Genomic DNA, 56067 nt, shown 5'->3' with positions numbered 1-56067 from the left:
CGGGCCAGCGAGACCAAGTCGATCTGGGCGGCGGCCTTGACCTTGTCCAGGTAGAGCTTGAACAGGGCCTCCCGTTCGGTGGTCGTGGGCAGCTCGGTGCGCACGATCATGTCGAAGCGGCCAGGACGGCGCATGGCCTTGTCGATGTTGTCGACGTGGTTGGTGGCGCCGACGACGACGACGTTCTCGAGCGGCGAGAAGCCATCGAGTTCAACGAGGATGCGGTTGATGATCCGGTTCTGTTCCTGCTCGCCGGCACCGCTGGAGTCATTGCCCTTGGAGCGCTTGCCGATGCCATCGAACTCGTCGATGAACACGATGCAGGGCGCGTTCTTGCGGGCACGCTCGAACAGCTCCTTGACCTTGCCGATGCCGGCGCCAAAGAACATGGAGCTGAAATGCGAGCCGTCCACGCTGATGAAGTTGGCACCACATTCCTTGGCCAGCGCCCGGGCCAGCAGGGTCTTGCCGGTGCCCGGGGGACCATCGATCAGCACACCGCGGGGGGCATGGGCGCCCACGCGCACATACTCGACCGGGTCATTCATGAAGGCGACCACGCGGCGCAGGGCCCTCTTGGCCTCGTCGGCGCCGATCACGTCCTTGAATTCGGTGTCGGGGCGGTCGGCCAGCTTGGTGCCACCAAAGGGCAAGGCGCCGCCGCGCATCTGGTAGAACATCAGGCCACCGATCAGGAAGACCGGCAGCAGGGCCAAGACCACGCGGCCCACGCCTTCGATGTTCTCGTTGAACTTCTGGCTGGGCGTGCGGGGATCGATGTCGGTGCGGGTCAGCAGGAAGCCCTTGGCCAGGCTCAGCTCGCCCAGGCGGCCCAGCAGGTTGGTGCTGCAGCCGGGGCCGCAGTCGACCAGCCGGGTGCTGTGGTGCTGGCCGGCCTTGTCGGTGTAGAGCACCAGCGAGCCGCTGATGGCCACGGCCTTGACCTGCCCGGCGGACACGGCCTTTTCGAAAGCCGAGGCTTCCGTCGGGTGGTTCAGCCAGGCGTCGGGGTTGTTTTCGAAGGCCAGGGCGGTGCTGTCCTTGCGGGCCTGCGCTTCTTTGATCGCCGTGTCCTGCAAGTTGGAAATGCCGGCACAGGCGAGCACCAGCAACATCAACAATCCGGCACCGGCAAGCTTGCGGCGTTGGGAGGAGGACAGGACGATCTTGAACTTGGACATGGCGGGCCAGGGAAGAGAACAGACAGGGATACAACGCCCAGTTTGGCGCCACCGCCCTCCGAGCAAAGCCCCGAGTTGCACCAGCAAATGCCCTTTGATGCACGCTAGACGGCTTGCGCACACCATTTGCCAAGAAGGATCGTGCACTTTTGCCGCCCACCCACCTGAACATGCCGATGGCAGACCTGCAAGATGACCTCGTCGTGGCCCGCCCGCAGGGCCTTTACTGCCCTGCCGGTGACTTCTACATCGACCCCTGGCGCCCCGTGTCGCATGCGCTGATCACGCACGCGCATGGCGACCATGCCCGCGTGGGCCACACGCACTACCTGGCGGCGGAACCCGGGCGGCGCGTGCTGCTGGCCCGGCTGGGCGACATCCCGCTGGACACCCTGCCGTATGGCCAGGCCATCACGCACCGGGGCGTGAAGGTGTCCTTCCACCCGGCCGGCCATGTGCTGGGATCGGCCCAGGTGCGGCTGGAACATGGGGGCCGCGTCTGGGTGGCGTCGGGCGACTACAAGACCGGCCCGGACGCCACCTGCGCGCCCTTCGAGCCCGTGCGCTGCGACGTGTTCATCACCGAATCGACCTTTGGCTTGCCGGTGTTCAGATGGCAGCCGCAACAGCAGGTGTTCGACGACATCAACGCCTGGTGGCGTGGCAACGCGGCGCAAGGCAAAGCCTCGGTGCTGTACGCCTACTCCTTCGGCAAGGCGCAGCGCGTGCTGTCGGGCATCGACCCGTCCATCGGGCCCATCGTGGCCCATGGTGCGATGACATCGCTCAACGAGGCCTATCGTGCCTCGGGCGTGGCGCTGCCCGCCACCCGGCACGTGAGCGAGGTCACGCCCAGCGAACTGAAGACCGCGCTGGTGATGGCGCCGCCCTCGGCGCAAGGCAGCGCGTGGGTGAAGCGTTTCGGCGAACACAGCGATGCCTTTGCCTCGGGCTGGATGCAGTTGCGCGGCACACGGCGAAGGCGGGGGCTGGACCGGGGCTTCGTGCTGTCGGACCACGCCGACTGGCCCGGCTTGTTGGAAGCGGTTCGGGCCACGCAGGCGCCGCGCGTCATCGTCACCCATGGCTATGTGGACCCGCTCGTGCGCTACTTCAAGGAGCAAGGCCTGCAAGCCGGTGCCTTCAAGACCGAGTACGGCGACGAGACCGAGAGCCTCGATGCCGAACCGGCCAGCGCGGAGCCCGCCGCATGAAGCGCTTCGCCCGTCTTTACGAAGCCCTGGACAGCACCACGTCGACCTCGGCCAAGACCGCCGCCCTCACCGACTACTTCCGCCACGCACCACCCGAGGATGCCGCCTGGGCCTTGTACTTCCTGGCCGGCGGCAAGCCCCGCCAGACCGTGCCCACGGCCCTGGTCCGCACCGCCGCCCGCGAGCAAGCCGCCATCCCCGAATGGCTGTTCGACGAAAGCTATGACGTGGTGGGCGACCTGGCCGAGACGATCGCCCACGTGCTGCCGCCCGCCGAAGAAGAGGCCGACGTGCCCCTGCACCGCTGGATGGAGGAACGCCTGCTGTCGCTGCGCGGCCGAGAGCCGGCCTCGACCATCGCGGCGCTGCAAGGCTATTGGGCCGAGCTGGATCAACCCGGCCGCTTCCTGCTGACCAAGCTCATCGGCGGCAGCTTTCGGGTCGGCGTGGCGCGCAACCTGGTGCTGCGCGCCTTGGCCCAGGTGACCGGGCTGGATGCCAAGCACCTCGCCCAGCGCCTGATGGGCTACACCGACAAGCAGCACGTGCCCAATGCCGCGCGCTACCTCGCCTTGTCCGATCCGGAGTCGCCCGCGCAAGCCTCGGGCCAGCCTTACCCCTTCTTCCTGGCGCACCCGCTGCAGGCGCCGGTCGAGAGCCTCGGCCCCATCGCCGATTGGCTGGTCGAGTGGAAGTGGGACGGCATCCGCGCGCAATTCATCAAGCGCGGCCCGGAGACCTGGCTCTGGTCGCGCGGCGAGGACCTGCTCAACGGTCGCTTCCCGGAACTGGAATCACTGGCCGACGCCTTGCCCGACAACACCGTCATCGACGGCGAGATCGTCGTCTGGAAGGAAGGGCACGTGCAAGCCTTCGCCCTGCTGCAGAAACGCATTGGCCGCAAAACGCTGGGCAAGGCCATCCTGGCCGAAGCGCCCGTGGTCTTCCTGGCCTACGACCTGCTGGAACACCAGGGCGAGGACACGCGCGCCTGGCCACAATGGCGACGGCGTGAACAGCTCGACGCGCTGATCACCGCGCCCACCTTGCCCCAGACCGACCTGCCACTGGCAGGGCCGGTCGAGCCGCACATCCTGCCGGCCGCATCGGCGCCCTTGCAGCTCTCGCCTTTGGTCAACGCGCCCGATTGGGCCACCTTGTCGGTGATGCGCGAGGAGTCGCGCAGCCGTGGCGTGGAGGGCTTCATGCTCAAGCGCCGCGACAGCCTCTACGGCACCGGCCGCACCAAGGACGTCGGCCTGTGGTGGAAGTGGAAGGTGGACCCGTTCACCATCGACGCCGTGCTGATCTACGCGCAAAGCGGCCACGGCCGGCGCGCCAACCTGTACACCGACTACACCTTCGCGGTGTGGGATGAAGGCCGCCTGGTGCCCTTTGCCAAGGCCTACTCCGGCCTGACCGACGAAGAGATGCGGCAGGTAGACCAACGCATCCGCCAGACCACCATCGAGAAATTCGGCCCGGTGCGCAGCGTCACGCCCACGCTGGTGGTCGAACTGGGCTTCGAAGGCATCCAGGCTTCCAGCCGACACAAGAGCGGCCTGGCCGTGCGTTTTCCGCGCATGCTGCGGCTGCGCTGGGACAAGCCCGTGAGCGAGGCCGACACCCTGGCCAATCTGCGCGGGCTGATCCCCACGCCGGGCCGGTCAGCCGCATGAAGGCGGCCCAGGCCTGGCTGGCGGACAAAGGCTGGTCGCCCTTCCCTTTTCAGACGGCGGTGTGGCAAGCCATGGCCGCCGGCGAAAGCGGCCTGCTGCACGCCACCACTGGCGCGGGCAAGACCTACGCGGTGTGGCTGGGCGCCCTGCAAGCCCTGGCCGATGTGGGCCCCGCACCGGGCACGCGCGGCGCACCGCCCTTGAGCGTCTTGTGGATCACGCCCATGCGGGCCCTGGCCTCGGACACGTTCGCGGCCCTGCAAGCGCCCCTGCCCGCGTTGCTGCCAGCCTGGAGCATCGACCAGCGCACCGGCGACACCACCAGCGCCGCACGCGCACGCCAGGCCAAACGCTTGCCCACCGCCTTGGTCACCACCCCGGAAAGCCTCAGCCTGCTGCTGACCCAGCCCGACGCCGCAAGGCAACTGGGCAGTGTCCGGCTGGTCGTCGTCGATGAGTGGCACGAACTGATCGCCAACAAACGTGGCGTGCAAGTGCAGCTGGCTTTGGCGCGCTTGAAGCAATGGAACCCGCGCCTGATGGCATGGGGCCTGTCCGCGACCCTGGGCAACCTGGCCAATGCCCGCGACACGCTGACCGGGCCGACAGGCCGCATCGTGCAGGGCCAATTGCCCAAACCCCTGACCATCGACACACTGCTGCCCGACGAGGTGCAGCGCTTCCCCTGGGCTGGCCACCTGGGCCTGCGCATGGTGTCCCTGGTGGCCCGCGAGATCGACCTCAGCCGCAACAGCCTGGTCTTCACCAACACCCGATCGCAGGCCGAGCTCTGGTACCAGGCCCTGCTGGAAGCGCGTCCTGACTGGTCGGGCCTCATCGCTTTGCACCACGGATCGCTGGACCGTGGCGTGCGGGAGTGGGTCGAGGCGGGACTCAAGTCGGGCAGCCTGAAAGCCGTGGTGGCCACCTCCAGCCTGGACCTGGGCGTGGACTTCTCGCCGGTGGAACGCGTGCTGCAGATCGGTTCGGCCAAAGGCGTGGCGCGCCTGCTGCAACGCGCCGGCCGCTCGGGCCACTCGCCCGGCCAGCCATCGCGCATCACCCTGGTGCCCACGCACAGCATCGAATTGCTCGAAGCGGCCGCCGCGCGCCGGGCCGTGGCACAGGGTCACATCGAGGCCCGCGTGAGCCCTGACAAGCCCTTCGATGTGCTGGTCCAGCACGTGGTCACCGTGGCCCTGGGGGGTGGCTTCGACAGCCGCGCCCTGTTCGAGGAAGTGCGCACCGCTTACGCCTACCGCCATTTGAACTGGGACGAGTGGAACTGGGTGCTGGACTTCGCCGGCCGGGGCGGCGACGCCTTGAAGGCCTACCCCGACTACCGCCGCATCGAAGCCGGGGAAGACGGCCTGTACCGCGTGGTCAACGCCCAACTGGCGCGCCGCCACCGCCTGTCGGTCGGCACCATCGTCAGCGATGCGAACCTCAAGGTGTCCTACCTGCGCGGCCCCGTGCTGGGCACCGTGGAGGAAAGCTTCATCGCCCGCCTGCGCCCGCGCGACTGCTTCCTCTTCGCGGGCCGCCTGCTCGAACTCGTCAAGGTGCACGACATGACCGCCTATGTGCGCCTGGCCAAGGGCGTGCGCCCCGCCGTGCCGCGTTGGAACGGCGGCAAGATGCCCCTCTCATCGGAGCTGGCCAGCGCCATGCTGGAGGAACTGGCCCAGGTGGACGCGCAGCCCGATGGCCCGCACCCGCCTGAAATCACCGCCTTGATGCCCTTGCTGGACGTGCAACGGCGCTGGTCGGCCTTGCCCAAACCCGACACGGTACTGGTCGAAACCTTGAAGTCGCGCGAAGGCCACCACCTCTACATCTACCCCTTCGCCGGCCGCCAGGTCAACCTCGCATTGGCGGCGCTGTGGGCCTACCGCTTCGGCCAGATCGCCCCCCGCACGTTCTCGATGTCGTTCAATGACCACGGCATCGAGCTGCTGAGCCAGGAACCGGTCGATGCGCAGCTGCTGCCGACCTTGCTGGACACCGACCAGCTGTTGCACGACGTGCTCGGCAGCATGAACGCTTCGGAACTGGCACAGCGCCGCTTCCGTGAGATCGCCCGCGTGTCGGGCCTGGTGTTCCCAGGATTTCCTGGCGCGCCCAAGAGCAACCAGCAGATCCAGGCCTCCAGCAGCCTGTTCTTCGAGGTCTTCCGCAAGCACGACCCACGCAACTTGCTGCTCAGCCAGGCCGAACACGAGGTACTGCGGCAAGAGTACGAACTGGACCGCCTGGTCGCCGTGCTGACCCGCTTGCAAGCCCAGCATTGGGACATCCGAGCCCTGAAGCGCTGGACACCATTTTCGTTCCCGCTCATGGTCGAACGCCTGCGTGAGCGCCTGAGCACGCACAAGCTGCAAGACCGCCTGCAGCACCTGTTGGCGGAATTGAATGCCGCCAGCGAGACCTGAGTCCCCGCATCCATGACCACAACTGATTCGACCGACCACTGGCTGTCGTGGCCACCCGGCGCCCGGGAGGCCACCGTTCGCCTGGCCTTGATGCCCGAACGCGCGGCTTTCGAGCCCGAGACACGCACGCTCTTCGTCGCCGACGTGCACCTGGGCAAGGCCGCCGTGTTCCGCGCGCGGGGGCTGCCCGTGCCCCAAGGCACGACCACGCTCACGCTCGCCCGTTTGACCCAGGCCCTGGCGCGCAGCCAGGCACGGCACCTGGTCGTGCTGGGCGACTTCCTCCATGCGCGCGAAAGCCATGCACCCGCCACCCTGGCGGCCCTGGCGGCTTGGCGCCAACGCCACCCCGGGCTTTCATGCCTGGTGATCGAAGGCAACCACGATGCGCACGCCGGCCAGGTGCAGGCGTCCTACGGCATCCGGACCAGCACCGCCGCCCATGTGCAGGCTGGGCTGCGCGGTGTGCACCATCCTCCGGAAGACCACCATGCCGGGACGCCATCCGGCGCCTTGATCCTGGCCGGTCACGTCCACCCGGTGGTGTGCCTGCGAGGCCGCACCGACCACCTGCGCCTTCCGGCGTTCTGGCTGCGGCACGGGGTGCTGACCTTGCCCGCCTTTGGTGAGTTCACGGGCGGCTTCGAGGTCCGGCCATCGCAGCATCCAGACAGCCAATGCTTCGTCGTCGGCGAGCATTCGGTGACGGCACTGCCGGTGAGTCGCCGAATGTCCCTCTAGGGATTGTCCGGGTCGCGTTATATGCCATTAAGAAGATTCCCTCACCTCGAATGAGGGGGCCGATGCTCTGGATGCCGGACAAACGCGCGCCATCCCTCATGTCGACAGTTGCACGCGGTCCGTAAAGTTTGGACATCACCCTTTTGATATGCAAGCCAAAGGACACCCCCATGTCAGCCCCCCTCCGCCGTGGCCTGAGCGCGCTCGTGCTCTCAACGCTTTCATTGCTTACCACCACCCCGTTCAGCGCGCAGGCAGCAGCGCCGTCCTTCGTCGCTTTCGAAAGCGGCCAGGTGCGCCCCCTGGCCCAGTCGCCCGATGGCACCAAGCTGTTCGCGGTCAACACGCCCAACAACACGCTGGATGTCTTCACCATCACCAGCAGTGGCCTGCAGTTGTTCGCCCGCATCCCCGTGGGCCTGGAGCCCGTGGCCGTGGCCGCGCGCAGCGACAACGAAGTCTGGGTGGTCAACCACCTGTCGGACAGCGTCAGCATCGTCCGGCTCGACGGCGCGCCGCGCGTCGTGCAGACCCTGCTGGTGGGCGACGAGCCCCGCGACATCGTCTTCGCCGGCTCGCCCGCCCGGGCCTTCATCACCACGGCGCACCGGGGCCAGCAGCGCACCGACCCCTCGCTGAAGAACGTGCCCGGCTCCGGCGATCCGCAGCTGACCACCGAAGGCATCGGCCGCGCCGACGTGTGGGTGTTCAACCCCGCCAGTTCGGGCAGCTATGCCGTGGGCGGCGTGCCGCTGCGCATCATGAGCTTCTTCGCCGACACGCCACGCGCGCTGGCCGTCAGCCCCGACCGCAACACGGTCTACGTGGCCGCCTTCAAGTCCGGCAACGAGACCTCGTCCATCAACGAAGAACTGGTCTGTGACGGCTTCAAGGTCAACACGCCTTGCATCATCAAGTCCAAGCTGCTGCCCGGCGGCCGCCTGGGCCCCGAGACCAACGCCGAAGGCAAGCCGGCGCCCAAGACCGGCCTGCTGGTGAAATACAACCGCGCCAACAAGCGTTGGGAAGACGTGCTGGGCCGCAACTGGAACAACGCCGTCGAGTTCACCCTGCCCGACAAGGACGTGTTCGCCGTCGATGCCAACACGCTCACCGAGAAAGTCGCTTACCCGCACGTGGGCACCGTGCTGTTCAACATGGCCGTCAATCCGGTGTCGGGCACCTTGTACGTGTCGAACACCGAGTCGAACAACATGACCCGCTTCGAAGGCGCCGGCAAGCACGGCGGCTCGACCGTGCAAGGCAAGATCGCGCTGTCACGCGTGACGGTGGTCAACAATAACACCGTGGCCCCCAGGCACCTGAACAAGCACCTCGACTACAGCAAGCTCGTGACCGACCCCGGCTTCGACCGCACGGCCAAGAACCACAGCCTGGCCACGCCGCTGGACATGCAGGTCAGCAAGGACGGCCGCACCTTGTACGTGGCCGCCTTCGGCTCCAGCCGCATCGGCGTGTTCAACACCGCCGAACTCGAAGCCGACACCTTCAACCCACGCACCGCCAGCGCCAACTACATCACCGTCAGCGGTGGTGGCCCCAGCGGTGTGCTGCTGGATGAAAACCGCGGCCGCATGTACGTCATGACCCGCTTCGACAACGCCGTGAAGGTGGTGAACCTGGCCACGCGCACCGAAGTGGCGAAGGCCGTGCTGCCCAACCCCGAGTCGCCGCAGATCGTCGCGGGCCGCCCCTTCCTGTACGACGCCCAGCGCTCGTCGGCCAACGGCGAAGCCTCTTGCGCGGCCTGCCACACCTTCGGGGATGCGGATGACCTGGCCTGGGACCTGGGCGACCCGGATGGCGTGGTCACCAAGAGCCCCATCCCCGGCAAGTTCACCAGCGACTTGGCCTTCCCGATCGCGAAGATCGTCTTCGGCGTGCAGAACAAGATCAACGGCAGCGACGACCCGACCGACTTCCACCCGATGAAGGGACCCATGGTCACGCAGACGCTGCGCGGCATGATCAACTCGGGCGCCATGCACTGGCGCGGTGACCGCGCCGTGGGCGTCTTCGGCACTTCGGCCAAGGACGCGACCCTGTCGTTCAAGAATTTCGCGGTGGCCTTCTCGGGCCTGCTGGGCAACGACCGCGACATGACCGAAGCGGAAATGCAGGCTTTCGCCGACTTCCAGCTCGCCGTGCAGATGCCCCCCAACCCGATCCGCAACCTGGACAACTCGCTGACGGCGGCCCAGAAGCGCGGCTTCGACTTCTACTTCGGCGACCGCCCTTCGGACGGCTTCAAGATCACCCGCGCCGACGGCACCTCCATCACGCCCAACAACAACTGCAATGGCTGCCACACGGTGGACCCGGCCCGCGGCATGTACGGCACCGGTGGCGACCAGAGCTTCGAGGGCATCTCGCAAATCGTGAAGGTGCCGCAGCTGCGCAACATGTACGCCAAGGTCGGCCGCTTCGGTTCACCGTCCATTCCCTTCGCGACCGCGCCGGGCACAGGTTACCTGGGTGAGCAGGTTCGCGGCTATGGCTTCGTCCACGATGGCACATCCGACACGCTGGCGCACTTCTTCACGGTGCGCGTGTTCCAGCCCACCTTGAATTCGGGCTTCCCCATGCTCAACCCGGACGCCACCCGCCGCGATGTCTCGGACTTCATGCACGCCATGGACAGCGACCTGGCGCCCATCGTGGGCCAGCAGGTGACGCTGGCGTCCTACAACACCACGCAGGCCAACCCGCGCATCAACCTCTTGATCCAGCGCGCCAAGACGCCGTTCGTGTCCAAGGAGTTGGGCGGCAGCGTGACCGAGTGCGACCTGGTGGCCCAGGTGGTCGAAGCCGGCACGCGCCGTGGCTACCTGTACGACGTGGCAGGCTCGGCGTTCGTGGCCGCCGATGGCGCGCGCCGCAGCGATGCGGCCCTGCGCTCACTGGCCACGGCGGCCGGCCAGGAAGTGACCTACACCTGCACGCCGCCTGGCTCGGGCAAGCGCATCGCCTTCAACGGCTGATCGGCAGAGTGCAGGCCTGCTTGTTGAACCACTGTCTGCCAAAAGACAAACCCGCCAACCCGGCCAGCAACAGACAGTACGCCGATGGCTCGGGGAGCAAACCCATCGGCACATAGACACCATTCAGGAAAGTCATGGCAACGGTCCTTTGATCGAAGGTTGCGTGGATGTCCGTGTAAAGCTCGAGCCAAAGTCTCGACTCTCCGAATTCATCAAAGAAGTGAAAGAAGATATTGGGGACTGCTCCTTTGCTTCGCAGATGAAGTGACCCTTCAAGTCCCTGTGTGGAGGCCCACACAATCATGGAAGGCCCATTGACCGCCACGCCTTGAACCTCCTGCAAGATGTCGTCCTTGGTGTAGTCCTGGCCCGCGAACGTCAGCACAAAATCATGCATGGCCACATACCCCCGCGGGTCTTGGGCACGCACATCACCCTTGTCACTGTTGAAGTTCCAGCTGGCGAGGATGGGCCCACCAAGGGCCACCCCTGGGATCGCCGCCCCGCGCAACTCATCGATCGAGGCGGTGATCACCATCTTCTGCCATTGCTCGTTGACCGGCGGAGGCCGGTTCATCGCGCTTGCCCGAGCGCCGAGCATCAGAAGCGCGGAAGAGATCAGGACGTGGGGAATCGTGTTCATGAGATCTCCAGGCAATGGCAATGGCAATGGCAATGGCAATGGCAATGGCAATGGCGTCACTCTAGTCCTGTGCACCAGATCCGACAAGCTTGTTCTCGCCAAGCGGGCTCAGCCCACCCGCCACCAGGCGGGCAGCAGGCCACGCACCTCGGGACGGCCAAAGCGGTCGTCCATGAGGTGCACCACGCCCCTGTCGGTGGGCGTGCGGATCACGCGGCCGGCCGCCTGCACCACCTTCTGCAAGCCAGGGTACAGGTAGGTGTAGGCGTAGCCATCGCCAAAAATGTCGTGCATGCGCTGGCGGATCTGTTCGTTGACTTCGTTGACCTGGGGCAAGCCCAGGGTCGCGATGAAGGCCCCGATCAGGCGTTCGCCGACCAGGTCGATGCCTTCGGCGAACGAGCCACCCAGCACCGCGAAGCCCACGCCCTGCCCACCTTCGGTGAAGCGCGCCAGGAACTGCGCCTGCTCGCCTTCGCTCATGCGGCGCGACTGCTTCCAGGTGGCGACCTGGGGCATGCGTTCGGCCCACAGGCGCGCCACCTCGTCCAGGTAATCGAAACTGCTGAAAAAGGCCAGGTAGTTGCCGGCTTGCTGGGCGTACTGCCGCGCCATCACGTCCACCACCTTGGGCAAGGAGGCCTGGCGATGCTGGTAGCGCGTCGAGATCCTGGAGGCCACCTGCACCGACAACTGCGCCGGGTCGAACGGCGACGCCACCTCGACCCAGGCGGTGTCGACGGGCAAGCCCAACAGGTCGCCATAGAACTGCCGGGGCTGCAGGGTGGCCGAGAACAGGGTGACCGAATGCGCCGTGGCGAAACGTGGACGCAGGAAATTGGCGGGCACGACGTTGCGCAGGCACAAGGTGGACTGCTTGCCGAACTGGCTGATGTCGAACAGCGAATGCTCGCCGAAGGATTCGCTCAGGCGGGTGAAGTGCAAGGCTTCAAAATAGAAGTCCTGCAGGGCGCCATCGACCACGGTCGGGTGCTCGACGAGGTGCTCGGTGATGGCGTGCGTGGCCTGTTGCAGCGCGAAGGTGAAGCCCTCGGGCACCTCGGGGCGCACTTGGTAGTCGCCGGGCTGCTGCTTGTTCAGTGCGTTCCAGCTTTTGTGCAGGCGGTCGAGCGACTTCTTCAAGGCCACCGGGGCCGACCTTCGGGCCGCGCCCAGGCTGGCCTGGCTCAGTTCGGCCGTGTACATCTTGCGGGCGCGCTCGACCAGGTTGTGCGCCTCGTCGACCAGCACGCTGACCTTCCAGGGCTGGCCCACGGTCATGCCGTGCAACATGGCGCTCAGGTCGAAGTAGTAGTTGTAGTCACCCACCACCGCATCCGCCCAGCGCACCATTTCCTGTCCCAGGTAATAAGGGCAGACCTGGTGTGCCAGGGCCACGGCGCGCAGCGTGGCCTTGTCGAGGGTGCCGGCCCGCACCGCCGCCTTGCGGGCAGGCGGCAGGCGGTCGTAAAAGCCTTCGGCCAAAGGGCACGATGAACCGTGACAGGCCTTGTCCGGGTGTTCACAGGCCTTGTCCTTGGCCACCAGTTCAATCACACGCAAGGGCAAGGCTGGTGCGCTTTGCTGGATCAGATCGAGCGCCTTCAAGGCCACGCCGCGCCCGGAAGTCTTGGCCGCCAGGAAAAAGACCTTGTCCAACTTTTGCGCGGGGCAGGCCTTGAGCAGCGGAAAGATCGTGCCGATGGTCTTGCCGATGCCCGTGGGGGCTTGCACCATCAGGCACCGGCCAGCGCTGTTGGCCTTGTAGACCGACTCGGCCAGGTCCCGTTGGCCAGGACGAAAATCGGCATGGGGGAACGGCAGGGCCGTGAGCGCCCAGTCGCGCGCGGCGCGGTGCGCCAGTTCTTGGTCGGCCCAGGCCAGGAAGCGTTCGCACTGGACCTCGAAATGGGCTTGGAGTTGCACGGCGGTGCAGCGCTGGCGCAGCACGGTCTCATCGTTGGACCCGATGTCCAGGTAGACCAGGGCGAGTTCAAGTTCGTCCAGGCCCCGCGCCTGGCACAAGAGCCAGCCGTACACCATCACCTGCGCCCAGTGCAAATGGCGGTGGTTGTCGGGCTGGCGGTCCAGGCTGCCACGGAAGGTCTTGATCTCTTCCAGGCGGTTGAGCCGCGGGTCGTAGCCATCGGCCCGCCCGCGCACCTGCAGGTGCTGGTGCTCACCGCTCAGCGTGATCTCGGTCTCGTAGCCTGCGCCTCGGCGCGAGGCCACCAACAGGTGACCCGCCATGCCCTCTTGCGCGGTGGGCGACGGCGTGAAGCGCAGGTCCAGGTCCCCCTGCTTGGCGGTGAACTCGCACAGCGCCCGGACCGCCACCGTGTAGGTCTTTTTCAGCAAGGGCCAACCACTTCGCCCAGGCTGGCCTGCAGGGGTTCGTCGCCCAGATCGTCCTGGTGCATCGGCGTGGCCTTGGCCAGCGACAGCCACACCGCGAAAGGCAGCTCGCAGGCCACGTGGCGCGCTGGCCGGGCGATTTCAAACTCGCCGCCATCGATGTCGCCATGCAGCAGCCACACGCCGAACTCGGGCGGGATCTCTTCGGGTTGGGCCACGCCAGCCGGGAACACGTAGTAGCACTCGCAACACAGCCATTGGTAGGACTGACGCTTGGCCTCGTGGCGCAGGTCGGACAGCAGATCGGCCCGGCTGGCCTTGACCTCGTGGACGATGGGTTGCAGGTAGGCCTGCACAGAGGTGTTGCGCACCGAGAAGACATCGGGCCGGGCCATGCGCCAGGCAGCCTTGCTTTCCAGCGCGGCTTCATCCAGGGGCCAGAAAGCCGTGTTGGTGACGGCGCATTCGCGCGCGGTGTTGTTGGTGTGGTCGTCGCTGTCCACCCGGGCACGCAAGGACAGTTCACGCCACACGACGCGACCCGCCGCCATCAACTGCGTGGCCACGCGTTCGGCCAGGCGGTCGTGGGCGCTCAGGGCCCGCCGGTTTTGCTGGCGCGACAGGGCGAGCAATTGCACGCCCGCATCGGTCAGGCAGAGGGTTTCATGGCCCTGGTTGGACACGCGCAAGGACACCAGGCCGGCGGCCAGGAGGTCGATTTCAAGGGCGTCACGGCATGGCCAGCCGGCGGAGCGCCAGATGTGCATGAGGCGGGTGCGGTGCGCGCGCAGGATCGCCACGGAAGGAGGATTCGCAGACATCCCATGACTGTATACTCATACAGTCATTTGGACAACATCGGCCAGCGATCAGACGCTAGCGCCGCCCCCGTCCCGACAAGTCTCCCTGCACGGGCATGCCTTCCTCATCGATGGAATGCATCTCCTTGTGCGGCCCCGCCTGCTTGGCCCGCTCGGCCAGCCGCGCGTAAAACAGCGCCACCTCGCGAAGGTCCTGCTCGTCCAGGTCCTCGATCCCGATCATCCGGTTGCTGGCCTGGCGGTTGGCCGCCAGCAACTCGTTCAGCTTCAGGTGAACGGCCACGCTGTCCTTGTTCTGGCTTTGCTGGATCAGGAACACCATCAGGAAGGTGACGATGGTCGTGCCGGTGTTGATGACCAGCTGCCAGTTCTCCGAGAAATGGAAGAGCACACCGGAAAGCGCCCACACCAGCACGGTCACCAAGGCCAGCGAGAACACGATGGGCGAGCCCGCCCACCTCGTCACCTTGGCGGCAAACTGGTCGAAGGCCGTCAGAAAAACCGACCGGTGCGCGTACAAGGCACTGGTGGTGCTGGGCATGGCGCCCAGTGCGTCGCTTCGGCTGCCTGCCTGAATCTGCTGCGCTTGTTTCATGCTCATGCATCACCTTTCCATCAGACCAAAGGGGGATCGCTGTCGCGCGGCGTGTAGCGGTGCTTCTCGATGGCATCGATGAAATCCTGGATCACCGGTCCCACCTGGCTGGGCTGAACCTTGATCAGGGCGTCGTCCTTGGCGCCCGAAGGCAAGGTGGCCGGGATGCCCGCCTTGTCCAGCAATTGCTCGGACAAGCCCAAGGCCAGGATCGGTTTGCAATGGCGGTACTGGTCCTTGATGAATTCCATCGTGTGGCCGTCCTTGGCCAAGGCGTCCACCGCTTCCTGGCCACACGGCAGGATCAAGGCATCGAACAGCACGGCCGGCGTGTTCTCCATCGAGGCATCCACTTCCAGCACATCACCGCCATGGGTGGTGACCTTGCCCAGGCGCACCCCCACGAGCTGGGGCACCGCGCCCAGCTTCACCAAGGCCTCCTGGACCTTGGCCACGGATTCGCCCTCCATGCCGTTGGCCGCCAGCACCGCCACCTTGCGGGTGCGGATGCCGATCTCGCCTGGCAGGTGGGTCAACGACAAGGCGGGAGAAGCGCTCACCTCGGGCTTGGGCGCCTTGTCCAGGGCCTTGGGCAAAGGCGCCGGCAAATCAATGCCCAGGCCTTCCGCCACGGCGCTGGCCAGCTCATCGGAGACATGGCGCAGCGAAGCCACCATGCGCTCGCGGATGGCAGGCACCGTGAGCTTGCTCAGCTCGAAGCGGAAGGCGCCGATGATGTGGGCCTTCTCGACCTCGGTCTGGCTGTTGAAGAACAGCGTGGCCTGGTTGTAATGCTCGGCGAACTTCTCCGGCTTGCCCCGCACCTTGTCGTCCTGGATGGGCTGAGGAAAGGACACGAAGCCCTTGGCGCCCGCCTGGAAGGGGCACCCGCCACCCAGCGAGTTCGGCTCGTAGGCCACGCGGCCACGTGGGATGGCCTGGCGGTGCAGTCCATCCCGCTGGTTGTTGTGCACGGGGGCGATGGGCGAATTGATGGGGATCTCGTGGAAGTTGGGCCCACCCAGGCGGCTGATCTGCGTGTCCACGTAGGAGTGGATGCGGCCGGCCAGCAAAGGGTCGTTGCTGAAGTCGATGCCCGGTACCACGTGCGCCACGCAAAAGGCCACCTGCTCGGTCTCGGCGAAAAAGTTGTCGGGGTTGCGGTTCAGCACCATGCGCCCCACTGGCGTCACGGGCACCAGTTCTTCGGGGATCAGCTTGGTGGCGTCCAGCACGTCGAAGCTGAAGCCTTCCGCCTGCTCCTCGGTGAAGAGCTGCAAGCCCAGTTCCCACTCGGGGTAGTCGCCCGCTTCGATGGCTTCCCACAGGTCACGCCGGTGAAAGTCGGCATCGGCGCCGGCGATCTTCACGGCTTCGTCCCACACCAGCGAATGGGTGCCTTGCAAAGGCTTCCAGTGGAACTTCACGAAGGTGGATTCGCCCTTGGCGTTGATGAGCCGGTAGGTGTGCACGCCGAAGCCCTGCATCATGCGGTAGCTCCGGGGAATGGCACGGTCGGACATCGCCCACATGAGCATGTGGGTGGACTCGGGCATCAGCGAGACGAAGTCCCAGAAGGTGTCATGGGCCGAGGCTGCCTGGGGCATGCCGTGGTGCGGTTCGGGCTTGACCGCGTGGACCAAGTCGGGGAACTTCATCGCATCCTGGATGAAGAAGACCGGGATGTTGTTACCCACCAGGTCCCAGTTGCCCTCGTCGGTGTAGAACTTGACGGCAAAGCCGCGCACATCGCGGGCCGTGTCCACCGAACCCCGCTCGCCCGCCACGGTGGAGAAGCGCACGAACACAGGCGTGACCTTGCCCGCTTCCTGGAAAGGCGCCGCGCGGGTGACCTTGTCCAAAGGCTTGTAGGCCTCGAAGAAGCCATGGGCGGCCGAACCACGCGCATGCACGATGCGCTCGGGGATGCGCTCGTGGTCGAAGTGCGTGATCTTCTCGCGCAGGATGAAGTCTTCCAGCAAGGTAGGACCACGCAGGCCGGCCTTGAGCGAGTTCTGGTTGTCGCCGATGGGCACGCCCTGGTTGGTGGTCAGCACCTGGCCGCCGGAATCAACGCGGACCCGGTCCAGCGAGCCGATGGTGGCGTTGGTGCCCACTGGGGCACCCGCCCCCGTTTTGGCCGACGCATTGGATTCGCTGAGCGTGCTGCCGGTGGTCTGGTCCGAGGCGGGCTGCGCGGTTGCGCCTTGAGGCGGATTCACCGCATTCGCGTGGCCATGCTCGGCGGCCTTGTTGGCGTTGTGAGGCATGGCCGCGGCCAGGTCGTTGACTTCGGCGGCGTGCTGGATGGCCGCCGGCTTTCCCGCCGCGTTTTTTGAAGGAGGCAACCGGGATGGTGCACTGGCTGTCTTGGGAGCGGCGGGTTTTTTCATGGGGCTCGTTGTTCCTGGTCGGAAAGTGCCTGATGTGGCACATGTGCCCTCTCAAGGCAATTGGCGATCCCGGTGCCATGGGAATGCCAAATGCTCCATGGGCGTGTCTTTCATTTGCCCTCTTTCCATGTGCGCTCTTCCCAACGACAGCTTGTTCACGATGCTCTCGCCCGATGACCTCCAATGGCCTGCGATGGCCGTGACCCTTGCCGCCGGTTGGCTGGTGGCTTCCAGCTCTCAAGCGAAGCGAGGCTGGGGCTTCTGGCTTTTCTTGCTGAGCAATGTGATGTGGATCATCTGGGGCATCCAGGCAGGCGCCTATGCCGTCATTGCCCTGCAAATTGGCCTGTGCTTCATGAACATCCGGGGCGCCAGCCGCAACCGGTTGGAGTGATGCCGCCTCTGGCATCCTTTTCGGAAAAAGTTACCCGATTCACCACGTGGCGCAGAATTGCCGATCGAAGGACCGGCGCGTATCCTGTTCTCTGCGCCTGGACCGCGGGAATGGCAGTTGCCCTTCTCCAGGACACCTTTCTCATCACCAAGGAATCAACATGATCACCCACCGTGAGAAATCAGTCGACGCCGACGTGCTCGGCCCCGCTTACTCCTTCAACCAACCTTCCCCGCCCCAGGCCGGCGCACCTGAACTGGTCCAGACCTTGAGGCAAAGCTGGGATGCCGCCGCGACCGTGTGGGCCCAGTCCATGCAAACGGCCTTGCGCGCGCCCTTCAGCTTTGGCCCGCTGATGTGGGGCGGCCTGGACCGCACCGCGCTCAACCCCACCGGCCAATGGCGGCCTGATTTCGGCGTGACGCGCCAGGGCAACTCAGTCAAGGTTTCAGCGATGCTGCCAGGGGCCACCCAGGACGATGTCGAAGTCGAGATCCTCAATGGGAAACTGGTGATTTCAGGCGAGTGCAATTTCTCGGAACACGACGGCTCGTCGGACCACTTTTCGGAATCCATCGACTTGATGAATGCCGTGGATTCGCACAGCGTCGAGGCCCGCATCGATGAGGAAGGCTTCCTGGAAATCTCCTTGAAGCTTCACGACCCTTCCGGCCAACTCGAACGCTCAAGCGGCCAAAGCACCGAGCATTGAACGCAGGAATGGGGGCAACGCCCCCATTCCTTCATCCATCAGATCGCGCCCACACTGCCCGTGATCGGCAACACGATGCCCGTGATGTAACCCGAGCACACTGGCGAGGCCAGGAACACATACGCCGGTGAAATTTCTTCCGGCTGAGCGGCCCGCTTCATCTGGGTCTTCTGGCCAAAGTCCTCCACCTGGTCGGCGGGGATGTCGGCCGGGTTCAGCGGCGTCCACACCGGGCCGGGCGCCACGGCATTCACGCGGATGCCCTTGTCCAGCAGATTCTGCGCCAGCGATTTGGTGAAGGCGTGGATGGCGCCCTTGGTGGTCGAGTAGTCCAGCAGGTCCGCGCTGCCATTCAGGCCCGTCACCGAACCCGTGTTGATGATGGACGAACCTTCCTGCAAGTAAGGCACCGCCGCCTTGGCCATGTGGAAATAACCATAGACATTGGTCCGCAAGGTTTCGTCGAAACGCTCCTCGCTCAACAACTCGATCGAATGCGTGTGCTGCTGGAAGGCCGCGTTGTTGACCAGCACATCCAGCTTGCCGAAGGTGTCTACCGTGTCCTCGACCGCGTGCACGCAAAAGTCGGGGTCCTTCACGTCGCCGGCGATGAGGAGGCTAGGACGCCCCTCGCGCTCGATCAAGCGGGCCGTTTCCTTGGCATCCTCGTGCTCGTTCAGGTAGATGATGGCCACATTGGCGCCTTCGCGGGCGAAGAGCACCGCCACTGCACGGCCAATCCCGGAATCACCCCCGGTGATCAAGGCGGTTTTACCGGCCAGTTTGTTGCTGCCTTCGTAACCGGGTGCCAAAAATTGCGGCTTCAATTGCAACTGCGCTTCCAGTCCAGGTTTTTCATCCAAGTGCTGGGCGGGCATGTGGGTGGGTTGCGGGCGGTCGCCGGCCTGCACGGCGTCGTCGTCTTCCAGGGCCTGGACTTGATCGGTGGACATGGTGTTGCTCCTTCTGATGCTTCAACCAACGTGGCAATCGCCGTACCCAACCATCAGGCACGCGGATTGCCAGTGATGGGGCAATCTGAACGATCCATGCCTCGGGAGGCCAGCATGCAAAACCATCTGATACCCGTCCTCAGGGAGGACCATGCTGTTTTACAGGAACTGGTGCGCGAAGTGCAATCCACCACCGCCGATTTCCGGAAAAAACAGCGCTTGACCAACGACCTTTACCTGTCCCTGAACAGCCACTTGTCCATCGTGGAGCACACCGTGTTGCCCATGCTGTACGCCGTGAGCGGCAGGGACCTGCCCGACATGTTCGCCAACCATTGCGAGGACCTGCGCGAGTTGCTGTCGGACCTGCTGGCCCAGCGCACCCACGCCGCGGGGCTCAACGCCACGCTGAACGTGCTGTGCCAGGTGCTGGCCTTGCACATCAAGCGCGAATGCCTTTTCCTGATCCCGGCGATCGACCGGGTCCTGGACGCGGACGAGCGCGCCCACCAAGCCTTGCAGTCCTTCGGGCAAGGCGCCCGCGATTTTCGCAAAGGCTTGTTCGACCACCCGGCGGCTCATCGGCATTTGATGGCCTGAAAGATGAGCAAAAAAGAAGTACCGGGGCAAGGCGTGCACGCAGGCCTCCTCCAGAAAACACCCACAGGCATTCAGGGACTCGACGAAATCACCCGGGGTGGATTGCCTCGCGGCCGGCCGACGCTGGTCTGCGGAGGTGCCGGCTGCGGCAAGACCATGCTGGCCGCGGAATTCCTGGTGCGCGGCGCCACCGAGTTCAACGAACCCGGCGTGTTCATGATGTTCGAAGAGAACGCCGATGAACTCACCACGAACATGCGCTCGCTGGGTTTCGACCTGGACAAGCTGCGGCGCCAGAAGAAGATCGCCCTGGACTTCGTGCGCGTCGAGCGCAGCGAGATCGAGGAGACGGGCGAATATGACCTCGAAGGCTTGTTCATCCGCCTGGCCCACGCCATCGAGTCGGTCGGGGCCAAGCGCGTGGTGCTGGACACCATCGAGGCGCTGTTCGCGGGTCTGCCCAACCACGCCATCCTTCGCGCCGAGCTGCGCCGCCTGTTCCGCTGGCTGAAGGACCGAGGCATGACGGCGGTCATCACCGGTGAACGCGGCGAGACCTCGCTCACCCGCTATGGTCTGGAAGAGTACGTGGCCGACTGCGTGATCCTGCTCGATCACCGCATCGTCGACCAGGTCTCGACTCGCCGCCTGCGCGTGGTCAAGTACCGTGGTTCAGCCCATGGCACCAACGAATATCCCTTCCTGATCGGTGAACAGGGCCTGTCGGTGCTGCCCATCACCTCCATGCGGCTGGACCACCAGGCCACGTCCCAACGCGTGAGCACGGGCATCCCCAGGCTGGACACCATGCTCGGCGGCCAAGGGGTTTACCGAGGCAGCAGTGTTCTGGTCACGGGTTCACCTGGCACGGGCAAAAGCAGTGTGGGCGCCAGCTTCGTCCACGCAGCCTGTGCCCGTGGTGAACGCGCGCTGCTGTTTGCCTACGAAGAATCGCCCAGCCAGTTGATGCGCAACATGCGCTCCATCGGCATCGAGCTGGAGCCTTGGGTGAAGAAGGGTTTGTTGCAGATCCACGCATCGCGGCCCACGCTGCAAGGCCTGGAACAACACCTTGCCCTGATGCACGCCGCCGTGATGCGGTCCAAGCCCGATGTGGTGGTGGTCGATCCGATCAGCAACCTCACGCTGCACACCGATGACAGCTCGCTGAAGCCCACGCTGATGCGTCTGATCGATTTTCTCAAGCAGCAGGGCATCACCGCCCTTTTCACGGCCTTGACTGGCGACGGTAGCGTGGCATTGGCGGAAACCCAGATTGGGGTGTCATCGCTGATGGACACCTGGTTGATGCTGTCCAACCTGGAATTCAATGGCGAACGCACCCGCACCATTCAAATCCTGAAGTCGCGGGGCATGGCGCACTCCAACCAGGTCCGCGAGTTCATCCTCAGCGATCATGGCGTCGACCTCGTGGACGTGTACCTGGTGGACGACCGCGTCCTGACAGGATCAGCCCGCCTTCAGCAAGAACAACGTGAGAAAGCCACCACCGAGTTGCGTCACCGCGACCAGGATCGGCGCCTTCGCGAGCTGGCCAGCCGGCGAAAGGCCATTGACGCGCAAATCGCCGCCTTGCAGGCTGAAGCGACGGAGCGCGCCGGAGAACTTCAGTTCGACATCGAGCGGGAGAACCTCGAAGCGGAAGGCAACCTGCAACGCTCCAAGGCCGTCGCACAACGCCGGGAAGGCACGGCGGCCAAGAAGGCCGCGGCCCCAAGAACCAGGAAAGCCTCGCCATGAACGCCGCCGCCAACCCCAAGGCCGAATGGCAGCTCCGCCTGTACGTGGCCGGTCAGACCAGCAAATCCGCCCTGGCTTTGGAGAACCTCAAGCGCCTGTGTGAGACCCACCTCGCCGGGCGCTACCAGATCGAAGTGGTCGACTTGCTGGTCAATCCGAGGCTGGCCGCGGGGGACCAGATCCTGGCCGTGCCCACCCTCGTGCGCAAGTTCCCGGAACCCATGCGCAAGATCATCGGCGACTTGTCGAATGAAGAGCGTGTGCTGGTGGGGCTGGACGTTCAGCCCCTGCGACTGGGCTGACATGAGCCAAGACACAGCACCGCTGCACTACCTGCTCAGCCTCTACATCTCGGGCTCCACGCCGAACTCGGTGCGGGCGCTGGTGAGCATCCGCGACATCTGCGAAACCCATTTGCCAGGCCGCTACCAGTTGGAGATCATCGACATCCTGCAGCACCCGCGCAAGGTGGCCGAAGACCAGGTCATCGCCACGCCAACCCTGATCCGAAAATCGCCTCTGCCCGTGCGGCGCTTCATCGGCGACATGTCCCAGAAGGACCGCATCTTGCGGGGACTGGGCTTGTCGATTGCCCCCAGTGATGGCGTGTAGACCAAAGGAAAGGGACCCGCGCAGTGACCGCCCCGAAGGAACAGGAACTTCTCGCCGAAAACGCCGAACTCCGCTTGCGGCTGGAGGAAGCCCAGGAAACGCTGGACGCCATCCGCAGCGGCAGCGTCGATGCTTTGGTGGTGGGCGATGACGTCTACACCCTGGACCGCGCGCATGCCACGTCCAACAAGCTGCGCAGCGACGTGCTGGCTCAGATGGAAGACGCCGTGATCGGCATGGACCGCGAAGACCGCATCATCTACATGAACCCAGCGGCCGAACGGCAGTACGGCATGACGGCCTCGCAGGCCCTGGGCAATGAGCGCAACGTCCTGTACCAGGAGATCTGGTTGAGCACCGCCGACCAAGTCGAGGCCACCGAGAGCCTCCACAAAAATGGGGCCTACCGCGCCCGCACCATGCAGCTCAAGCACAACGGCCAGGAGGTGCACGTTGAGTCGGCCGTGACGGCCTTGAGGGACCACCTCGGCGAAGTCAACGGCCGCCTGGAAGTCATCCGCGATGTCAGCGAGCGGCACCGCGCCGAAGCCGAGATCCGCCACGCCCAGCTCACGATCACCCAGCGTGAACGGCAGTTCTCCACGCTGGTCGAAAACTCGCCCGACATTTTCGCGCGGCTGGACCGGCAATACCGTCACATCTACGTCAGCCCGGTGATCGAGCGCTATGGCGGCCAGCCGTCATGCCACTACCTCGGCAAGACCTGCGAATCGCTGGGCATGCCGCCCGAACTGTGCGAGCGCTGGAATGCCGCGGTGGAAGAGGTCTTTCAAACGCGCTCCGACCGCAGCATCAGCTTCAAGTTCACCACGCCCGCGAACGACGAGCGCTTTCTGGAAGCCCGGCTGATCCCCGAGTTCGCCGAGGATGGCAGCGTGGAATCGGTGCTGGCCATCGCCACCGACTTCACCGACCGTGAACGCATGGACGCCGCCCTTCGCGAAAGCCAGGCTCGCCTGCGCCTGACCATCGAAGCCGCCCGCATCGGCGATTGGGACCTGGACCTCCGAACCGGTGAGGCCCGCCACTCCGCACGCCACGATCAATGCTTCGGCTATGCCGAGCCTCGCGCCGATTGGAGCTTCGAGGTCTTCATGGCCCATGTGCACCCGGATGACCGCGAGTTCGTGGAGCGCCTCTTCCACCAAGCGGTGGCCACGAACGGTGAATGGCACTTCGAATGCCGGGTCATCTGGCCCAATGGCAGTGTGCACTGGATCGATGCCCATGGCAGCATCCACCAGGAAGGCGGCCAGCCCGCGCGCATGCTCGGCATCGTCGCGGATGCCACCAGCCGCAAGCTGGCGGAGCGGGCCCTGCTCGACGCCGACCGGCGCAAGGACGAGTTCCTGGCCACCCTGGCCCACGAGTTGCGCAACCCCCTGGCGCCCATCCGCAACGCGCTGGAGATCATGCGGCTGTCCAAGGAGCCACAGGCCCAGGAGAAAGCCCGCCACATGATCGAACGCCAGGTGTGGCAGATGGTTCACCTGGTGGACGACCTGATGGACGTCAGCCGCATCACGCAGGGCAAAGTCGAGTTGCGCCGCGAGCGCATCGACATCGCGGTGGCGATCCAGAACGCCATCGACACCAGCCGCCCCCTCATCGACGCGCGCCACCACACACTGGAGGCGCGGCTGCCGGCACCACAAACCGTGTTCGTCTATGCCGACGTGACCCGTCTCATCCAGATCGTGTCCAACCTGCTCAACAACGCGGCCAAGTACACGCCCGAAGGCGGCCGCATCGTCCTGAGCGCGCAGGAGAAGGATCGCCAGGCCGTCATCACCATCCAGGACACGGGCACGGGCATCCCGGCCGAGATGCTGCCCCGCGTGTTCGACATGTTCACCCAGGTGGACCGCGCCCTGGAGCGCTCACAGGGTGGACTGGGCATCGGCCTGGCCCTGGTTCGCAAGCTGGTGGAAATGCATGGCGGGTCGGTGCAGGCGAAAAGCCCCGGGCTGGGCGGTGGATCGACCTTCGAGGTGCAACTGCCCGCGCTGGCCTCGGCCTCCACTCCGGAGTCGCGCCCTTCGGAGGACCGTGACAGCCCGCAGGCTGGGCATGCGCAAATCGGACCGAACGTGCTGGTGGTCGATGACAACGTGGACAGCGCCGAGAGTCTGGCCACCATGCTGGCCCTGATGGGTTGCCAGACCCAGATGGCGCACGATGGCATGGAGGCCGTGAAGGTCGCACAGTCCTTCCTGCCCGACGTGGTCATGCTCGACATCGGCCTGCCCTTGCTGACGGGCCACGAGGTGGCACGCCACATCCGAGCCCAGCCCTGGGGGCAGACCATGCTGCTGGTGGCCTTGACAGGCTGGGGTCAGGAGGAAGACCGCCGCAAATCGCAAGATGCCGGCTTCAACCACCACATGGTCAAACCGGTAGACCTCGAGACACTCGACAAACTGTTGGCGCAACGCAAGCTGCATTGAAAACGCCACACGCCGCCTCAGTCGCCATCCAGTTCCGGATAGTGGCGAAAAATGCCATCGGAGAAGGGCAAGCGCCGTTGACTGCCCAGGTAGGCCGCCAGTTCGGGCAAAGCCTGCACATCCTCGTGCAAAGCCAGCACATGCCGCAGCTGGGGCGTGAGGGCCGTCATGCGACGCGGGAATGCAAAGCGCAGGCCTTCGACCACGTGGAACAAGGACAGGTCGGCATAGGTCCAGTGCTTGCCACCCGCCAGCCAGCGGCCACGCCGTTTGAGCACCCGCTCGAAGTAGCCCAGGAACTTGGGCATGCGCTCCTGGCGAAATTCCGCGGCACGGCGCAAGGCCTCCGGCCTTTGGTCTTCGTAGTACAGGCCCACGCCCACCGGGTGGTGCACATCGTGGGCCTCGCTCACCAGGTCGGCGATGGTGAGCTGGAGCTGATGCACCCACAAGCGCCCGGCCGCATCGCGAGGGGCCAAGCCATGTTGATCCCCCAGAAAGAGCAGGATGTTGGCGGTCTGCGCGATGGTGACGCCATCGGCCACCAGGTAAGGCGGGGCAAAAGGCGGGTCATCCCGAGGCAGCGCCATGTCGTCCACCAGGGCCTGGTCCTTGTCGTGCGCCCGCCGCGTTTTTTCCAGGTAGGGAATGTTCGCGGCTTCCAGGGCGAGTCTGACGAACTCGCCTCGACCGGGGATGCCGGTCCAGTACCAAAGGTCATAGCTCATGGAGGTCCCTTTCCTGCTTCGATGCTGGCCAAAAGGCCCATCCTGCACGAACCGCATCCTGGTGCACCTCCACCCTGGTCCTTGTCCTCCCCCTCGGCAAGGTCGCCCTCGGCCGGCCTGCCAGCCAGGCATGAGGTGGCAAAATCGATCGACACCAAAACATCGGAGCATCCATGACCTTGCGCAGTGCCATGCAGGCAGCCGCCCTCCTTGGAATGAGCGCCACGGCCAGCATCGCCTTGGGCGCGGACCTGGCTTCGGTTCACGAACACCGCGCCGCCTGCGTGGCGGCCCTGACCACCAAGGCCGAACCCCTGGCCGCGCAGCTCAAGGGTGGTGACCGCAGTGTCGAAGCCGAACTGCTGGGCCTGACCGAGAAAGGTTTTGCCATCATTGGGGCGGCCTACAAGGACGGCTTGCGCAAGCCCGAAGCCGACCAGTTGCTCGAGGCGGCCAAGAAGGCCCAGAAGTCGATGCCCGCCGCTGACCTGAGCCGGCTTCAGTCCAGCTGCCAGTTGGAAGGTGCCAAGGTCCTCACCGACGTGAGCGGCCTGGAGCGCTACCTCGTGACCAGCGCCGCAGAACGCCGCGTGGCCCGCATCCTGGACAAAGGCCGCAAGCGCTGAGCGGCCGGGCTGTCTCTGGCCAGCAGGGCATTCTCGTGCGCGGTGGCCAAGGCCGGGCGCAGTTCCGATCAGATCTCGTCGATCGGCGTGCTGCGCGCCTCGCGGTCGGTGCCCTCGACCGAGAAGCGGTCGCGGGTGCGCACATAGAAACTCGCGCCAAAACGGGCCACCGGGTGGTAGTCCTGCAGGCGCACCCGCCAACGCTCGGTGTCGATCAAGCCTTCGCGCGCATGCAGGCGAGTGACACGGCCGAAGAACACGTGGCGGCTGTCGTTCTCCAGGTGTTCGTGCAGCACACATTCAAATGCCACCGGGGCTTCGACAATCCGAGGCACGGCAATCGACTCGGAAGGCGCCGAGGTGAAGCCGACCAGCTCGGCTTCGCTCACCTGTGGCGGGTGGGTTTCGCCGCAGGCGTGCATCTGGTCGGCGATGGCCTCGTCGGGCAGGTGCACCACGAACTCACCGCGTGCCAGGATGTTGGCGGCCGTGTCCTTCGGGCGGCCCTGCTGGCTGAAGCGGTTGACGCTGATCATGACCAGCGGTGGGTCTTCGCCCACCATGTTGAACATGGAAAACGGCGCGGCATTGAGCACGCCTCCGGGCCCCAACGTGGTCACCAGCGCAATGGGCCGGGGCACGATGAGGCTGGCCATCAACTTGTAGCGCTGGTAGGCGGTGATCTGCGTGAAGTCGATGCTCATGGGTTTTGCTTGTCGGGGTGCGCCGGCTCGGCAGAACCGTCATCATCTTGTATACGTGAGAAGCAAAACCAATGCCAGATTCGGCCACTCGATTTTTGTAAATATTTGGCCACAAGCCTGTGCGGGAACATGGATTGCTGGGCGGGTTGATCTCTGACTCTGAGGAAAAAACCATGCTGAAAACCACCGCTTGCTTCACCACCGTCCTGCTCGTGACCACCGCCGTGGCGACGGGCGCCGCCCAGGCCCAAAGCCCGGCGGCCTCCTCGGCCGCCACGCAACAGGTGCTGGCGCACCCCGATGCCAAGCTGCCACATGCGGATGCCGAGTTCCTCAAGCAGGCCGCACAAAATGGCCACGCCGAAGTGGAAGGCAGCAAACTGGCCCTGAGCAAAGCAAGCAGCCCCGAGGTGAAAGCCTTTGCGCAAAAGATGGTCGATGACCACAGCAAGGCTGGTGAAGAGTTGAGCGCCCTGGCCGCGTCCAAAGGCGTCAAGGTGTCCGATGAACCTTCCTTGGCGCAGAAGGCGAAGCTGAAGTTGCTCTCCGTGCGCGATGGCCTCAGTTTCGACCAGCACTACGCCGATTCGATCGGCGTCAAGGCGCATCAAGACACGGTCAAGCTGTTCCAGAAAGCCTCGGACGAGGCCAAGGACCCTGAGGTGAAAGCTTTCGCCACCAAGACGTTGCCCGTCTTGCAACACCACCTGGACATGTCCCGCGACCTCTACGCCACGGTGCACAAAGGCGACAAGAAGAAGCCCTGATCGAGGAGATTCAGGCCTGCCGCTTGCGATCGCGCTTGGCAGCGTACATGGCCTGGTCGGCCGAGGCCAGCAGCTCGTCGGCGCTCTCGCGCCCATCGGGCTGGCAGACGGCGATGCCGATGCTCGCGCCCACCTGGGCAGATCGCCCCAGCAGCTCGAAAGGTTGGGCCATGACCGATTCGATCTTGCGGGCCAGGCAATTCACCTGCCGTTGAGGCTCGTCCAGAAGCTCGACCAACACCACGAATTCGTCGCCAGCCAAACGCGCGGGCGTGTCCGTTTCGCGCAGGCAGCCCTTGAGGCGTTGCGCGAACTGCTTCAGCAATTCATCGCCCGCCTGGTGTCCCAACTGGTCGTTCACGGCCTTGAAGCCATCCAGGTCGAGGAACAGCACCGCCGAAGCCTTGCCAGAGCGGCGCGTGCGCCCGATGGCCTGGGGCAGGCGCTCCAGCAGCTCGCGCCGATTGGGCAGCCCCGTCAGCGCATCCAGGCGAAGCTGGTTCTCCAGGGACTGTTGCAGCGTCTTGCGTTCAGAGATGTCGTGCAGAAAAGCGCAGTAGCGGGGCTGCCCCGAATCGCTGGGCAGGCGGTAGAGGCTCATCTCGACGCTCAAGGTCTGGCCGCCCCTGGTGGCGGCGGTCAACTCCAAACGTTCGTTGAGTATTTTTCCGACGCCCGTCCGCCCCAATCGGCCGAGTCCTTGGCGATGCCCCTCGCGTTGCCCGGCCGGGATGATGGTCTCATCAATGCGCAGGCCGATAGCCTCCTCGCGGGACCATCCGAAGGTCACTTCGGCCTGACGGTTCCACTCCATGATGACACCGGCCTGGTCGATGCAGATGTAGGCATCGTTGGCGTGTTCGAGCACGGCCCGCAATTCGGCCTCCCTGGCCCGCAAGGCCGCTTCGGATTCGGTGCGTTGCTGGATTGCGTCGGTCAGCATGTCGTTGGCGGTTTGCAAACTGGCGGTTCTTTGCACCACACGCTGTTCCAGGTCGCGGCGCAAGGCCAGCAGGGAGTTCTGGGCCTGCTTGCGTGCATCGATGTCTTCGATCACCGACACGAAGTATTGCGGCACCCCCTCGCCATCGCGCACCAACGACACGGTCAGGTTGACCCAGACGATGCCCCCATCCTTGCGGCGGTAGCGTTTTTCCAGTTGGTACTGGCTGGCCTCTCCCCGCACCAACTGGTTGACCAGGCCCAAGTCCTGGTCCAGGTCGGCCGGGTGGGTGATGTCCTGGAAGGTGAGGTTCTTCAGCTCGTCCGGCGTGTACCCGAGGATGTCGGCCAGCTTCTGGTTGACGCGCAACCAAGTGCCGCTCAGGTCCACCATGGCCATGCCCACGGCGGCCTGCTCGAAGGTGACACGGAAAAAAGCATCGCTGTCTTGCAGGGCGCCGATCACTTCCCGGGACACCCGGCGGACGGTCAGCCTGCGTTCACGTTGCGCGATCTCGCTTCGCAACAAGGAAGCGAGGTCTTCCAGCGCGTGAAGCTGCATCTCGGTGGGCTGGCGTGGCTGGCGGTCGATGACGCACAGGGTGCCGAGGGGCGTGCCCGAGCTCGCCGTGATGGGCACGCCCGCGTAAAAGCGGATGCCCGGATCGCCCACCACCAAGGGGTTGTCCACGAAACGGTGGTCCTCCAGCGCATCGGGGACGACCATCGTGTCGTCGTGGTGGATGGCATGGGCGCAAAAGGCCCAGTCGCGCGGCGTTTCGCTGGCCTCCAGGCCCACGCGTGCCTTGAACCACTGCCGGTTCTCATCGATCAGCGACACTGCAGCGATCGGCACGTCGAGGATGTTCGCGGCCAGCCTGACGATGCGGTCGAAAATGTCTTCGGGCTCGGAGTCCAGCAGGCGCAGGCCCTTCAGGATCGTGAGCCGGAGCTTTTCATCAACGGGCGTGGAGGCGGGGACCATGGCGGCGGATCTTGGGTAAAAACCCAGCATACGCTTGACCAGCCTGGCACGAAACGCCGATGTGGGGCCCATTCTGACGGCAGTTGCCGCCTTTGCTCGGCGCCCGGCTCAGTCTGGTTTCAGTAGTGCGGCGGGAGCTCGTCGCGCAGGCTGCGGAAGCCCCCTGGCCCGCCATCGGGCTCCTGCTGCCTCAAGCGGTTCACCTCGACTAGCAGCAAGTCGATTTGTTGCTGCTGGCGGACCACGGTCAGGTTCAGGCTGTCCAGCAGATCCTCGGTGAAGCTGGCCTTGATTTCCAGGTCGGTCAATCGCTGCTCGGTGTTGTTCGGGTGTTCCATGCCCGTATTTGACACGAAGTCGGTGGATGATGGCGGCTCGTCAAACCACGGGGAGGGAAACAAAATGACCGAGCACAACCACTACGCGCCACCGCGCACCGAAGTTCGCGAAATGCCGACCGGTGGCTCGATGGATGGCGACCAGTTCATCCCGGAAGGCCGCACCTGCCCGGCCGCCTCCGGCTGGCGCTGGTATGGCACGGCGTGGCGCCTGTTCAAGGCGCAACCCTTTGCCTGGTGGGGCGTCCTGCTCATCACCTTTGGGGTGCTCATCCTGGTCTCGCTCGTGCCCTTGCTCAACCTGCTCACCTCCATCGCCTTTCCGATCGTGGCAGCCGGGCTGGGCTCGTGCGCGCGCAGCCTCATCAAGGACGGCCGCTTCGACGTCAGCCAGGTATTCGACGGCTTCAAGCGCCGCCCCGGCGCCTTGCTGATGGCCGGCCTGCTTTACCTGCTGCTCGTGATCCTGGGCATGGGGGTGGTGTTGTTGTTCAGCGCCGGCAGCGCTGGTGCCTTGTTCCTGGGCAACATGGCGGAGCGGCAGATGGCCATGCACCAGGTGTTCGCCGCGGGCGGCTTCATCATTTTGGCCTACGTCCTGGTCATGGCCGCGGCCGTCAGCGCGATCGCGTTCGCGCCCTACCTGATCCACGAACAGAACTTGCCGGTTCCGAAAGCCATGGCGCTGAGCTTCAAGGCCTGTTTCAAGAACATCCCGGCCTCGTTGGTCTGGATCCTGAGCTACATCCTTTGGGCCATCGTCGCCACCATCCCGCTCGGCCTGGGCTGGCTCGTGCTGATCCCCGTGCTCTTCCTCACGGGCTATGTCGGCTACCGGGACATCTTCTACGAACAGGCTTGACCGCACCGCTGGCACTGCCGCCAGCAAGGGCATTTCAGAAGGACCACAATCGCGCCATGACTTCCAAAACGCTCAACGTCAACCGCTTGCGTGATCTCACGATCACCGCTGCCCCCGCTTAGCCTTTCGAATCGTCATTCGGAAGGCTGCGGCCTTCCGGCATCCACCCCGGTCGGCCTTGGTCTCCCGGGGTTTTTTCATGCCTTCTTTCATCGACACCAGGATGGCCACCATGCGCACCTACGACAAGCTGATCGCCACGATTCAAACCGCCAAGGCACGCGGCTGCTTGCGCTCGTGCCTTGGTGACGCTGTTTCCCGGCAAGTCCAGGACTAGCCTTTCGCGCGGATCTTTCCTCATCGGCGCTGAAGGCTGGCACCCGTCTTCACGCATTGAATGACATGAAAGTTCCTCATGAACAAGCTCGACCACCACACCCGCACCCTGCGCAACATCGGCATCATCGCGCACGTCGACGCGGGCAAGACCACCACCACCGAACGCATCCTGTTCTACACGGGCGAAAGCCACCGCCTGGGCGAAGTGCACGATGGCACCACCACCATGGACTTCGATCCGCAGGAGCGCCAGCGCGGCATCACCATCAACAGCGCGGCCACCACCGTGCTCTGGAAGGGTGCGCAGCTCAACCTGATCGACACCCCCGGGCACATCGACTTCAACATCGAGGTCCACCGCTCCCTGCGCGTGCTCGATGGGGCCGTGGTCGTGTTCGACGGCGTGGCCGGCGTGGAGCCACAGACCGAAACCAACTGGCGCCTGGCGGACCAATACCGGGTGCCCCGGCTCGCTTTCATCAACAAGCTCGACCGCGTGGGCGCCGACTTCGACCGCGTCGTGCGGATGATCGAAGAACGCCTGGGTGCCCACACCGCCGTATTGCACCTGCCGATTGGCAGCGAACACGACTTCAAAGGCGTGGTCGACCTGCTGAACATGCAAGCCGTGCTGTGGCTGGGTGAGCGCGCGGGCGAACCACCGCAAGTGGGCGATGTCCCGACCGAGCTCATGGCCCCGGCGCTGGCCGCGCGTGCGCGCCTGGTCGAGGCCATCGTCGAACAAGATGAACAGGCCCTGGCCACCTACGTGCGTGGCGACGAGGTGCCTGTCGATCTGCTGAAGGTGTGTCTGCGCCGAGGCACGCTGAACGGTTCGCTCGTGCCTGTGCTCGCCGGTTCGGCCTTCAAGAACAAGGGCATCGAACCTTTGCTGGACGCGGTCGTCGACCACCTGCCCTCGCCTTCGGAGCGGCAGGGCAGTGATGGCGGGTTGAGCACGCCCAGTCAACTCTCGGCCCTGGCCTTCAAGCTGGTCGAGGGCGAGCATGGTTCGATGGTCTTTGTGCGCATGTACACGGGCCGCTTGCGCACGGGCGACACCGTGCTCAACGCCAATACCGGCAAGAAGGAAAGGATCGCCAGGCTGTATGAAGTGCATGCCGACCAACGCATCGAGCGCCAAGAAATCAAGGCGGGCGACATCGCCGCGATCGTGGGGCTGAAGGACACGCTCACCGGCCACACACTGTGCGATCCGGCCCACCCCGTGGTGCTGGAAAACATCGTGGTGCCCGAGCCCGTCATCGACATCGCGGTCGAGCCCAAGTCGCAGGCAGACCAGCAGCACCTGAGCAAGGCGCTGCAGTCGCTGTCGCGCGAAGACCCGAGCCTGCGCATCCGCCAGGACTTGGAATCCGGCCAGGTCATCCTGTCCGGCATGGGCGAGTTGCAGTTGGAGGTGGCGCTGGAAAACCTGCGCAGCCGCCACGGTGTGGACGTGGCCGTGGGCAGGCCGCAAGTGGCTTACCGCGAGACCATCACGAAGGAGTTTGACGTGACCCATGTGCACAAGAAGCAAAGCGGCGGCCCCGGTCAGTTCGCCGAAGTCAAGCTGAGGCTGTCGCCTTTGCCACGCGGGGAAGGCATCCAGTTCGAGACCCTGGTGACCGGCGGCGCGATCCCGCGCGAGTTCATCCCGGCGGTGGAAGCCGGGGTGCGCCGCGCCGCGCTCTCCGGCGTGGTGGCCGGCCATGCCACCGTGGACTTCAAGGCCACGCTGCTCGACGGCAGCTTCCACGAGAAGGACTCCTCGTCACTGGCTTTCGAGCTGGCCGCGGCCGCCGCCTTCCGTGAAGCCGCCGTCAAAGCCGGCCCCACCGTGCTGGAACCCGTGATGGCGGTCGAGGTGCTGACCCCGGCCGACCACCTGGGCGAGGTCATTGGCGACTTGTCGCGTCGGCGTGGCCACGTGCGTGCGCAAGACGCGCGAGGCTCGGCATCGGTGGTCGAAGCCGACGTGCCGCTGAGCGAGATGTTTGGCTACATCGGGCAACTGCGCGCCCTGTCCTCAGGCCGCGCGCAGTACTCGATGCAGTTCGACCACTACGACACGGTGCCCGAACGCTTGCTGTCGCATGCCTGACAGGGCATGAAGCAGGGCTGTTGAAAATTCAGCAAGCACGCTGCATACCCAACAGCCCGCCAGCCCACGCAGCCCTTCACCACGGGCTTCCTGGGCTTTTTCCATTGGTACAGCTTTTGCGGTGTGGTCCTCCTCTAACTATCCATCCTGAGGATCCCATGCGCATCGCCACACTCCCTGCCCTTGGTCTGACCATCGCACTGTCCGCCACGGCTTTGGCCGCCCACGCGGCCTCGCTCAAGGAAGCGGCCGATGTGCTTGGCGCGTCCACCACCCAGTCGATCGAATACAGCGGCACGGGCCGCTGGTTCCAGTTCGGCCAGGCGCCCGCGCCTTCCTTGCCCTGGCCACCCTTCGATGTCAGCCGCTACGTGGCCAACATCGACTACGTGAACGCCGCCGCGCGCGTGCAGATCGTCCGCAAGCAACAGATCGAAGCCGGCCGCAACCGCCCCCTGCCCACCGAGCAACGCGCCGATCAGTACGTGAACGGCAACGTGGCCTGGAATTTCGCGCCGCCTCCCAACTCGGCGCCCGGCACCGCGCCCGTGCCCAGCCTGCAAGCCGCCGCCGTCGAAGAACGCAGCGCCGAAATCTGGCTCTCGCCCCAAGGCTTCCTGAAGGCCGCCCTGGCCCACCAAGCCACCAGCAAAGCCAGCAAGGGAGGCGCCGAAATCTCGTTCAGCCCCGATGGCAAGCACCGTTACGTCGGCACCCTGAATGCCAAGAACCAGCTGGAGAAAGTACAGACCTGGATCGACAACCCCGTGCTGGGCGACACCCTGGTCGAAGCCCGCTACAGCGGCTACAAGGACTTCAATGGCGTGCAGTTCCCCACGCACATCGTGCGCACCCAGGGCGGCCATCCCGTGCTCGACATCCAGGTCGCCGACGTGAAGGTGAATCCTGCCGTGCAGCTGCCCGTGCCCACCGAGATCGCCAGTGCCCAGGCCCCCGCCATCACCGTTGCCGTCAACCAACTGGCCGATGGCGTCTACTACCTCACGGGTGGCACGCACCACAGCGTCGCCATCGAGCAAAAGGACCACATCGTGGTGGTCGAAGGCCCACTGAACGAAGCTCGCTCGCAGGCCGTGATCGCCAAGGTCAAGGAAACCATTCCCGGCAAGCCCATCAAGTACCTGGTCAACACCCATGCCCACTTCGACCATGCGGGCGGCCTGCGCACCTTCGTGGCCGAGGGCGCGACCATCGTCACCCACAAGGACAACGAGACCTACTACAAGAAGGTCTGGGCGGCACCCCACAAGCTCAACCCTGACAGCCTGGCCGAGTCGCGCAAAACGGCCCGCTTCGAGACCTTCACCGGCAAGCACGTCCTGGCCGACAAGGATCACCCCGTTGAAATCTACCCGATCGCGGACAACAGCCACAACGATGCCTTCGCGTTGATCTACCTGCCCAAGGAAAAGATCCTGATCGAGGGTGACGCCTACACCCCCGTGGCCGCCAACGCACCGATTCCCACGCCACCCAACCCCTACTCGGTCAACCTGTACGACAACATCCGCAAGCTGAAGCTCGACGTCGAACAGATCGCCGCGTTGCACGGCCCACGCGTGGTGAAACTGGCCGACTTGCGCGCCGCCATCGGATTGCAGGAGACCGCCGCCGCCCCATGATCTGAAAAGGGAACTCGACCGAGGAGTTAAGATCCAACCAGTTTTTCAAGGTGGTTGAAGGTTGGACATGGGCAAGCGCATCTTGGTGGTGGATGATCATTCGGACACGGTCGATGCGCTGGTCGATCTCCTCGAAATGGAAGGCCACGAGGTGCGTTCCGCCGTCACGGCGGAGCACGCCCTGGCCTTGGCCGAGACCTTCGAGCCCCATGTGGTCATGCTCGACATCGGCCTGCCCAACATGGATGGCTACGAGCTGGCCGCCCACCTGCGCTTCAAGGTCGAGCCCGATTGCCTGTTCATCGCGGCCACGGGCCGGGGCGCCCAGTCGGATGTCCTGCGCAGCAAGAAGGCGGGCTTCACCGCCCACCTCACCAAGCCCATCGACATCCCCGAGCTGCTGGCCCTGCTGACCTCGGCACCCGACGACCTGGTGCTCGACCGCTGAGCAGCCCCTGGCCAGCAGGCTCATGGATGCCGAGCCTGCTTCCGCGTCAGACCTCCGGGGTCGGCAAATGCCCTGTGCCCACGGTGGCACGTTGCCGCGAAAACTGGCGGCCGATGGCCGTGTCGAGCGCCCTCGCCATCTTGCCGGAAGCGCCGTTCGTGGCCTGGACCACATTGGCCGCGTGTCCCGTCACCGCGACCGGCTGCTGGCCCACGAGGCGGGCTTCGATCGTGCAGCGGATGTCGTCCTGACCGCCTTTGGCGCCATTCTCGTCGTCCAGGTGGACCTCGATGGTCGTCACATGGTCCGAGAAGCGGCTCAGGCTGCGTTCCACCATGTCGGCCACTTCGGCCTTCAAGGATTCCTGGCTGGTGATCTGATGGGTGGTGTTGACTTCGATGTGCATGCGTGTCTCCTGTGAAATCAGGCCGTTGGCCCTGCAACCCAAGCGGCAAATGGCATGCCCGGCCCTCGTCACCTGAATCACGGGGTTTCTTCTACCCCTCATGCGCGGGGAAATCGTCACCGCCTTGGCCATGCCGGAAACCAACAGGCCGGCGCCTGACTAGACTGGTCCACCATTCAACCCAGCGCAGGTTTAAAAATGAACACCAGGGTCGCCCGTCCATTCCACCGCCGCTGCGCGGCCGCTTCCATCCTGGGCTGGGCCTGCCTCAGCGCTGGCGCCTCTGCCGACGCCATGGAGGTGGTCGGGCAACAGGCCATCCCCGGCATCTTCGCCAAGGCCCTGCCCCCGCCACCGGCCAGCCACCAGGACGCCGAGTTCTTCGTGCAGGGACAAGCCCGGCTCTACAAGTCCCAGGGTGCCTGGCGCTCCGACGGCGTTTGGGCGGTGGTGCCCACCAGCACCGCGTCCTACGCCACACGCTTGCTGGTGCGCACCCCCCGGGATCCCGCCCAGTTCAACGGCACGGTGATGGTCGAATGGTTGAACAGCACATTCGGCTTCGACGTGGGCGTGGACGGCAGCTACGGCCAGGAGGCCCTGTCCAAGGGCTTTGCTTGGGTGGGGGTGTCCACCTCGGTGAAGGACGCGCTGCCTGGCTTGTTGACCCAGGGCTTCACCGACATGACCGCCTTCACAGGGCCGGCTCGCTACACCGCCATCGATGCCGCGTGGAGCGGCCCCTCCTGGAACCGCAACACCGACTACAGCTACGACATTTACACCCAGGCGGCGCAACTGCTGCGCGCCCAACCAGCCATCGTTCTGAACGGCCTGCGGCCGCAACGCCTGGTGGCGGTGGGACAGTCGCGGTCGTCCATGCGCCTGGTCACCTATGCCAACGCCATCCAGCCCCTCACCCAGGCCTTCGACGGCTTCCTGATCCATGGCAGGCCACCCAATGCCCAGCCCATCGCCCTGAACGTGCTGGAGTTGCTGAGCACGCCGTTCGTGTCGCGCATCCGCACCGACCTGTCCGCCAAGGTGCTGCAATTGCAGACCGAACAGGACACGGTCAATTCGCTGGGCGTGCTGGCGCGCCAGCCGGACAGCCCCACCATGCGCACCTGGGAGGTCACGGGCGCCTCCCATTTCGACAGCCACATCACCGGCATGCTGACGGCCTTGGCGCAGCAAAGCAGCCACCCGCAGGACCGCCTCCTGGTGGTCTGCGACAAACCCCTGAACGACCTGCCCTTCCACCGCGTCGAGAAGGCGGCCTGGGTGGCCATGCACCAGTGGCTGAGCTCGGGCAAAGCGCCCGGCAGCGCCCAGCCCATCGAGTACCGTGCGGATGGCGGCAGCCGCCGCAACCTCCTCACCGGCCACGCCGAGGGTGGCCTGCGCCTGCCCGAAATCACCGCGCCGACTCGCCATTACAGCACCGCCAACCAGGGCGACTCCGGCGCCACGAACCAGCAGGTGCCCAGCTACAACAGCACGGCCTGCAACATCGGCGGCGCGAGCAAACCGCTCGCGGCCTGGCAGTTGGCCTGGCTGTACAACAGCCCGGCCGACTACCTCGCCCAGTTCAAGGCCGCGACCCAGGCCGCGGTCGCGCAGGGCTTCCTGCTGCCCGAAGATGGTGAGCAGGCCTTGGCCGAAGCCGAAGCCCGCGCTCAAGCCTGGGCGCCCTGAAACCGAGGCCGAGCATGGCCGGGAAGCCCGCCAAGGCCATGGTGCTCAAACGGGCCAAAATGCGCATCAGCTTGGGCCAGGCCTGGGAGCCTGGCCCGATTTGCTGCACCATGGAACAATGAACACGCTCACGCCGTCCCAGGACCCCCACCGCGCCGACGGCTGGGTGTCGATGCGACACCTGCAGCGCGCGACCCTGTTCGCCAGAGGCGTGGGCATCGGCGTCGATGAGTTGCTGGCGCAGGCGGGACTGAACCACCAGCAGCTCGCCGACTTGGACGGTGTGGTGTCGCTGCGCACCATCGAGTCCATGCTGAGCGCCCTGCAGCGGCAATACAGCGACCCGCTGTTCGGACTGCGCCTGGCCAACGAGATCCAGCCCAGCACCCTGGGCGCCTTCGGCCACGTCCTTCAAGCCTGTCCCACCTTTTCCGACCTGGTCGATGTCGTGACCCGCTACAACGGCCTGCTGAGCAACATCGGCAAGACCTCGGTCACGCATTCGCCCGGCCAGGTCGAACTGCACTGGGACTGCCTGGCCGGCAGTCCCCTGTTCCGACGCCATGCCAGCGAGTACGTGGTGGGCACTTTCGTCGTGTTGAGCCGGCTGCTGGCGCCAGGCCACGCCTTTCCCACCGCCGTTCACTTCAAGCACGCGCGGCCAGACCACTCCGAGCGCATCCGCGAGTACTTCTCGTTTTTCCAATGTCCCGTGCATTTTGGCCAGGCCAGCAACTCGATCATGGCGCCCGCCGAATTGCTGCAACTGCGCCTGCCGTATGGCGACGCGGTGCTCATGAAGCTGCTGGAGCAGCACGCCAGCAACCTGCTCCAGCAGCGCTCGGAAGCCCCCTCGTTCGTGGAAGACGTGCGCCGCCTGTTGAAAGCCCTGATCCTGGCAGGCACCGCATCGAAGGAAACCGTGGCCCAGCAATTGGGCACGAGCCCGCGCAGCCTGCACCGGCGCTTGCAGGCCCTGGGCACCACCTACCGTGAACTGCTGGACACCGTGCGCACCGACCTGGCGCGCGAGCAACTCGCCAACATCACGCCCATCTCGGAGATCGGCGAACGGCTGGGTTTCAGTTCCAGGCAGGCCTTCATGCGCTGGTTTCGCCAGGTCACGGGCGCCACGCCCAGCCAGTACCGCAAGCACCGGATCCTGCAACGACTTCATGGCCAGGCCTGACCCCCTGCAACCCGACCGAGGCTGGGCGCACGCATCGACCCCGCGCCTGAGGCCGCCACCGCCCGGGCGGCAGGGCCTGGTGCTCCGGGGCCTGGCCTTGGTGTGCAGGCGCCTGGGGCGCGCCGAATTGCCCGACCTGTTCCCGGTGCTGAGCATCCACCGGGGCCTGTTCCTGCCTTGGCTGTGGTTCGCCTCGCGCCTCATGCCCCATGGCCGGCTGCCCGCGGCCGTTCGAGAAATGCTGATCCTGCGCACCGCCTGGAACAGCCGCTGCCGCTACGAATGGGGACAGCACGTCGACCTGGCCCTGGCCGCCGGCGTCAGCGACGTGGACATCCTGTGCACGACCCTGGCGCCCAGCACCTTCATGGACCCGGTGCACCGCAGCCTGATGCAGGCGTGCGACGAGCTGTGCCTGAACGACGTGGTCACCGACACGGTGTGGCACACCTTGGAGCAGCATTGGGACGAGGCCCACCTGATCGAGATCACCATGCTGGTGGGCCACTACCGCATGCTGGCCAGCGTGATCAACAGCGCGGGGCTGGCGCTGGAAGCGCCAACCGAGGTCAGGCTCCAGGCTTTTTACGAGCGGGCCATACCCGCCAATGTTCAGGCGTCCAACACGAGGTTGCGGGACGCCGGGTAAGCGGTGCACAGGTACACCGCCTTGCCCAGCGAGTTGCCGCTGACCTGGCCTTCGTGCACCGTCAGCTTGCAGGTGCCGCACATGCCCTGGCAGCAGCCAGATTCGAGCATCACACCATGGTCCAGGCCCACTTGCAGCAGCGTCTTGCCCTGGTCCGCGGCGGTCAGGGTGATGCGCGCGCCCAGGTGCTGGAAAAAGACCTCGGCGCCAGCGGCTTCGAAGCCCTCGGGCGAAGCGCCATCGGGTTCGGCCAGCACGAAGCGCTCGGTGTGCACGCGGCTCAGGTCGACGTCCAGCGCCTGCAGGTGCGCGATCATCTCGTTCATGAAGCCGGTGGGACCGCAAAGGTAGATGTCCCGGTCCAGCAGATCAGGGCAATGCATTTTCAGTTGCCGGGCGTCCAGCCGCGATGACACATCGGGCAAAGAGACTTCATCGGCCGAGAGGCTGCTCAAGGCAGTGGTGACCTTCAGGCCGTCCTGCGCCCATTGCTGCAAGGTTTGCATGAAGATCACATCCGACGGCTTGCGGAACTGCGCCATGAGCTGGATGTCGGGGCGCTCGGCCTCGGGCTGGACCAACAAGGCGCTGACCATCGAGTGGCAAGGCGTGATGCCCGAGCCCGCGCACAGGAACAGCAACTTGGCCTGGCCCTGGTGGCAGAACCGCCCTTGCGGGTGGCCGACCTTGAGGCTCATGCCGGCGCGCAAGTGCTGGTGCATCCAGCCGGAGGCCTTGCCCGTCTTGGCTTGCTTGACGGTGATGCTGAAACGGCCATTTGGCAAGCCCGACAGGCTGTAGTACCGGCGAACCGTCTCGCCGTCGATGGGCAGGAACACCTCGACATGCTGGCCAGGCTGGAAACCGCGCCAATGCTGGTTGGGGCGCAGCACGAAGGTCTTCACGCCCGGGGCTTCGTCGATGACCTGCTCCACCAGCGCCTTCAATTCGTAGGTCCACAGGAAACCGTTGAACCAGCGGTTGAAATCGGTCATCGTGTTGCTGACGACGTAGTCCACCCAATGCGGCGCCACGGTGTCGAGCGCCCAGTGGTTGACCCGGGCCAGGGCGCGGTCAAGCATGGCGTGGCCCCCCGGCCGGCTCGCCATTCACATCGGCCTTGGGGGGGAAGGAGAACTTCCACATCACGGCCATGTAGTTGCGGATGGCGTGGAACCACGTCGGGTTGCACTTGTAGGGCAGGCCGTGGCGCTGGCAGACTTCCTGCACTTCCCGCGCGATGTCCGGGTAGTGCCGCGACGGGATGTCGGGGAAGAGGTGGTGCTCGATCTGGTAGTTCAGGTGGCCCCACAGGATGCTCATGGTGCGGCTGCCCTTGAAATTCACGCTCGAATCCAGCTGGGTCAGGTACCAGTGGCCCTTGTGCTTCAAGGCGTCTTCGGGCTGCAGGGGCTCGGTCAGGTGCGTGGCCTGGATGGTCAGGCTGATCCAGTAGTTGTTGATGCCATCGACCAGCATGTTGCCCAGCATCACCTTCCAGAAGGAGAAGCCGGTGGCCAGTGCCAGCACGGGGAAGAGCAGGTATTCCTTGAACAACACGCGGCTGATCGACAGCCAGTGGCGTCGCTTGAGCTGTGCATCGGTCACGCCAGGGTGGTGCACAGGCGCATAGCCTTCGTTGCCCAGCGGGAATTTTTCTTCGCGGTAGGCCTGGCGGAAACCCAGGTTCTGGGCGTTGAATCCGTACAGCACGATGGGGTAGGCGAAGAACAGGTACATCGGCACCTGCCAGCGGTGCATGCTGTTCCAAGGCTGCTTGTCGTTCATCCGCAGGATGCCGTGGTTCAGGTCGGGGTCCATCTCGTACACATTGGTGTGCACGTGGTGCAGGCCGTTGTGTTCGCGGCGCCAGCCTTCTTCGTCGACCGGGGCTTTCCACTTGAAGTTGTGCGAATGAAACTGCGGGATCTCGGCAAAACTGTCGTACTGCCCATGCAACACGTTGTGCCCGATCTCGATCGATTCGAGGTTGCGGTGCAACAAGGTGAAGGCGACGCCCAGGCTGAAGGTGATGGGCTCGGGACTGATCCACAGCAAGCCCCGCCCCACCAATTCCGCCAAGCGGGATTTCAGGCGCAAACCTTTGATGTAAGCAACGTCGGCAGGGCCCAGTTTGGCGCGGTAACGCTGCTTGATGGCTTCGAATTCGGCTTCGATCTGGTCGTAAAGGGCGATCCGGTCAGGGTGATGGGTGTTTTGTAGTTGGTTCATCAAGAGGCCCGCGAACAGCATGCGGGGAACGGATGCTTGGATTGGGTGGGAGGGTAACGCACGGCGTTCAGAAATCGATCGGCACTTTCCCGCGCCGAAGTACGCGCAATGTACGATAGGGCGAACCCTTTCAATCGATGGAAATGATGCCTGCCCTCTTGAAAAGCCGAATCTGATGGACGACGAGGCGCTGTGGACCTTCTGCCTTGGCATCGCCGAGGCCCGCCGTGCAGGTCGGCCACCGAGTCCGCCGTCCGACGGCCTGGCCTGGTCCGACGCGTCCGGCTGGCGGCTGATCGGCCCCTGGAGCGATGCTTCCCGCCAGTTTTTCGACCTGTTCAAGCCCTTGCTGGACCGCCACGCCGGCAACCCGCCCTGGGTGATTGCCCAACTGGGCCAGAGCCTGGACGGTTGCGTGGCCACCCGCACGGGGGATTCCTGCTTCATCAACGGCCCGGAGAACCTGGCCCACCTGCACCGCTTGCGCGCCCTGTGCGACGCGGTGATCGTGGGCGCGGGCACCGTGGTCGCGGACGACCCACGACTGACAACCCGACTGGTGTCTGGCCCCTGTCCCACACGGGTGTTGTTGGACCCGTCCCTGCGCTTGGCGGAACAGGTGGCGCACACCACCGTGTTCAAGGATGGTCAGGCCCCGACGCTGTGGCTGTGCGATGAGCGTTGGCATGAACGCGCCACCGCCTTGGTGGGCGCTTCGGCCGTGCTGTCGGTGCCCGGCCTGTTGCAGGCCGATGGCTCACCCCGCTTGCCAGCCGCCATTCAAGCACTGCAATCCCACGGCCTGAAGCTGCTGTTCGTGGAAGGCGGCGGCGTGACCGTGTCGCGCTTCATGACCCAGGGTTGCCTGGACCGGCTTCACCTGGCCGTGGCCCCATTGATCATTGGCAACGGCCGGCCTGGCCTGAGCTTCACGGGTCCGGACCGCCTGGCCGACTGCGTCCGGCCGCCTTGTCGCCTTCACCCCATGGGGCCCGATCAGCTGTGGGACCTGGATTTGAGGCCCGCGGCAGGCTGATCCAAGGTGGCGGCGATGTCCACGTGCCCGACGCGCAGGCTGGTGGTGTTGATGCGGGCCAGGCGCCGCGTGGTCCAGGCCAGCACGGCCCCCCCATCGGACGGCGACTGCTCCAGCGCTGCCGCGGCCACTCCCTGGATCAGAGCCGTCTGCATGGCATGGCCGCCCTGGCCTTGGATGAGCCAGTCGCTCTGGGCCTGCCGGACCCCGAACCCCGCCTCCGACAACAGGCGAACCACCTCGGCGGGCGCCTGGGGGCCCAGCGCAGGGCCAAAGCCCTTGTCACGCTGCTGATGGCGGGAGAACAGACCGTGCACCAGCCGGTCATCGGCGTCCTCGGGATCCCAAAGGTGGCGCCCATCCACATTGAGCGCAAACAGCATCGGGACGCCAGCGGCCCGGGCTTGCCCCAGCAGTTCACGCAACCAGGGCAATGACACCAGGTCCAACAGGGCCGAGGCGGTGAGCAAGTGGGTGTGGGCCAAGTCCAGCCGGGACAAGTCCCGCGCCAGGTCGAGTTGCCAAGACCGGACCTCGGCACTGAATCCCGCCCCGTCGATGTGAAGCAGCCCATCCGCGGTCTGCGTGAGGTGGTGCCCTTCCCGGCCAGCCCATTCACTCAAGGCCAAAGGCAAGGCCGCCAGCAAAGCGGGGTCGTGGTCGACCAGCCGCCAGCGCTGGCGTCCGCCCAGCCTGGGCGCCAGTTCGCGCAGGTTGGCGCCACTGCCACACGCCAGGTCAGTGACTTCGAAGGTGGCATCGCCACCTCGCGGTGAAGCCGCGGCCCGCCACCGGACCACCAGATCGTGCCCGTCGAGCGCCTTGAAGGCCGCCTGGCGCGCGGCCTGGTCGTGGGGTTCGCGCAGGCGCAGCCAGTCGGCGCTGAATCCAGGGTTGCTCATGCTTTGATCCGTTCCAGTGTTTGGGCAAAAAGCGATGCCGCTTGCGTCCAGGTGGGCAGGTCCCCGCCAGCGCGTCTTGCACCGCGCGCCAGGGTCGCCCGCCAGCCGGGTTCGTCGATCAGCCGCGCCAAGGCGCCGCGCAAGGCGGGCACGTCGCCCGCCGGCACCAGCACCCCTGCGTCGGCCGGGACGGTGTCGGGGATGGCACCGGCCGTCGTGCTGCACACGGGCAGTCCGTGGGCCAGGGCCTCGGCCAGCGCCATGCCGTAACCTTCAAAGAAAGAGGGCAACACGAACAAGTCGGCCCGCCCATGAAACGCCGACAAGGCGTCGGCGGAGACCTCGCCATGCAGGCACACCCGGCCCTGCAAACCCTGCCGATCGATGGCCGCGCGCACCGAGGCCACCGTGGCCGGCGAGAAGGACAGGCTGCCCACGCAATGCAGCGTCCAGGGCCGGTCCTTCAAACCCGCCAGGGCGTCGATCAGGCATTCGTGCCCCTTGCGCGGCGTCAGCGTGGCCACGCACAGCAAGGACAGGCCACCGGGCACGTCGTCCTCCCTGATCAGGCCCGCCAGGCGCTTCGGACTTGGCGCGACCTCGGTGCCGGGCAGCACCACGGTGATGCGCCCGGCCACCACCTGGAAGTCGGCCACCAGGCTTCGTGCCGTGAACGCGCTGGTGACGATGACCGCACGCGCGGCGGCCAGCGCACGGCGCTCGCTGGCCGCCAATTGATCGCGCTGCGCCGTGGTCAAACCGGTTTCATGGGCCAGGGGATGGTGCACCAAGGCCACCCAGAGCAGCCGCCGCGCGTGCAATTCCGCCAACTCGGGCAGGGCCCCGAAAGCCAGGCCATCCACCACGACCACCGTGCCATCAGGGATGGCGGCGATCGACACGGCGGCCTGTGCTCGCGCCTGCTCACCGGGCCACGGGTAGGACGCGTCCAGCACGAGAACCTCGATCACCCAGCCAGCCTCGCGCAAACCGGCGATGACCTGGCGATCGTAGCCATAGCCCCCCGTGAGGCTGTCCAGCTCGCCCGGGACGATGAAAACGATCCGCCTGCGCATGCCCTCGGCTTCAGGTGGCCGCGGCGGGCAAGGCCCCTTCGTAGGCCGCCCAGGCCACGTGGGATTCGTGCAGGGTCACGCGCAGGTGGCTGAGGCCATGGGCGTGCAGGCCGAGTTCACCCGCGTGAATGCGCCGGACCACGCGGTCGAACACGGCGCGGGCCATGAATTCGGTGGTGGTGTTGCGGCCACTGAAGGCCGACTCTTCGTCGAGGTTGCGGAAATTCAGCTCGCCCAGGACGGTGCGCAGCACGTCGGTGGCCAGGCCGATGTCCACCACGATGCCATCGGCGTCCAGTTCGGGCCGGCGCAACTCCAGGTCGACCACGTAGGTGGCGCCGTGCAGGCGTTGGGCGGGGCCGAAGACGGCGCCCTTGAAGCTGTGGGCAATCATGAAATGGTCGCGGACGTTGACGCTGTACATGGTTCTCTTTTCGGTTCAAAAGTAATCGATGCGGTGGCAAAGGGTGTGGTCGTTCGCCCCCGCTGCCAGCTGGGCCAGGACCGATGGCAGCTCGGCGAAAGGCGAGGCATCGGTGATCAAGGCATCCAGGCGGGGGTCGCCCAGCAAGGACAAGGCCAAGGCCATGCGCCGCCGGTAGGTCCAGCGGCCACGCTGCTCGGTGGCCACCTGTCCGACCTGCGAGCTTTTCAGCGTCAGGCGCCGCGCATGGAAGGCGCCGCCCAACGGCACGCTCACGGCTTGTTCACCGAACCAGCTCATCTCCAGCACCGTGGCTTCGAAGGCGGCGAGGCGCAGAGCCGTCGTCAGGCCTTCAGGACGGCCACTGGCATGGACCACTAAGTCGGCCTCCGGCATGGCCGATTCAGGGCTGGCGAAGGACACGCCAAGCTGCTCGGCCAGGCCACGGCGCGCGGGGTTGGTGTCCACCACCTCCACCACACTGCCAGGCAACTGCCCGGCCAGCCAGGCCACCAGCAGGCCCACCGTGCCACCGCCGACCACGGCGATGCGGTCGCCCACGCGCGGCGACGCATCCCACAAGGCGTTCACCGCCGTCTCCAGGTTGGCCGCCAGCACGGCGCGCGCGGGTGGCAAATTCGCGGGCAATAGATGCACGGCATCGGCGGGGACCACGTAGCGGGTCTGGTGCGGGTACAGGCAGAACACCGCCTGGCCCAACAGCTCGGCGGGGCCTTGCTCCACGATGCCGACGCTGTTGTAGCCGTACTTCACCGGCGCTGGAAAATCGCCCGCCTGGAACGGTGCGCGCATGCGCTGGTGCTCGCTGGCAGGGACGTGTCCACGGAACACCAGCACCTCGGTGCCCCGGCTGATGCCGCTGTGCAAGGTGCGGACCAGCACCTCGTGGTCGCCAGGCGTCGGCAGGGCTTCCTGCCGCCACTCGGCGCAGCCGGGTTCGACCAGCCAGCAGGCCTGGGCGACACGGGACAGCATGGGCGGCGCGCTCATGTGGGCATGGCCGGCTGCTCACCCAACAGGGCCCCGGGATGGGTCCAACCCGCGCCGTGGTCCAACTCCCAGGCGATGGTCTCGATCACCTGCCGGGCCTGGTCCACGATGGCCTGGGTGGCCGAGACGCCATCGGCCGGCACCACTTGCCGCGACCCGAACGCCACCTTGACCACCTGCCTTTGGTAAGGACGCCACATCACCTGCAACACGGCGGCCAGTTTTTCGCGATCTTCGGGCGTGCGGCGCAAGCGGGTCAGCGGATTGCGCTGGGCGCGCGCCGACACCACGTGGCTGACAATGGCCGGCACGATGGGGGTCTGGGGCACCAGCCGGCCGAACACGGCATGGCTGTCCGACCAGTTGTTCAGGGATTCGATGGCCGCGCGCCGACCGAAAGCGCCCGGGTCGGGCTCGATCTCGCCAGCGGGGAAGGTGAGCAAGGCCCCGCCCTGCTTGAGGTGTTTGACCCCGGCACGCACCACGGACAGGCGGCCCGCCTCATCCTCGGGCAGGAAGATGAGCTGGCGTGCCACATTCGGCAAGGCCCGCAGGAAAGGCCGGTCCATGGCGATCACCCGCAAGTCGGGACGCCTGGCCAGGCTGACGAACAAGGCCACGGTGTCGGTCATGCCAGGGTGGTTGGCCAGCACACAGACGGGACCGCTGGCCGGCACTTGGTCCAGGCCCTGCACCCGCATCCCGCCGGTCATGCGCAGCAGCAACCATTCGCTGCCTTTCGCCAGGCCCTGCTCGCCCACGCGGTTGTCGAACTCATGCACCAGGCGGGCAAAGCGGCGCGCGGCGGGCCAGAACAGCCAGCGCAGAGGGGTTCGCCGCAGAAAACCCAGGCCGGTGGAGGCCAGGAGATCGTCCACATTGATGCGGGTGAGCAGGTCCAGGCGTTCGCTGAGGAGGTCGGTCGGTGGATGAAGCGGCATAAGTGCGCATCTTGCCAAAGAAGCCCAGCACAAACCGATCAAGCATGCGCTAAAAACGAGGGTCGACTTTCAGACATACCCCTGACAGTCTGAAGGTCAGGCGGAAAACAGGTGATCTCCGGGGATTTTGTGGGCAAACTCCTGCGCATGTCGCGCATCCTCATCATCGAAGACACGCCGGCCAACCTGCAACTCACCATGGCCATCCTGGAGGGTGCCGGCCACATGGCCTTGAGCGCACAGACCGCGGAACATGGCTTGCGCATCGCCAGCTCCGAACCCGTGGACCTGATCCTGATGGACATGCGCCTGCCCGGCATCGACGGCATGACCGCCACCCGCCTGCTCAAAGACGACCCACGCACAGGCCACATCCCCATCATCGCCTTGACCGCCTCGGCCATGAAAGGCGATGAGCAACGCATGCGGGCCGGTGGTTGCTCCGGTTACGTGGCCAAGCCCATCCGGTACCAGACGCTGCTGCAAGCCATCGATGAGGTGCTGGCGCACCATGACAAGGCTTCCACGCGACAGAATTGAACGGTTCACAGCACCAGGGAATGCACATGGCTGATGACGACGCGCTGGACTTTCACCTGCTGTTTGAATCGGTGCCGGGTCTTTACCTGGTGCTGGCACCCAACCTCACCATCGTCGCGGTCAGCAACGACTACCTGCTGGCCACCAAGACCGAGCGAGCTCAGATCGTGGGCCGGCACTTGTTCGAGGTCTTTCCCGACAACCCGGACGACGAGGCGGCTTCCGGCGTCAGCAACCTGCGCGCGTCGCTGCAACGCGTGCTGGCGTCCCACGAAGCCGACTGGATGCCTCTGCAGAAATACGACATCCGCCGGCCCGACTCGGAAGGCGGCGGCTTTGAAGAACGCTACTGGAGTTGCCTGAACTCACCCGTGCTGGACGCCAAAGGCCAGGTGTGCCTCATCGCCCACCGCGCGGAAGACGTGACCGAGTTCGTGCAGCTGCGCCACCGTGGCGCCGAGCAGGACAAGGAAGCCGAAAAGCTGCGAAGCGCGGTCGAGCGCGCCGAAGCGGAAATCTACGTTCGGGCCCAGCAGGTGGCCCGCGCCAACGAACAATTGCAGGCTCGCAACAACGCGCTGCATGAAAGCGAGACCCGACTGCGTCGCCTGGCCAGCGAGCTGGAAGTCGTGAACGCGGAGATGACGGAGAAAAACCAGATGCTCGAAGAGTCGAGCCGCATGAAGTCCGAGTTCCTGTCGAACATGTCGCACGAATTGCGCACGCCCTTGAACGCCATCATCGGGTTCTCGGAACTGCTCAAGGATGGCCTGGTGGGACCACTCGCGGCGCGCCAACGCGACTACATGGGCCACATCTTCGAAGGTGGTCAGCACCTGCTGGCCTTGATCAACGACATCCTCGACATGTCCAAGGTGGACGCGGGCAAGGTCGAGCTGCAGTTCGAGGCGGTGGACGTGCCCAACATGCTGGCCGACGGGATGCGCGTGGTCGAAGAGAAGGCGCACGCCAAGCAGTTGCGGCTGAGCAGCAACATCACCATGCCCATGGGCGAGGTGGTGGTGGACGCGCGCCGCTTCAAGCAGATCCTCTACAACCTGCTGTCCAACGCGGTGAAGTTCACGCCGCAAGGCGGCCAGGTCAAGCTGCAGGCGCAGAGGGTGAACCGGCAACACGCGGCGTCCAGCGTGCCTGGATTCGAAGTCGGCCGACGCACCACCTTGCCGCCAGGCGAAGAGGGCGACTTCCTGGAAATCTCGGTCACTGACAGCGGCATCGGCATGCGCCCGCAAGACCTCAAGCAACTGTTCACCCCCTTCACCCAGATCAACCACCCTGCCAACCGCGGCATCGAAGGCACGGGCCTGGGGCTGGCCATGGTCTTGCGCCTGGCCGAGTTGCATGGCGGCGCTGTCGCGGTCAGCAGCGAACCCGACCGCGGCACCTGCTTCACCGTCTGGCTGCCCTGGCGCAAAAACGAGGTCGCGGCGGCCAGGGCCGACATCGCCAAACTCGTCGCTCCGCGCGGCTTGGCGCTGGTCATCGAAGACGACGACCGGGCAGCCACGCTGATGACGCTGCAACTGGAGGCCCAGGGCTTCACCGTCACCCACGTGGCGTCGGCCGAGGCCGCGCTGATCCTGAGCGAAAGCCTGGTCCCCGACCTCATCACCCTGGACATCATGCTGCCAGGCATGGATGGCTGGGCCTTCCTGCGGCGGATCAAATCGCTGCAACGTTGGGCGCAGGTGCCGGTGGTCGTGGTCTCCATCCAGCCCGACGGCGGCCTGGCCCATTCATTGGGGGCCTCGCTGGCTTTGCAAAAACCCATCCATTTCGAAGAATTGAAGCAAGGCCTGAACCGGCTGGGCCTCTTGCCAGGCACCCACCAGGAAGTCACGGCCCTGGTCGTGGACGATGACCAGCAGGCCGTCGAAGTGTTGGCCCAACCGCTCCAGAAGCTGGGCTGCGTGGTCTTGCGTGCTTACGGCGGCGCGGAAGGCGTGGCATTGGCCCGGCGCTTCAAGCCAGACCTCATCATGCTGGACCTGGAGATGCCAGAGTTCAGCGGTTTCCAGGTCGTCGATGAATTGAAGTCGGACCCGAGCAGCGCGGGCATCCCGATCATGATCGTCACAGGACGCGACCTGAGCCCGAATGAGCGCGATCAACTGACTGGCCAGGTCTGTCAGCTCGTGGGCAAGGACAATTTCGATTCGGGCCGCTTCATCGGCGAGGTGCACCGGGCGCTCACCCACGCGCCCTTGCACTGACTTCAGCTTGAATGCGACCTTCCGGCGCTTTCCCGCTCCTGCAGGTATTCGTCGACATCGTGCACCCGGTCACCCACCTCGTCGATGGCGTCTTTGAGCACCTCGCGCGAGATGCCGAATCGGCGGGTCCAGTGGCTGACCTCGAGGTCCTCGTTCAGGTTGATGCGCAGGCGGTCGGTGCCGCCCCGGCTGTGGTTGTTGTCACCCATGGTGGACCTCCAGTGTTGCTGTTGACCTGGCAAACGGCATTCCCGCTCAACGCTCAAGTCGGCCATTTCAGACGCAAGGAGCTTTGTGCCAAAGTTTGTCTGGCCTGTCCCACGACAAGTCCGCTTGCAAATCGGCTGCCACCGGACATGAGCGGGATACCTCGGCACCCTGTAATGAATCCGTCCTCACCACACGGAGATCATCACCATGCGCCAACTGGCCACCCTCATCACGACCACCACCCTGTGCCTGAGCGCCTGGGCCGGCGGAGAACCACCCGACCCGCGCGGCCGCTGGATCACCGCCAGCGGCAACCTGGAAGTCGAGGTCGCGCCCTGCGGCCCGGCCTTGTGCGGCACCGCCACCCAAGTGCTGGCCAACCGATCGATGAGCCCGGACAGCAACGAGCCCATGCAGCCCGTCGATGCCCGGCCCGCCCTGGGCATGAAGATCCTGATCGATTTCAAGCCAGACCCCGGCGAGGCGGGCCACTGGCACGGCCAGATCTACAACCGCGAGACCGGCAAGACCTACCGCTGCCAGATGTCGATCGGCCAGGCCGGTGAACTGGTGTTGCGTCCTTATGTGGGCCTGCCGCTGTTCGGCAAGACCCAAGTCTGGCAACGGGTGCAACCATGATGGACTTCACCACCACATGGCAATGGCCCATCGCCGGCCTCGCGGGCGTGGCCACCATCGCCAGCCCCTGCGTGCTGCCGGTGCTCCCCCTGCTGCTGGGCGTGTCGGCGCAAGGTGCCGACCGCCGCCGGCCGCTGTTCATCATCCTGGGGTTCGTGTTCAGTTTCACGGCCCTGGCCCTGGTGTTCTCGGCGTCCACCCAGGTGTTGGGCCTGTCACCCGACGCGGTCCGTTGGATCGCCACCAGCGGCATGCTGCTCGCCGGCGTGCTGATGGTCTGGCCCACGCTGGGCGACCGGTTGATGGCCCCACTGGGCCGGGTGGCGGACATGGCACACGCCGTGGGAAGCCGCACCACACGGGGCCCCTGGGGCAGCCTGCTGCTGGGTGCGAGCCTGGGCGCCTTGTGGACCCCATGCGCCGGTCCGGTGTTGGCCTCCATCCTGGCACTGGTGGCCAACCAGCATTCGGCCGGCACCACCGCACCATTGTTGCTGTCCTACGCCGCGGGCGCGGGGCTGCCCATGCTGGCCATCGCCTATGGCGGCCAGGCGATGACCCGCCAGGTGCGCGCCTTCACGCGCCATGCGGAGCGCTTCCGGCGAATCTGCGGCCTCATGGTGCTGGGCTCGGCCCTCACCCTGGGACTGCAACTGGATGCCCAGGCCAGTGCGTGGGCGAGTCGGGTCTGGTCGGGCTTGAACCAGACAGCGGCGCCGTCCAGCGAAGCCACTGCCATGAACAGCGCCCAGGCCGCGCCCGAGTTCACCGGCATCGGCCAATGGCTGAACAGCCCGCCCCTCAGCCTGAAAGCGTTGCGCGGCCAGGTGGTGCTGGTCGAGTTCTGGACCTATGGCTGTTCCAATTGCGTGAACACCCTGCCGCACATCCAGCGCTGGCACGAGCGCTACGCCAGCCGAGGGCTGACCGTGGTGGGCGTGCACACGCCGGAGTTCGCCTTCGAACGGTCGCCCGACCATGTGCGCCAGGCCCTTGGCCGCCACGGCCTGAGCTACCCCGTGGCGCTGGACAACCACTACCAAACCTGGAACGCTTACGGCAACCGGTATTGGCCGGCCTTGTACCTGATCGACCGCCAGGGCCGCATCGTCTTCACCCATGTCGGCGAAGGCGATGAAGCCCGGATCGAACAGCGCATCCAGCAAGTCCTGGCCCAGCCTTGAGGGTAGGTGGCTGCCCCGCGCCACGCCCCGGCACGGCCTTTGCACGCAGCCCCGCCCAATGACCCACGTTGGGGCGCAACCATGGAAGGCGAACAACCGTGAACTCCAAACAGGTGATGACCAGCGAAGACGCGTTCAAGGCCCTGCAGGCGGCGCAGCAGGAAGCCCAAGCCCACCAATGGGCCGTGTCCATCGCCGTGTGCGACGACGGAGGACACCTGCTGGGCTTCACGCGCATGCCGGGGGCCAACATCGCTTCTGCCACCATTTCGCAGGCCAAGGCGACCACGGCGGCGCAGATGAAGCGCGAAACCAAAGGCATCGAGGACATGGTCAACGGTGGCCGCACTGCCTTCCTGTCGGTCCCCAAACTGGAAGGCCTGCTGGAAGGCGGGGTACCGGTGATGGTGGATGGCCAGTGCGTGGGCGCGGTGGGCGTCAGCGGCGTCAAGCCGGGCGAAGACGCGCAGATCGCCAAGGCCGGTGTGCAGGCGGTGACGGGCGACCTGGCTTAGTGCGCCTCAGGCGGGCACGTCGATTGCCGCGCTGGGTGATTCACACGAATCCCACAAGGAGCGCCGCATGACTGCACCCTCGCAAACACGCTGGATCGCCGGCATGGCCGCCTGGACGGTGGCCTTTGCCACGGCCCACGCCTGGGCTGGCGAAACCGCCCTGCCCGCCGAGAAAACCAACCACGGCATCAGCTACGTCAGTGGCGGCGTGGGACTGGACGAATCCACCGCGCTGAAAGCTGCCCGTGAAGACTATTCGCTGGACATCGAAACCTTCCAGTCCAACCATGGCAGGAACGAGTACACGGCCGCGGTGCCACTGACCATCACCAAGCCTTCGGGCGAAGTCGTGTTCGAGGCCCCGACCGAAGGGCCGTTCACCTTGCTGCGCCTGCCACCGGGTCGCTACATCGTGCACGCCAAGCACCAGGGCCAGACCCAACATCGGCAAGTGGACGTGGGCAACGGCCTGGGGGCCAAGGCCTCCTTCGTCTTCCAGCCTGGTGCTCAAGCCCAAGCGTCGGAGGCGCGTCCTTCAAACTAGGGGTGGCCACCATTCCGCGATTGCGCCGTTCACCGGTTTGCCGTTCAATCCCCGGGCACTTCTGCACCACTGGCCCATCACCGGGCCGACTCAATCAAGGGGATTGATCATGACGAGCAATGACACCAGGGCCTTTGGAACTCGGATCACGCTGGCCTGTTGTGCAGCCTTGCTGGGCGTCTCAAGCGCCTCGGCGCAGACGGTCCAGACCAGCGCCGAAAAAGTTCAGGCCTTGAAAGCCTCTTCCGCCCGAGGCATCGCACTCGAACCGCTCGCCCTGGGCAGCTTCAGCAGCGACACCGTCTACACCCCGGTCACCCCCTGCCGCATCGTCGACACCCGGGTGGCCGGCAGTGGTGGGCCCTTGACCGCGAACACCACCCGCACCTTCGATGTCGATGGCACCACCTTCACATCGCAAGGCGGCTTCAACGGCAGTTGCGGCGTGCCCCTGGGGCAGGCCGCGGCGGTCGCGATGACGATCACCTCGGTTTCGCCAGCCGGACCTGGTGTCTTCGTGGCCTGGGGCCTGGGCACCAAGCCGAACGCCAGCGCGCTGAACTTCACCGCGAACCAGATCATTGCCAACACCACCATCGTTCCGGTCGTGCCGGGCGCCGGCGCCGATTTCAGCATCGCGTCGACCGTGAACTCCAACGTGGTCATCGATGTGGTCGGCTACTTCGCCGCGCCCGTGGCCACCGCGCTGGATTGCACCTCAGTGGCCTCGGCCGTGACGCCCGTGCCCTACAACGCCTACACGTCGGTGGACGCCATCTGCCCGGCGGGTTACACCGTCACGGGCGGAGGCACTTTCCCGACGGAAGGCACCTTGGGTCGGCCCAACATCTGGACCGATGGCAGCCCGACCGCCCCCAATGGCTGGCGCACCTGGGTCGACAACCAGACCGGTTCCAGCCGCACGGTGCAAACCTACGCGCGGTGCTGCCGGGTCCCTGGCCGCTGAAGCGACATGGTGGGGACACTCGGCGCCCACCAGTCCTTCAATGAACCGGCAAGGGCGCGGCCGACAGCAGATGGCCGTCCTTGAAAAACCCGCGCAGATTGGCCAGCACGCGCTCGGCCATGGCGCGCCGGGTTTCCTCGGTGTTGCTGGCGATGTGGGGCAGCAGCACCACGTTGTCGAGCGCCATCAGCGCCGCCGGCACATTCGGCTCGTCTTCGTAAACGTCCAGACCCGCCCCCGCGATGCGGCCTTCCTGCAAGGCTTTCACCAAAGCGGCTTCATCGATGACCGAACCGCGCGAGACATTGACCAGGAAGCCCCGTGGGCCCAAGGCATTCAAGACATCGTCATTGACCAGGTGCCGCGTCCCTGCGCCGCCCGACACGATCACCACCAGGAAGTCGCACCAGCGTGCCAAGGCGATCAACGAAGGCTCGTGGTCCCAGGCCACGCCCGGCACAGCATGGCGCGCGTGGTAGCGCACCGGCATGTCAAAGCCCGCCACGCGCCGCGCGAAGGTCTGGCCGATGCGGCCCAGGCCCACGATGCCGAGGCGCGCACCGCTGACTTGGCGGCCCAGGCCAAAGCCACCACTGGGCCATCGCCCGGCCCGCACGAAACGATCGGATTCCACACTGCGCCGCGCCACGTCCAGCATCAGGCCCACGGCCAGGTCGGCCACGCAATCATTGAGCACGTCGGGCGTGTAGCCCACGGCAATGCCCTTCGCCGCCGCGCTCGCCAGGTCAAGCTTGTCGAGGCCCACGCCGAAGTTCGAGATCACGCGAAGCGATGGCAGCGATGCTTGCAAGTCCGCGGATGCGCCAAACCAGGAAGGCGTGACCAGACCCGTGAACCCTGCGCCGTGCTCACGCAGAAAACCATCTGGATCAACTTCGTCCACCAGCCGGTGCATGGTGAACTCATCGGCCAGGGTCTGTTCCAGCCAGGGCAGCAGGCGTCCGATCTGAAGGATGCGCTGGTGCTTCATCGTCATGGCCGAGAACACCACCGGCGCCTGCTCGATCGCCGCCACGCGCTTCGCGATTTCTTCGGGGATGTCACCCATCTCAACTCACCTCCTGCCGACCACCAGCTGCCCGGAAATCATGCCTTGAATCTGCGGTCTGGTCCGGAAATGCGCTGAATTCGCCGACCCGTCACTTCAAAAGGCCATCATCGCTAAACTGGCTTGATGCCCCAGAACCGACTGTCTGAACTTCTCGCCCAAAAGCAATTCATCCGTTTCTGGCTGGCCCGGCTCAACGGCACCACCGCGAACCAGATGCTCATGGTGGCCGTTGCCTGGCACATGTACGACATCACCTCCAGCCCCTGGGACCTGGGTCTGGTCGGCCTCTTCCAGTTCGTGCCCGCGCTGGTGATGACCTTGCCGGCGGGCCACATGGCCGACCGTGTGCACCGGGGCCGCATCTTCGCCGCCTGCATGTTCACGCAGGCCTTGATGGCCTTGCTGCTGGTGACTGCCACGCACGAGGGCTTTGCAAACCGGTCGCTGATCCTGGGCATCTCGGTGGTGCTGGGCTTGGCGCGCGCTTTTCAGATGCCGGCCCAGCAGGCCCTGACGCCGCAACTGGTGCCGCGCGAGCTGCTTCAGCGCGCGATCGCGCTGAGCAGCGGCGGCATGGAGGTCGCGGTCATCGGCGGCCCGGCGTTGGGTGGCCTGCTGTATGTGCATGGCGCCACCACCGTCTACGCCACCTGCATGGCCTTGATGCTGATCGCCTGTGCGCTGACCTTGAGCGTGCGCTACGACCACCAGCCATCGACTGCCTCGGCCACCTGGCAAACCGTGTTCGCCGGCCTGGGCTTCGTCTGGCGGCACAAGATCATCCTGGGCGCCACCACGCTGGACCTGTTCGCGGTGCTGCTGGGCGGGGCCACGGCCCTGCTGCCGATCTATGCCCGCGACATCCTGCACACCGGCCCGGCTGGATTGGGCCTGCTGCGCGCGGCACCGGCGGTCGGCGCCTTGACCATGTCGATGGTCCTGATCCGCTGGCCACTGCAACGCTGGGTCGGCCCCAAGCTGATGGGTGCGGTGGCGGTGTTCGGCCTGGCCATGGTGGTGTTCGGCCTGTCCAGCCACTTCGGGCTGTCGTTGCTGGCACTGGCCATCACGGGCGCCGCCGACAACGTCAGCGTGGTCACCCGCTCGACCTTGGTGCAACTCGAAACGCCCGATGACATGCGTGGCCGCGTCTCGGCCGTCAACTCCATCTTCATCGGGGCTTCCAACCAGTTGGGCGAGTTCGAATCCGGCGCGACGGCCGCGCTGATGGGGCCGGTGGGCTCGGTGGTGTTTGGCGGCATGGGCACGCTGCTGGTGGCGGCACTCTGGTTCCGCCTGTTCCCCGCCCTGGCCAGACGCGACCGCATGAGCGAGCCGATGCCCGGGCGCGCCGATTGCTGACAGGCCGAACACAAGGAGAACCCCGCCCATGACTTTGCGCCCACCTCATCTGGCCTTGAGCCTCGCTTTTGCCCTGGCCCTGGCTGCCCCTCTGGCACAGGCCGCCGACCCTGCGGCACCGCTTGAGTCCGTTGAATCGGTCAATCTCACACGCTACCTGGGCCGCTGGTACCAGATCGCCCACTATCCGAACA

The 56067-nt window shown here is 65.5% G+C and carries 53 protein-coding genes (2 of these 53 running past the window's edge); 32 read left to right on the top strand and 21 right to left on the bottom strand.

Going from position 1 to position 56067, the window contains the following annotated elements:
- Nucleotides 1–1181, bottom strand: partial view of an AAA family ATPase gene (locus ACREB4_RS08305; protein ID WP_431587746.1) — the 5' portion only. The gene continues 700 nt to the left of window position 1, outside the view; the window shows 1181 of its 1881 coding nt (coding positions 1–1181); the start codon lies at nt 1179–1181; the stop codon falls past the left edge of the window.
- A 176-nt stretch (nt 1182–1357) separates the two neighbouring features.
- On the opposite strand from ACREB4_RS08305, the gene ACREB4_RS08300 reads away from it, so the two are divergent.
- The 5 genes from ACREB4_RS08300 (at nt 1358) to ACREB4_RS08280 (ending at nt 10249) form a co-directional block, all read left to right on the top strand.
- Complete coding sequence (locus ACREB4_RS08300) at nt 1358–2395, top strand: ligase-associated DNA damage response exonuclease (RefSeq protein ID WP_431587745.1); 1038 nt, start codon at nt 1358–1360, stop codon at nt 2393–2395.
- Nucleotides 2392–4074: an ATP-dependent DNA ligase gene (locus ACREB4_RS08295; RefSeq protein WP_431587744.1), complete on the top strand. Its 1683-nt coding sequence runs from the start codon at nt 2392–2394 to the stop codon at nt 4072–4074. The genes ACREB4_RS08300 and ACREB4_RS08295 overlap by 4 nt, the downstream gene beginning before the upstream one ends.
- Nucleotides 4071–6506 carry a ligase-associated DNA damage response DEXH box helicase gene (locus tag ACREB4_RS08290; protein WP_431587743.1) on the top strand — a complete coding sequence of 812 codons (2436 nt, stop codon included), beginning with the start codon at nt 4071–4073 and terminating at the stop codon, nt 6504–6506. Before ACREB4_RS08295 ends, ACREB4_RS08290 begins: the two co-directional genes overlap by 4 nt.
- A gap of 12 nt (nt 6507–6518) precedes the next feature.
- The gene (gene pdeM, locus ACREB4_RS08285) at nt 6519–7247 is read left to right on the top strand and encodes a ligase-associated DNA damage response endonuclease PdeM (protein ID WP_431587742.1); all 729 of its coding nucleotides are present in this window, start codon (nt 6519–6521) and stop codon (nt 7245–7247) included.
- Between the two features lie 170 nt (nt 7248–7417).
- Complete coding sequence (locus ACREB4_RS08280) at nt 7418–10249, top strand: YncE family protein (RefSeq protein WP_431587741.1); 2832 nt, start codon at nt 7418–7420, stop codon at nt 10247–10249.
- On the opposite strand, the gene ACREB4_RS08275 is transcribed toward ACREB4_RS08280, so the two are convergent.
- The 5 genes from ACREB4_RS08275 to ACREB4_RS08255 form a co-directional block, all read right to left on the bottom strand.
- Complete coding sequence (locus ACREB4_RS08275; RefSeq protein WP_431587740.1) at nt 10239–10892, bottom strand: hypothetical protein; 654 nt, start codon at nt 10890–10892, stop codon at nt 10239–10241. The genes ACREB4_RS08280 and ACREB4_RS08275 overlap by 11 nt on opposite strands.
- Before the next feature lie 108 nt (nt 10893–11000).
- Nucleotides 11001–13250, bottom strand: coding sequence for an ATP-dependent DNA helicase (locus ACREB4_RS08270; RefSeq protein ID WP_431587739.1), 2250 nt, complete (start codon nt 13248–13250; stop codon nt 11001–11003).
- The gene (locus ACREB4_RS08265; protein ID WP_431587738.1) at nt 13244–14068 is read right to left on the bottom strand and encodes a hypothetical protein; all 825 of its coding nucleotides are present in this window, start codon (nt 14066–14068) and stop codon (nt 13244–13246) included. The genes ACREB4_RS08270 and ACREB4_RS08265 overlap by 7 nt, the downstream gene beginning before the upstream one ends.
- Before the next feature lie 55 nt (nt 14069–14123).
- Nucleotides 14124–14669: a low affinity iron permease family protein gene (locus ACREB4_RS08260; protein ID WP_431587737.1), complete on the bottom strand. Its 546-nt coding sequence runs from the start codon at nt 14667–14669 to the stop codon at nt 14124–14126.
- A gap of 14 nt (nt 14670–14683) precedes the next feature.
- Complete coding sequence (locus tag ACREB4_RS08255; protein ID WP_431587736.1) at nt 14684–17056, bottom strand: catalase; 2373 nt, start codon at nt 17054–17056, stop codon at nt 14684–14686.
- 127 nt (nt 17057–17183) lie between these two features.
- On the opposite strand from ACREB4_RS08255, the gene ACREB4_RS08250 reads away from it, so the two are divergent.
- Both ACREB4_RS08250 and ACREB4_RS08245 read left to right on the top strand, forming a co-directional pair.
- Nucleotides 17184–17450, top strand: a complete 267-nt coding sequence (locus ACREB4_RS08250) for a hypothetical protein (protein WP_431587735.1) — start codon at nt 17184–17186, stop codon at nt 17448–17450.
- A 160-nt stretch (nt 17451–17610) separates the two neighbouring features.
- Nucleotides 17611–18162, top strand: coding sequence for an Hsp20/alpha crystallin family protein (locus ACREB4_RS08245; protein WP_431587734.1), 552 nt, complete (start codon nt 17611–17613; stop codon nt 18160–18162).
- 38 nt (nt 18163–18200) lie between these two features.
- Here the strand turns inward: ACREB4_RS08245 and ACREB4_RS08240 are convergent, their stop codons facing one another.
- Nucleotides 18201–19115 (bottom strand): SDR family oxidoreductase, encoded by a 915-nt coding sequence (locus ACREB4_RS08240; RefSeq protein WP_431587733.1) that lies wholly within the window; start codon nt 19113–19115, stop codon nt 18201–18203.
- Between the two features lie 114 nt (nt 19116–19229).
- On the opposite strand from ACREB4_RS08240, the gene ACREB4_RS08235 reads away from it, so the two are divergent.
- The 5 genes from ACREB4_RS08235 to ACREB4_RS08215 are packed head-to-tail and all read left to right on the top strand — an operon-like array spanning nt 19230 to nt 24556.
- Nucleotides 19230–19715, top strand: a complete 486-nt coding sequence (locus ACREB4_RS08235; protein WP_431587732.1) for a hemerythrin domain-containing protein — start codon at nt 19230–19232, stop codon at nt 19713–19715.
- 3 nt (nt 19716–19718) lie between these two features.
- The gene (kaiC, locus tag ACREB4_RS08230) at nt 19719–21476 is read left to right on the top strand and encodes a circadian clock protein KaiC (protein ID WP_431587731.1); all 1758 of its coding nucleotides are present in this window, start codon (nt 19719–19721) and stop codon (nt 21474–21476) included.
- Nucleotides 21473–21778, top strand: a complete 306-nt coding sequence (locus ACREB4_RS08225) for a circadian clock KaiB family protein (protein WP_431587730.1) — start codon at nt 21473–21475, stop codon at nt 21776–21778. Before kaiC ends, ACREB4_RS08225 begins: the two co-directional genes overlap by 4 nt.
- A gap of 1 nt (nt 21779) precedes the next feature.
- Entirely contained in the window at nt 21780–22088 is a 309-nt protein-coding gene (locus tag ACREB4_RS08220) for a circadian clock KaiB family protein (protein WP_431587729.1), read from the top strand.
- Nucleotides 22089–22111: 23 nt separating this feature from the next.
- On the top strand, nt 22112–24556 hold the full coding sequence (locus ACREB4_RS08215) for a PAS domain S-box protein (protein ID WP_431587728.1): 2445 nt from the start codon (nt 22112–22114) through the stop codon (nt 24554–24556).
- Between the two features lie 17 nt (nt 24557–24573).
- Here ACREB4_RS08215 and ACREB4_RS08210 read toward each other — a convergent pair whose 3' ends face one another.
- The gene (locus ACREB4_RS08210) at nt 24574–25284 is read right to left on the bottom strand and encodes a glutathione S-transferase (protein WP_431587727.1); all 711 of its coding nucleotides are present in this window, start codon (nt 25282–25284) and stop codon (nt 24574–24576) included.
- 173 nt (nt 25285–25457) lie between these two features.
- Here ACREB4_RS08210 and ACREB4_RS08205 point away from each other — a divergent pair, with 173 nt between their 5' ends.
- Complete coding sequence (locus ACREB4_RS08205; RefSeq protein ID WP_431587726.1) at nt 25458–25910, top strand: hypothetical protein; 453 nt, start codon at nt 25458–25460, stop codon at nt 25908–25910.
- 68 nt (nt 25911–25978) lie between these two features.
- Here ACREB4_RS08205 and ACREB4_RS08200 read toward each other — a convergent pair whose 3' ends face one another.
- Nucleotides 25979–26614, bottom strand: a complete 636-nt coding sequence (locus tag ACREB4_RS08200; RefSeq protein ID WP_431587725.1) for a flavin reductase family protein — start codon at nt 26612–26614, stop codon at nt 25979–25981.
- A 173-nt stretch (nt 26615–26787) separates the two neighbouring features.
- Here ACREB4_RS08200 and ACREB4_RS08195 point away from each other — a divergent pair, with 173 nt between their 5' ends.
- Nucleotides 26788–27381 (top strand): DUF4142 domain-containing protein, encoded by a 594-nt coding sequence (locus ACREB4_RS08195; RefSeq protein WP_431587724.1) that lies wholly within the window; start codon nt 26788–26790, stop codon nt 27379–27381.
- A 10-nt stretch (nt 27382–27391) separates the two neighbouring features.
- Here ACREB4_RS08195 and ACREB4_RS08190 read toward each other — a convergent pair whose 3' ends face one another.
- Nucleotides 27392–29308 (bottom strand): PAS domain S-box protein, encoded by a 1917-nt coding sequence (locus ACREB4_RS08190; RefSeq protein ID WP_431587723.1) that lies wholly within the window; start codon nt 29306–29308, stop codon nt 27392–27394.
- A 119-nt stretch (nt 29309–29427) separates the two neighbouring features.
- A complete protein-coding gene (locus ACREB4_RS08185) occupies nt 29428–29646 on the bottom strand; it encodes a SlyX family protein (protein ID WP_431587722.1) in 219 nt (72 codons plus the stop codon).
- 64 nt (nt 29647–29710) lie between these two features.
- On the opposite strand from ACREB4_RS08185, the gene ACREB4_RS08180 reads away from it, so the two are divergent.
- The 5 genes from ACREB4_RS08180 to ACREB4_RS08160 all read left to right on the top strand — a co-directional run bounded on the left by ACREB4_RS08180 (nt 29711) and on the right by ACREB4_RS08160 (nt 35042).
- Nucleotides 29711–30508, top strand: coding sequence for a BPSS1780 family membrane protein (locus ACREB4_RS08180; protein WP_431587721.1), 798 nt, complete (start codon nt 29711–29713; stop codon nt 30506–30508).
- 199 nt (nt 30509–30707) lie between these two features.
- Nucleotides 30708–30845 (top strand): hypothetical protein, encoded by a 138-nt coding sequence (locus tag ACREB4_RS08175; RefSeq protein ID WP_431587720.1) that lies wholly within the window; start codon nt 30708–30710, stop codon nt 30843–30845.
- 78 nt (nt 30846–30923) lie between these two features.
- Nucleotides 30924–32951: an elongation factor G gene (gene fusA, locus ACREB4_RS08170; protein WP_431587719.1), complete on the top strand. Its 2028-nt coding sequence runs from the start codon at nt 30924–30926 to the stop codon at nt 32949–32951.
- A 158-nt stretch (nt 32952–33109) separates the two neighbouring features.
- On the top strand, nt 33110–34594 hold the full coding sequence (locus ACREB4_RS08165) for an MBL fold metallo-hydrolase (RefSeq protein WP_431587718.1): 1485 nt from the start codon (nt 33110–33112) through the stop codon (nt 34592–34594).
- A gap of 67 nt (nt 34595–34661) precedes the next feature.
- A complete protein-coding gene (locus ACREB4_RS08160) occupies nt 34662–35042 on the top strand; it encodes a response regulator (RefSeq protein WP_431587717.1) in 381 nt (126 codons plus the stop codon).
- A gap of 46 nt (nt 35043–35088) precedes the next feature.
- On the opposite strand, the gene ACREB4_RS08155 is transcribed toward ACREB4_RS08160, so the two are convergent.
- Nucleotides 35089–35448: an HPF/RaiA family ribosome-associated protein gene (locus ACREB4_RS08155; protein ID WP_431587716.1), complete on the bottom strand. Its 360-nt coding sequence runs from the start codon at nt 35446–35448 to the stop codon at nt 35089–35091.
- A gap of 198 nt (nt 35449–35646) precedes the next feature.
- Here ACREB4_RS08155 and ACREB4_RS08150 point away from each other — a divergent pair, with 198 nt between their 5' ends.
- From ACREB4_RS08150 to ACREB4_RS08140, 3 genes are all read left to right on the top strand, one after another.
- A complete protein-coding gene (locus ACREB4_RS08150) occupies nt 35647–37146 on the top strand; it encodes an alpha/beta hydrolase domain-containing protein (protein WP_431587715.1) in 1500 nt (499 codons plus the stop codon).
- Nucleotides 37147–37264: 118 nt separating this feature from the next.
- Nucleotides 37265–38335, top strand: a complete 1071-nt coding sequence (locus tag ACREB4_RS08145; RefSeq protein WP_431587714.1) for an AraC family transcriptional regulator — start codon at nt 37265–37267, stop codon at nt 38333–38335.
- Nucleotides 38322–38984: a carboxymuconolactone decarboxylase family protein gene (locus ACREB4_RS08140; protein WP_431587713.1), complete on the top strand. Its 663-nt coding sequence runs from the start codon at nt 38322–38324 to the stop codon at nt 38982–38984. The genes ACREB4_RS08145 and ACREB4_RS08140 overlap by 14 nt, the downstream gene beginning before the upstream one ends.
- On the opposite strand, the gene ACREB4_RS08135 is transcribed toward ACREB4_RS08140, so the two are convergent.
- Complete coding sequence (locus tag ACREB4_RS08135) at nt 38948–40066, bottom strand: flavin reductase family protein (protein ID WP_431587712.1); 1119 nt, start codon at nt 40064–40066, stop codon at nt 38948–38950. The two genes, ACREB4_RS08140 and ACREB4_RS08135, sit on opposite strands and share 37 nt — an antisense overlap.
- A complete protein-coding gene (locus ACREB4_RS08130) occupies nt 40059–41216 on the bottom strand; it encodes a fatty acid desaturase family protein (protein ID WP_431587711.1) in 1158 nt (385 codons plus the stop codon). The genes ACREB4_RS08135 and ACREB4_RS08130 overlap by 8 nt, the downstream gene beginning before the upstream one ends.
- 175 nt (nt 41217–41391) lie before the next feature.
- Between ACREB4_RS08130 and ACREB4_RS08125 the strand changes: the two genes are divergently transcribed.
- Nucleotides 41392–42252: a RibD family protein gene (locus tag ACREB4_RS08125; protein WP_431587710.1), complete on the top strand. Its 861-nt coding sequence runs from the start codon at nt 41392–41394 to the stop codon at nt 42250–42252.
- Here the strand turns inward: ACREB4_RS08125 and ACREB4_RS08120 are convergent.
- Genes ACREB4_RS08120 through ACREB4_RS08100 form a run of 5 tightly spaced genes read right to left on the bottom strand, consistent with a single transcriptional unit; the run spans nt 42213 to nt 46606 of the window.
- The gene (locus tag ACREB4_RS08120; protein ID WP_431587709.1) at nt 42213–43154 is read right to left on the bottom strand and encodes a hypothetical protein; all 942 of its coding nucleotides are present in this window, start codon (nt 43152–43154) and stop codon (nt 42213–42215) included. The two genes, ACREB4_RS08125 and ACREB4_RS08120, sit on opposite strands and share 40 nt — an antisense overlap.
- The gene (locus ACREB4_RS08115; RefSeq protein WP_431587708.1) at nt 43151–44230 is read right to left on the bottom strand and encodes a glycosyltransferase family 4 protein; all 1080 of its coding nucleotides are present in this window, start codon (nt 44228–44230) and stop codon (nt 43151–43153) included. The genes ACREB4_RS08120 and ACREB4_RS08115 overlap by 4 nt, the downstream gene beginning before the upstream one ends.
- A gap of 10 nt (nt 44231–44240) precedes the next feature.
- Nucleotides 44241–44654, bottom strand: a complete 414-nt coding sequence (locus tag ACREB4_RS08110) for a 6-pyruvoyl trahydropterin synthase family protein (RefSeq protein ID WP_431587707.1) — start codon at nt 44652–44654, stop codon at nt 44241–44243.
- 15 nt (nt 44655–44669) lie between these two features.
- Entirely contained in the window at nt 44670–45665 is a 996-nt protein-coding gene (locus tag ACREB4_RS08105; RefSeq protein WP_431587706.1) for a zinc-dependent alcohol dehydrogenase, read from the bottom strand.
- Nucleotides 45662–46606 carry a 1-acyl-sn-glycerol-3-phosphate acyltransferase gene (locus ACREB4_RS08100; protein WP_431587705.1) on the bottom strand — a complete coding sequence of 315 codons (945 nt, stop codon included), beginning with the start codon at nt 46604–46606 and terminating at the stop codon, nt 45662–45664. The genes ACREB4_RS08105 and ACREB4_RS08100 overlap by 4 nt, the downstream gene beginning before the upstream one ends.
- Nucleotides 46607–46753: 147 nt before the next feature.
- Between ACREB4_RS08100 and ACREB4_RS08095 the strand changes: the two genes are divergently transcribed.
- Together ACREB4_RS08095 and ACREB4_RS08090 are read left to right on the top strand one after the other, a co-directional pair.
- Nucleotides 46754–47146, top strand: coding sequence for a response regulator (locus tag ACREB4_RS08095; protein ID WP_431587704.1), 393 nt, complete (start codon nt 46754–46756; stop codon nt 47144–47146).
- Nucleotides 47147–47172: 26 nt separating this feature from the next.
- Entirely contained in the window at nt 47173–49380 is a 2208-nt protein-coding gene (locus ACREB4_RS08090) for a response regulator (protein WP_431587703.1), read from the top strand.
- 2 nt (nt 49381–49382) lie between these two features.
- On the opposite strand, the gene ACREB4_RS08085 is transcribed toward ACREB4_RS08090, so the two are convergent.
- Nucleotides 49383–49589, bottom strand: coding sequence for a DUF3606 domain-containing protein (locus ACREB4_RS08085; RefSeq protein ID WP_431587702.1), 207 nt, complete (start codon nt 49587–49589; stop codon nt 49383–49385).
- 208 nt (nt 49590–49797) lie between these two features.
- Between ACREB4_RS08085 and ACREB4_RS08080 the strand changes: the two genes are divergently transcribed.
- The 5 genes from ACREB4_RS08080 to ACREB4_RS08060 all read left to right on the top strand — a co-directional run bounded on the left by ACREB4_RS08080 (nt 49798) and on the right by ACREB4_RS08060 (nt 53439).
- On the top strand, nt 49798–50229 hold the full coding sequence (locus ACREB4_RS08080) for a DUF2147 domain-containing protein (RefSeq protein WP_431587701.1): 432 nt from the start codon (nt 49798–49800) through the stop codon (nt 50227–50229).
- The gene (locus ACREB4_RS08075; protein WP_431587700.1) at nt 50226–51413 is read left to right on the top strand and encodes a cytochrome c biogenesis protein DipZ; all 1188 of its coding nucleotides are present in this window, start codon (nt 50226–50228) and stop codon (nt 51411–51413) included. Before ACREB4_RS08080 ends, ACREB4_RS08075 begins: the two co-directional genes overlap by 4 nt.
- Nucleotides 51414–51511: 98 nt before the next feature.
- Nucleotides 51512–51928, top strand: coding sequence for a GlcG/HbpS family heme-binding protein (locus tag ACREB4_RS08070; protein ID WP_431587699.1), 417 nt, complete (start codon nt 51512–51514; stop codon nt 51926–51928).
- Nucleotides 51929–51995: 67 nt separating this feature from the next.
- On the top strand, nt 51996–52472 hold the full coding sequence (locus tag ACREB4_RS08065; protein ID WP_431587698.1) for a carboxypeptidase regulatory-like domain-containing protein: 477 nt from the start codon (nt 51996–51998) through the stop codon (nt 52470–52472).
- 109 nt (nt 52473–52581) lie between these two features.
- Nucleotides 52582–53439 carry a hypothetical protein gene (locus tag ACREB4_RS08060; protein ID WP_431587697.1) on the top strand — a complete coding sequence of 286 codons (858 nt, stop codon included), beginning with the start codon at nt 52582–52584 and terminating at the stop codon, nt 53437–53439.
- A 37-nt stretch (nt 53440–53476) separates the two neighbouring features.
- Here ACREB4_RS08060 and ACREB4_RS08055 read toward each other — a convergent pair whose 3' ends face one another.
- Nucleotides 53477–54436 (bottom strand): 2-hydroxyacid dehydrogenase, encoded by a 960-nt coding sequence (locus ACREB4_RS08055; protein ID WP_431587777.1) that lies wholly within the window; start codon nt 54434–54436, stop codon nt 53477–53479.
- A gap of 198 nt (nt 54437–54634) precedes the next feature.
- On the opposite strand from ACREB4_RS08055, the gene ACREB4_RS08050 reads away from it, so the two are divergent.
- Together ACREB4_RS08050 and ACREB4_RS08045 are read left to right on the top strand one after the other, a co-directional pair.
- Nucleotides 54635–55873: an MFS transporter gene (locus ACREB4_RS08050; RefSeq protein ID WP_431587696.1), complete on the top strand. Its 1239-nt coding sequence runs from the start codon at nt 54635–54637 to the stop codon at nt 55871–55873.
- A gap of 28 nt (nt 55874–55901) precedes the next feature.
- Nucleotides 55902–56067 carry the beginning of a lipocalin family protein gene (locus tag ACREB4_RS08045; protein ID WP_431587695.1) on the top strand. It continues 437 nt past the right edge of the window, so only the first 166 of its 603 coding nucleotides appear in the window; it begins with the start codon at nt 55902–55904; its stop codon lies off the right edge, out of view.

Source organism: Aquabacterium sp., assembly GCF_050725395.1.
Taxonomy (GTDB): domain Bacteria; phylum Pseudomonadota; class Gammaproteobacteria; order Burkholderiales; family Burkholderiaceae_C; genus Aquabacterium.
This window is presented reverse-complemented; position numbering and strand designations above follow the sequence as displayed.

Coding starts and splice junctions, on each gene's coding strand:
- ACREB4_RS08300 (WP_431587745.1), top strand. CDS start 1,358: ATGGCAGACCTGCAAGATGACCTCGTCGTGGCCCGCCCGCAGGGCCTT.
- ACREB4_RS08295 (WP_431587744.1), top strand. CDS start 2,392: ATGAAGCGCTTCGCCCGTCTTTACGAAGCCCTGGACAGCACCACGTCG.
- ACREB4_RS08290 (WP_431587743.1), top strand. CDS start 4,071: ATGAAGGCGGCCCAGGCCTGGCTGGCGGACAAAGGCTGGTCGCCCTTC.
- pdeM (WP_431587742.1), top strand. CDS start 6,519: ATGACCACAACTGATTCGACCGACCACTGGCTGTCGTGGCCACCCGGC.
- ACREB4_RS08280 (WP_431587741.1), top strand. CDS start 7,418: ATGTCAGCCCCCCTCCGCCGTGGCCTGAGCGCGCTCGTGCTCTCAACG.
- ACREB4_RS08275 (WP_431587740.1), bottom strand. CDS start 10,892: ATGAACACGATTCCCCACGTCCTGATCTCTTCCGCGCTTCTGATGCTC.
- ACREB4_RS08265 (WP_431587738.1), bottom strand. CDS start 14,068: ATGTCTGCGAATCCTCCTTCCGTGGCGATCCTGCGCGCGCACCGCACC.
- ACREB4_RS08260 (WP_431587737.1), bottom strand. CDS start 14,669: ATGAGCATGAAACAAGCGCAGCAGATTCAGGCAGGCAGCCGAAGCGAC.
- ACREB4_RS08255 (WP_431587736.1), bottom strand. CDS start 17,056: ATGAAAAAACCCGCCGCTCCCAAGACAGCCAGTGCACCATCCCGGTTG.
- ACREB4_RS08250 (WP_431587735.1), top strand. CDS start 17,184: ATGTGCGCTCTTCCCAACGACAGCTTGTTCACGATGCTCTCGCCCGAT.
- ACREB4_RS08245 (WP_431587734.1), top strand. CDS start 17,611: ATGATCACCCACCGTGAGAAATCAGTCGACGCCGACGTGCTCGGCCCC.
- ACREB4_RS08240 (WP_431587733.1), bottom strand. CDS start 19,115: ATGTCCACCGATCAAGTCCAGGCCCTGGAAGACGACGACGCCGTGCAG.
- ACREB4_RS08235 (WP_431587732.1), top strand. CDS start 19,230: ATGCAAAACCATCTGATACCCGTCCTCAGGGAGGACCATGCTGTTTTA.
- kaiC (WP_431587731.1), top strand. CDS start 19,719: ATGAGCAAAAAAGAAGTACCGGGGCAAGGCGTGCACGCAGGCCTCCTC.
- ACREB4_RS08225 (WP_431587730.1), top strand. CDS start 21,473: ATGAACGCCGCCGCCAACCCCAAGGCCGAATGGCAGCTCCGCCTGTAC.
- ACREB4_RS08220 (WP_431587729.1), top strand. CDS start 21,780: ATGAGCCAAGACACAGCACCGCTGCACTACCTGCTCAGCCTCTACATC.
- ACREB4_RS08210 (WP_431587727.1), bottom strand. CDS start 25,284: ATGAGCTATGACCTTTGGTACTGGACCGGCATCCCCGGTCGAGGCGAG.
- ACREB4_RS08205 (WP_431587726.1), top strand. CDS start 25,458: ATGACCTTGCGCAGTGCCATGCAGGCAGCCGCCCTCCTTGGAATGAGC.
- ACREB4_RS08200 (WP_431587725.1), bottom strand. CDS start 26,614: ATGAGCATCGACTTCACGCAGATCACCGCCTACCAGCGCTACAAGTTG.
- ACREB4_RS08195 (WP_431587724.1), top strand. CDS start 26,788: ATGCTGAAAACCACCGCTTGCTTCACCACCGTCCTGCTCGTGACCACC.
- ACREB4_RS08190 (WP_431587723.1), bottom strand. CDS start 29,308: ATGGTCCCCGCCTCCACGCCCGTTGATGAAAAGCTCCGGCTCACGATC.
- ACREB4_RS08185 (WP_431587722.1), bottom strand. CDS start 29,646: ATGGAACACCCGAACAACACCGAGCAGCGATTGACCGACCTGGAAATC.
- ACREB4_RS08180 (WP_431587721.1), top strand. CDS start 29,711: ATGACCGAGCACAACCACTACGCGCCACCGCGCACCGAAGTTCGCGAA.
- ACREB4_RS08175 (WP_431587720.1), top strand. CDS start 30,708: ATGCCTTCTTTCATCGACACCAGGATGGCCACCATGCGCACCTACGAC.
- fusA (WP_431587719.1), top strand. CDS start 30,924: ATGAACAAGCTCGACCACCACACCCGCACCCTGCGCAACATCGGCATC.
- ACREB4_RS08165 (WP_431587718.1), top strand. CDS start 33,110: ATGCGCATCGCCACACTCCCTGCCCTTGGTCTGACCATCGCACTGTCC.
- ACREB4_RS08160 (WP_431587717.1), top strand. CDS start 34,662: ATGGGCAAGCGCATCTTGGTGGTGGATGATCATTCGGACACGGTCGAT.
- ACREB4_RS08155 (WP_431587716.1), bottom strand. CDS start 35,448: ATGCACATCGAAGTCAACACCACCCATCAGATCACCAGCCAGGAATCC.
- ACREB4_RS08150 (WP_431587715.1), top strand. CDS start 35,647: ATGAACACCAGGGTCGCCCGTCCATTCCACCGCCGCTGCGCGGCCGCT.
- ACREB4_RS08145 (WP_431587714.1), top strand. CDS start 37,265: ATGAACACGCTCACGCCGTCCCAGGACCCCCACCGCGCCGACGGCTGG.
- ACREB4_RS08140 (WP_431587713.1), top strand. CDS start 38,322: ATGGCCAGGCCTGACCCCCTGCAACCCGACCGAGGCTGGGCGCACGCA.
- ACREB4_RS08135 (WP_431587712.1), bottom strand. CDS start 40,066: ATGCTTGACCGCGCCCTGGCCCGGGTCAACCACTGGGCGCTCGACACC.
- ACREB4_RS08130 (WP_431587711.1), bottom strand. CDS start 41,216: ATGAACCAACTACAAAACACCCATCACCCTGACCGGATCGCCCTTTAC.
- ACREB4_RS08125 (WP_431587710.1), top strand. CDS start 41,392: ATGGACGACGAGGCGCTGTGGACCTTCTGCCTTGGCATCGCCGAGGCC.
- ACREB4_RS08120 (WP_431587709.1), bottom strand. CDS start 43,154: ATGAGCAACCCTGGATTCAGCGCCGACTGGCTGCGCCTGCGCGAACCC.
- ACREB4_RS08115 (WP_431587708.1), bottom strand. CDS start 44,230: ATGCGCAGGCGGATCGTTTTCATCGTCCCGGGCGAGCTGGACAGCCTC.
- ACREB4_RS08110 (WP_431587707.1), bottom strand. CDS start 44,654: ATGTACAGCGTCAACGTCCGCGACCATTTCATGATTGCCCACAGCTTC.
- ACREB4_RS08105 (WP_431587706.1), bottom strand. CDS start 45,665: ATGAGCGCGCCGCCCATGCTGTCCCGTGTCGCCCAGGCCTGCTGGCTG.
- ACREB4_RS08100 (WP_431587705.1), bottom strand. CDS start 46,606: ATGCCGCTTCATCCACCGACCGACCTCCTCAGCGAACGCCTGGACCTG.
- ACREB4_RS08095 (WP_431587704.1), top strand. CDS start 46,754: ATGTCGCGCATCCTCATCATCGAAGACACGCCGGCCAACCTGCAACTC.
- ACREB4_RS08090 (WP_431587703.1), top strand. CDS start 47,173: ATGGCTGATGACGACGCGCTGGACTTTCACCTGCTGTTTGAATCGGTG.
- ACREB4_RS08085 (WP_431587702.1), bottom strand. CDS start 49,589: ATGGGTGACAACAACCACAGCCGGGGCGGCACCGACCGCCTGCGCATC.
- ACREB4_RS08080 (WP_431587701.1), top strand. CDS start 49,798: ATGCGCCAACTGGCCACCCTCATCACGACCACCACCCTGTGCCTGAGC.
- ACREB4_RS08075 (WP_431587700.1), top strand. CDS start 50,226: ATGATGGACTTCACCACCACATGGCAATGGCCCATCGCCGGCCTCGCG.
- ACREB4_RS08065 (WP_431587698.1), top strand. CDS start 51,996: ATGACTGCACCCTCGCAAACACGCTGGATCGCCGGCATGGCCGCCTGG.
- ACREB4_RS08060 (WP_431587697.1), top strand. CDS start 52,582: ATGACGAGCAATGACACCAGGGCCTTTGGAACTCGGATCACGCTGGCC.
- ACREB4_RS08055 (WP_431587777.1), bottom strand. CDS start 54,436: ATGACGATGAAGCACCAGCGCATCCTTCAGATCGGACGCCTGCTGCCC.
- ACREB4_RS08050 (WP_431587696.1), top strand. CDS start 54,635: ATGCCCCAGAACCGACTGTCTGAACTTCTCGCCCAAAAGCAATTCATC.